Source organism: Rickettsia montanensis str. OSU 85-930 (assembly GCF_000284175.1).
Taxonomy (GTDB): Bacteria; Pseudomonadota; Alphaproteobacteria; order Rickettsiales; family Rickettsiaceae; genus Rickettsia; species Rickettsia rickettsii.
This window is the reverse complement of sequence record NC_017043.1, coordinates 1,151,767-1,209,437: the sequence shown is the minus strand read 5'-3', so window position 1 is coordinate 1,209,437 and position 57,671 is coordinate 1,151,767. Positions and strand designations below refer to the sequence as shown.

The following is a 57,671-nucleotide window of genomic DNA, read 5'->3' as shown; positions in this document are numbered from 1 at the left end:
ATGGCAGCACACCTTTTTTCTATTTGCTACTAAAGCATGAATCAGGTCAAAATAAAACGTTACTGGACTTCTTTTTAAATAACAACGTTAATCTTAACATTAATGCGTGTGGTGAGTCAATTTTTAATCACGCACTAACATCAAGAGATAAATGGTTACTTGAGAAGTTAATATCTAAAGGTGCTGATATAGGACAAGGCGTTCTATTGCGTAATCCATTCGATCACAGTATAGCAGGACTTGTAAAGATAGGTGTTGATAAAGAAAAGATAGTTTATGCTTAAAAAATATAATTCTCATATTAATGAGCAATTAAAAATTAACACCATACAAAAATACTTGGGTGCAAAATCAGCCAACAATTATAAAGACATGGATGTTAATGATTATAATTATGATTTACCGGATAACGTCTTAAAAACGGTGAAGATAAAGATGGCATTATTAATACATTAATTGAGATTAGTATTAATGAAGATACAAGAGCAGAGTTAATAGAAAAAGTTTTAAATTATAATGTTAATGATAATAATCCTGTAGCAGCTCCAGCATTAGTTACTCCTGTAGCAACCCCTATAGTAGTACCGGTTCCATCAACTTCAACAGAAGAAAAGTTATCGGCTAAAGTTAAGACACGCCTTCACAATAGGGAAAATAAGGATGATATTATTAATTTCGTGCTTCTTTATCAGACTACTAGCGAGAATGTAAAAAGTGAGTTAATAGATTATATTTGTGAATATTCTTTCGGTACTGAATTAGCCGAACAGATAGGTGCAGATATTCAATTCTAATTTAAAATCTCTTTAAGTTCTTTTAAAGAAAAACCCGGTGGTTTTAGGTAGTCTAGTACTACCTTACCACTATCTAAGACTATAAGCCTTTTGCCATAATTTACGGCATCTTCTAAATTATGCGTGATCATAACGGAAGTTATCTTATGTTTCTCTATAATCTCTGCTGTTTTTTTCATCACTTCCAAAGAAGCTTTTGGATCTAAATTTGCCGTATGTTCGTCTAGAAATAATACTTTAGGTGGATGAGCTATGCTAAGTGCTAGCAGTATAATCTGCTTTTCTCCGCCGGAAAATTTACCTAATGGCTGTGAAAGTAAAGGCAAAAAGCGTTTAGGCGAACCTGTAAGCCTTAACAACTCGCTACTTGTTAACCGTTCATTACTAGAGAATCTACTTTCCCACAAAATGATATTTTCTTCAAGGGTTAGCTCGGTAAATAGCCTCTCTTCAGCTTTTTGTGTTAATGTAACTAATGTAGAAGCTTTTTGTCCTTTAGGTATTTTATCGATTCTGACTTGATCTAGAAACACTTTCCCACTAGTAGGTTTTAAATAGCCGGCAAGTATTTTAGCTAAAGTAGACTTACCGCTACCGTTATGACCCAATATTACAACAAACTCTTCTTTAGCAATATTTAAAGTAGTTTCAGCAATTATAGGTTCGGTTCTTTCTTTAACTTTGAACTGTATATTTGCTGCATATAAATAAGGTTTCATAAAACCTCTCTTTTTACAGAACTCAACGAAATAAACAATACTATCCCTAAAATAAGCTTAAGATTTATGGGATCGATGTCAATTCGGAGTAAAACGCCCAAAGCAATAAAGTAAAATAATATACCTATCAAACAAGAAAATATCTCTTTAAACGCATTAAAATTATTAGCATGGATTAAAATATGACGCCCTATAACAATCGCACCGAGACCGACTAGTGCCACCCCGAAACCCATATGAATATCGGCAAAACCATTTACTTGTGCAGATAAAGTACCGGTTAAAGCAGCCAAACAATTACTTATGCTAAGACCGATAGTACGGTAAAGCTCGGTAGGTTTTCCTAAATTAATCAATAAATCTTTATTAAAACCAAAAGCACGAAGAAATAAACCGAGCTTACCTTTTAATAAAATTATAACTGAACATATAATAAGACAATTGATTATTACTAAAGGTATTAACCAATTTTTGAGATCTAATATAGATAATAGAGTCGGCATACCAAGAACCGATATATTAGGACGCTGCATAATTTGTAAGTTAACCGAATAAAGCATAAAACTTGCAAGTATTCCGGCTATAAGCCCGTTAATGCGGTTATTCTTCTGCATAAAACTAACTATACTGCCTATAATTCCACCTGCTATTACGGCAAATATTAATGCAGGAAATAACCCAAATGAAAGGCTGCGGGCAAACACTGCCGCACCAAGTACATAAGTACCGTCTACGGTAAGATCGGTAATTTTGAGAATCCGATAACTTATATACATCCCTAAAATAAGCGGCAGCATTATTAAGGATTGCTCAAGAGCAGTAACTAAAATGTTCATGTTACTACTCTTCAAATTCTTGACGCGTGAAAGGAAGTACGGATAAATTTTCTTTAGTAAGAATATCTTGTTTAACAAATGATTTAAGGTTAATAAATAAAGTTAAGTCTTTCATATCCCCAAATGGAATATCTTTCGGTTCTATTCCTTGTAAGATTTTTTTTGCCATTAAACCTGCTTCTACGCCTATTTGCTTCTCTTGTACTCCTACCGCAATAGTTGCCCCGCTCATTACCGAACCTTCATCGGAAGCAATTATCGGAATACGGCGTTTAAATGCTTCTTGCTTTAAAATATTAATCCCACTGACTATTAAATGATCTTTCAAAATTATAAAACTCTGCGTATTTTCAGGAGCATTTTTTACAGCCACAGGTATATCATTGAAATTTTGTATCATTACCGTGTGCAAAGAAATATTGTTTTTTCCAGCATATAATTTTAACATTTCTACTTCAGGTATAACTTTCTCGCTACTGCTATAAATCAAAGTGATATTCTGTAAAAAAGGTAATTTACTAATGGTGTCAGTGATTTTTATCTCATCGTTAACACCGGTAACTAAAGGTAGGTTTTTACTATTAATCATAGCAGCAGCACAAACAATCGGTTTATTTGTTATATGAGAAATAACAGTTTGGCTGGCTGTCGTGCCTATTGGAATTATTACATCAATATCCTGATCTGTTATTTGCTTTATAATGGCAAGTAAAATATTAGAATCAGCATGAGCATTTTTAACTATAATTTCTGCATCTATATCTTTTAGCGACTCTTTAATTCCTGATATAATCTCAGTCATTGCGGCATGTTCAAGTGGAACAATGACTGCTACTTTTTTTTGATCCGCATAAACTACAGCTGTGATGAATAAAACAAAAAGAAAAGAAAAAAATTTTTGAAAAATATTAGAGATAAACATTTTAATATCCTGTTATAAGTTATAATTTAATAATCAAAATTTAAATTTGCATATAGCAAACACATAAACGCAAAAAATTATCTACGCCAACGCCAATTTTGTATTAAACTATTAACCTTTAAAGATATCATAAATATTTTTAACTGTAGAAATATAAAGTAAAGATAAAAAACTTACCTTGCTTTGACTAGAAGCTTAATAGTCAAGAAAGCTCTACCTTAGAGACTACCTGTAAATAAGTTTTAATTGGTAATTAAATTATTTTTTACTGCAAATTGTAAGACTTTTTTGAAATATAAAGTAATATTCTTTCAAAAATCTTATCAATATTTACAGGTAGCCTCTTAATTTTTAATGTTTAGCACCATTTTAAGATTATGTCAATAACCAATAAATAGTATTGCCTAAAAGAATTACTTGAGATAGCCTATACTTCGATGTCATGACCGCTTTTGCGAAACATTATTATTGCATAAGGTTGTTGCACGGCTACAAAAAACCTACTCGAGGTCATCCCCGCATAACATTGTTGCGTGGATCGAAAAACGCATTTGGTGTCATACCGTGGCTTGACCACAGTATCCATAAAAGTAACTTAAAAATATTAAATTTTTAGTATTTTAAACTGGATCCCGCGATCAAGTCGCGGGATGACAGGGGTGGAGTCGATCCACACAGGAATGACCTAAACAAACCATTCATCCTCTTAATGACGATTCAGTACCCATGCACAAGGCTTGCAAAATGAAAAAGGAATTCATTTCTTAAACTATGCATTTTCTGCTTGTTCTAATACCGTTTGTCCTAGTAATTGCGATAGAACATCTTGACCTGCTTCAGTCCAACTTACAGGTGGCTCTTCGTTTGGTAAACCTGTACCATAACGATCATTAAATACTCTAACTGCTTGCTGAGTAAATTGATCAAATGTACTTGTGGATTCTACTCCATAACCATATTCTCTTAAATTTTTCTGTAAAGTATTAACTTTTTCTCCAGTACTATCAAGACTTAATAATAATTCACTCTTTTGCTCTTGCGTAGTCTCAAAATATCTACCAAAACCAGCTTCAGCTAATTCTTTCCAAGGAAATTTTGATCCAGGAGCTATATGAGCATTTCCTTCTCGGTTTACAGTTACTTCACCAAGACCGACTAAATCATGTTTTAAATCTAAATCTGGATATCTTTCTGCTACATCCTTAAGAAATTCTTTTAATTTCCCTATTTGCTCTTCAGGAAAATCACTTTTTGCATCATTAATAAGCATGACTCCAATACCAAACTTATTAACACCTACTTCTCCTTTCCAACTACTCTTGCCCGCATAAAAAGCTTGATCTGTTAAATCATTATGATATTCTTTTTGAGTCCCATCCTTATCAATTATGTAATGAACACTTGCACCTCGCTCATCCAATACTTCACGAGCAGCCTTAATATCCTTGCTTACAGAATAAGTAATTACTACACAGGTAGGTTTTACTCCTTCCGGTCTTGGAGCCATATATTTACCGTTTGGACTATTGGTATTACTAATGCCGTTATTTTCGATAGCCTTACTTTTACTCATAAACTTCCTCCAATATATTTAATAATATTTAATAAAATATGTTTAATAATTGTTGACGGTTCAGAATTGACTAAACCTTAGCAAGAATTAATACTTTGGTAATGCTAAGTCAATGAAAATTTAAATATTATTCACAAGGTATCGATACTGATCTGACAAGTTCAATGATTATTTTTCTAATATTTGGATTTTGTACTCTAGTAAATGCTCTAGTTAACGATAAAAGTGCTCTTTCCATAGTCCTTGATAATTCTTTATAATCAAAAGAGACGCCATGTTCATATTGCCCTTCTTCAGCAATATTATTTAAGAAATCACTTTCTATTTCTTTGAATAGATATTCAATTTTATTATTAGGAGTATTTTCATCGTTAGCTTTTAACTTTTCTTCTTCAGAACTATTAAAGAAATATTTTAAAGGCGTATTTAAAACTTTTGCAAAAACATATAACCTACTTATAGGTATATTACTTAAACCTTCTTCATATTTTTTAACTTGGAGAGCACTAATATCTCAAGCTTGCCCTAATTCTTTTTGGCTAATACCTACAGCAAGACGTCGTTCTTTTAAATATTCACTTGTGAGTTTGTCCGGATGTTTTATTGAATCATTCATTTTAACAATAAGCTTTAATTATTAATAAAGTCTATTCAACTTTAAATGTAGTATATATTACTTTATATTTAATCAAGCAACTTTATTAAAAATTTAATATAATAATGCTAAAACCCTTTAGTTATCAAGAATCAAGGCTAATAAATAATTAATTAAAAGTATAAAAACGATGAGTAATAGAATAGTAAAATTACCGAATTGCGAGAATATAGTGGGAGAGATTAGTTTTTTAGGAATTAAACCTTGGGTATAATTTATTTCATTTAGATTCAGTTTTTTTATTGTTCTGCCAAAAGGATCTACTATAGCTGAAACACCGTTATTCGCTACTCTAATCATAGGTAAACCGTTCTCTACAGCTCTACTTCTACTAATATGAAAATGCTGATATGGACCGCTTGATTTACCATACCATGCATCATTTGTAATATTAATTATTACATCGGCTATTTCATTATTCGTACGTACAAAATCAGGAAAAATAGATTCATAACAAATCAAAGGTTTAATTTTAAGATTGTATTTTTCAAGATAAACAAGCCCTCCGTTTCCTTCTTTATAATCAATTAAACCATGAGTTAATTTTTTAAACGGTAGTATCTTTTTAAGGGGCATATACTCACCGAAAGGTACTAAATGTGATTTATGGTATTCAAATAATTTATGATTATTTTTATCAAGAGCATACATAGCTGAGTAAAGTTCAAACTCATCACCTTGTTTTTTATTATCCGAAATTCCTCCTGTTATCAAAATAGCATTTGTAGAATTTAGCATTTTTAATAATTTTGATTTAACTTGCGGTATATCATCAGGTACTACTAATGCTGCCTCAGACCAAATAATTAAATCGGTAGGTTCCAAATTTTCCGACAAATTAATATGTAGCATTAAATTATGCCACAATTCTTCTTCATTCCATTTTTCGGTTTGAGGTATTGAAGGTTGCACTAATCGTACTTTTATATCAGTGAAATTTGTATGGTTATTACTTAGCCTTACTGCTCCGTAAATGACAATTACGGTTAATACTAGGACTGAACTAGCTAGTAATATTTTTAACTGAGTAAATTGCTTGCTAAATAAAGGATAAGCTGATGTAGAAATATATATAACTATAAAACTAAGCCCATATATCCCTATTATACTTAAAGGCTGTATTAAAATATCTGAAAACGAAAAAGCATAACCGATCAAATTCCAAGGAAGACCGGTAAAAATCCACGAACGTACCCATTCAAATAATACCCAACATAAACAGAATATAAATTGGTAATATTTATTATTTTTAGCAAAAAAACTAAGCGTGCAGCTTGCCGATATAAAGCAAGCTAAAACTATAGGTAGTCCAAATAACGCAAAAGGAATTGCCCACCAAAAATCTGTAATATAAACACTAACACCGATACTTATCCAATATATTCCACTTAAAAAATGCCCAAAACCGAATAAATAACCAAATTTTGTGGCTTCTTGCCAATTTTCGGATTTTTGAACTATATAACATAAGTAAGATAACGTTAATAATGCCGGTATAAAGAAAGTCGGAGCAAAAACTAAACCGCTTAATATCCCTAGCAGTAAACATATGATTTTAGGTTTATACATTTTTATCGATTATTTGTTTACAAAATAATACATCATGCTATCATTTCAGCAAGTTTTAATATAATGAGTAAATAAATGACTACAGGATTACTACAAGGAAAAAAAGGCTTAATTACAGGTATTGCAAATAATATGTCAATATCGTGGGCGATTGCACAGCTTGCTAAAAAACACGGAGCAGAGCTATGGTTTACTTATCAATCGGAAGTACTAGAAAAACGAGTTAAACCACTCGCTGAGGAAATAGGTTGTAATTTTGTTAGCGAACTTGATGTTACGAATCCAAAATCAATTAGTAATTTATTTGATGATATAAAAGAGAAATGGGGTAGCTTCGATTTCTTACTTCACGGTATGGCTTTTGCCGATAAAAATGAATTAAAAGGACGTTATGTTGATACTAGCTTAGAAAATTTTCATAATTCTTTACATATATCATGTTACTCTCTTTTAGAACTCTCAAGGTCCGCAGAAGCCTTAATGCATGACGGCGGAAGCATTGTGACATTAACTTACTACGGCGCTGAAAAAGTTATACCTAATTATAACGTTATGGGAGTAGCCAAAGCTGCACTTGAGGCTAGTATAAAATATCTAGCAAACGATATGGGAGAAAATAATATTAGGGTAAATGCTATTTCGGCAGGACCTATCAAAACCTTAGCATCTAGTGCAATAGGTGATTTTAGTACTATGCTTAAATCTCACGCTGCAACCGCACCGTTAAAACGTAATACTACCCAAGAAGATGTAGGAGGAGCAGCAGTATATTTATTTAGTGAATTAGCTAAAGGTGTTACCGGTGAAATCCATTATGTAGATTGCGGTTATAATATTATGGGAAGTAATAAATTATTGTAGGGATTAATGTCATTCCCGCAAAAGGCTTGCTTGTGTGGATCAATAAAATCCACTGTGTCACCCCGTGGCTTGACCACGTGGTCCATAAAAACAATAAAAAATACTAATAATATTAGTATTTTAAGCTAGATCCCGTGAATAAATCACGGGATGACAACTGTATTTTGCAAGTCACACAATAAAATCATCACAATCCATGATTTCTTTTTTTGAGGTGTTCAGGTTTTGGAGGAACAGGCGGTTTTTTAGATTTTGCCTGAACCTTTTTAGCCTCTAACGGCAATGCCGAATTATTTAATCTATTTAACTCTTTTGAGATTTGTTTTAACTGTTCTTGTACTTCTATCTTTAAAGGAGTATGAGAATTTTTCATTTCACTATTTATTATTGTGCCTATTTTCTCAAGATTTTCTTTAGAAATGGAATATGATTTTATACCTATATAATTAACAATCTTTGACTACCAAGTTTGTCTTTTATCTAATCCTTGATATATTACATTTAAACTACTAAATCATTTTTTTTGAATGTTAATATATAATCAGAAGCTCCTTCTAAGGATTTAGATAAATGCCTTTTTATTTCTCCTTGTCTCTTATCTTCAATATTTACTTTTTTGTCTTTCTCGAGTTTTGTTATTGCTTTTTCAATTATTGAAGATATCTTAGTTTCTTTTCCTGCATGTGCTCTATTTTCTAAATTTTCTTTGGTATTAAAATTTATACTAGTTCCTATTTTAGCATCTACTAATTGTTTAGCATACTTACCGTTAGGATCTTGTATTTCTCGCTCTATCTCAGCAGATTTTAAACCTAATTTTGTATATATATCTGATTCCCGGAAAAGTGGAGCATATAATAAAAAATTAATACTTTGAGCTATTCTACTATCTATCAAATCTTTAGAATCTCTTTTGGGATAAAATTTTTCTTGTAAAACACGATAGTGATCTAATATTTCCTGTGTTATATCTTTTACATCAAGAGATTGTAATTCTCCTTTATCATTAAATTTTGCTTTCATACCTGAGCGTTTGGCTTCCAATAATAATATTTCTTGAAAAACTTTATTATTAGGAGTACGACAAACGAAATTATGATCGTTATCCGGCATTAATTCATTTGCATTTTCCATTATTGCTTGATTGAGTTTATGTAATTGCTCTTTATTAAGCTTTTTATCTAACAAACTTATAAAAGCTTCTCTTTGTTTTTGCTTACTTGCAGTACTAAAAGCCTTCTGCATCTTTTGCAAAACACCAAAATCACAATTTTCGTCACCTATTTTTTGGATAACTAAATTTGCTAAATTTTTTGTTTCAGTATTCACTGTTTCTTTTTTATTTTTTGTAGCCATATTTAGTATTAATCTAACTTATAATTATTTAAATATTAATGATAGATTAAATTAATTTCTAGATGTTTTTACTATATTTATAATCAAAACTTTAAAACAGTATCTAGCAAGTCATAATGGTATTACCCAAAATTTCTATTGATTCTATTGTTTCATTATGCGATTGACTATGCATTACTAAATCTAAAATATTTGAAGATGCTAAATTGCTAATATAAACACCTTTTACATCATTTAATACATAATCAACCACTAATAATTTAGAATCAGCAGAAGTTCCATATAATGACATTTTTGCCTCAAATAATTTTTTAAATGTATCTAATTCAAGTAATTCTTCACATACAGCATGTTCTTTAATATCTCTACTTACAAATAAACCCATTATGCTTCGTGCTAAACTATTTTTAATATAAAATTCTTTTAAGCATTTAATAAAATTTTCAAAAAAATTTAGTTCTTCAAAAGGAATTTTGAAATCAGGTAATAATTCTTGATATAATTTTTCCTGCAATTCCTTTTTTTCAATTAGTTCTTCAAAAGGAATTTCGCAATTAGTGAACAATTCTTGATATAATTTTTTCTGCAATTCCTTCTCCTCAAATTTTTTCAAATAGAAATTATCAATTAATAGCTTGTAAAGCTCAAGTACCCCACTAGGAAAGTTAATTTTCAAAGTTCCTTTTTGATCAATTTCTACAGTAAACCTGTTTGCTTTTGCTTCTAAATATATTAGATCTCGAAATATACTATCCTCTTTTGTTCTACGAAGTAAAAAAGCTGCATCTTTAGAATCAACTAAATCTAAAGCATGTTTCATTATTTTTTCATTAAGCTCATGTAACCTATTGTTAGGTATCATCTCTTCTGCATCTGCTAGAAAAGATTTTTTATCATATACTTTTAATTTCCTTAAATTTTCTAGAACTTCTAAAGTTATTGCTCCTTGTTGAATTTTTTTAAGTAACTCATAATAGTTGCTAAATTCTACTTCTTGATTTTTGCATCCTAACCCGACATAAACATTGCATCCTGATTCTTGCTTTTGAGCTAATCTAGAATATTCTTTTTCAATTTCTCTAGGTTTACTAATACAAGAGATCATCATTTCTTTTAGCTTCATATAATTTATTCCTTACATTAAAAAAGAACATTATATTTAGTTAAGAAATATTAACAAGTACTTTATAGAAGATTAAGATAAATTAATTTTTATTGAGAGGATGATACAACAATGCTTTTTTGAGATGATTAGTTTGAAGATGAGTATATATTTGGGTAGTAGATATATCAGCGTGACCAAGCAGCTCTTGAATTACTCTTAAGTCTGCTCCGCCCTCAAGCAAATGACTTGCAAAACTGTGACGTAATATATGCGGAGAAATATGCTCAGGGTTAAGTCCTGCATAAAGGGCAGCAGATTTTAACAGAATAGCAAAATTTTGCCTAGTCATATAACCCGCTAAAGCTGATGAGGGAAATAAATAAATTAGATTTCTTGGTTTAGCTTTATTCACAAAAACATCTCTAATTGCAAGATATTTAGCAATACTGATAACTGCCTGTTCATTTATTACTATGACTCTTTCCTTATTACCTTTACCAAGTACCGAAAATATTTTTCTTACTTCTCCTTTAGACGTTTTATTAGTCAGAATATCAGCAAGCTTAAGACTAACAAGCTCCGAGACTCTAAGACCGCTAGCATAAAGCAAATGAATCATAGCATTAAGCCTGATACCTTCAGGAGAATTATCTTGAGAGCAATGTTCAAGTAAAGATTTAATTTGATCTATAGATAATATTTCGGGAAGTTTATTTTGATATTTGGGCAAATCTACGTTAAGAACCGGATTAAAAGCGGTATGGTTTTCGCTAATTAAAAATTCATAATAACTTTTTATAGTTGAGACTTTTCTGTTGATTGAGCGTGCTTGCAAATCATTACTTGCTAGATACTCAATCCAGTCTCTAATATTCTCAGTAGTAATATTTAATTCGGATAATTTTTGTTTAGCAAGATAATTTTGAAAATCGAATAAGTCACGCTTATAGCTAAGTATGGAATTTTTTGACAATGCTCTCTCGGCTAAAAGCATTTCTAGGAATTGCGAAATAAATCCCATAAGATGTTTTAATTTCTATAATGGAGGCCAGGGTCGGAATCGAACCGACGAATAGAGGATTTGCAGTCCACGGCATTACCACTTTGCTACCCAGCCTAATCAGTGTCATACCACAATCCTATGTCATTCCTGCGCGAGCAGGAATCCATAAACGGATAATTGCACTTTTACTGGATTCCCGCTTTCGCGGGAATGACATGGATACTACCAACATCCATACAAAAAAGCAACTATTTTTATATTAAACTCCTAATCCTTGCAGGATATTTAAACGATTTATCCTTCATAAAATTCAAGAACTGGCTAACTGAATCTACTATATCGTCATTTTTAATATGGGGAAAATTCAGTAATTCCTTTAAAATTATGCTTGATTGTTTAGGTATTAGAACACTAGCTGATTGAAATAAAGGAACTACCGAGGCGAATCTTGTAACTTTATCAAATCTTGGCTTAATCCCTATCACTCTAATATTACCACCTAAAAATCCTATATCTTGAATCAATTGTTGACCACTTGCTTTATCTTCGATTAATATAAATTTTGGCTGATATTCTCTAGCTAATTTTTCCATCAAATTCTTAAGCTCAGGATAATTAATTTTTTTCCGTACTAATGATACTAGATAATATTTCTGTTCAAGAATCCCCCATATAGTACAAACACTATAATCGGCATCTTCGGAAATCTTAATTGCCGTATCCCAGCTTTGCACAAAATAATCAAATCTTGAAGGTAGATTTTCATAAAAGCTAATATCTTCCATGTTCAGTAACGATGACCTTTGTGCTATCGGTTCTTGTAAATATTGAGCATTATCATTATAGCTACCTATTTCCTGCTCTAATTTCATTAAACAATCAGGAGGTTCTTTATAGCTGTCTAATACTTTACCACTAAGATATTGATATTCTTTATTCATTAATTTAAAGGAGTAATCTTAAATGCTAATCGCCGGAATTTTTAAATGATGCCATGAATTGCTATTATTAAGTAGATAACCGGATAAATCATCTGTATGCAGACGCTGCATAACTAAAACTATCGCTCCCTTATTACGATTATTTAGTCTGCTAACAAAAGTTTGCTCAAACCAATCTATAACTTTCTTACGTATTTTATAAGAATGAATTTGCGTGGGGTTATGAGGATCATCGATAATTAAGATATCACCGCCCTCACCTGTTGCCGATCCTCCAACCGATGTTGCAAATCTAAAACCATTAATCGTCATTGCGAAGAAAAATTGTAAGTTTTGACGAAGCAACCTCAGGCAAGATTCCTGAGATCGCTACGCTCCTTGAAGTCGCTTGCAATGACCTTAAAACCTTATCATAAATTATCATTGCCATTAATCCCCTATAGTATATAATTTTGAAAAATAATATATTTATCTATGAAATTACTAAAAATTATTTTTATCATTACTATATGCATTAATTTTCCTATATTCGCAGAAAATTTAGAGTCGGTTACTACAACCGAAGATATTGAAAATGACGTATTTATCCCTCTTGATGAAAATCATCCTATTTTAAATCCAAACGATAATATTAATGATAGTTCTGAGTTTAAGAATTATACAAATGGCAAAATTATTGCTCTAAATAACATTACTGCTACTTCTGAAGAGATAGATTTTAAAGTCGGGGAAGAAAAATATTTCGGTAATATAAAAATCAAATTGCACAAATGTATAAAAAACCTTGATCCATATAATGAAGATAATTATTTGTTGATGACCATAACGGAATATAAAATAGACGAAGATCCTAATTTACTCTTTCAAGGATGGATGATTTCTTCAAGCATTTCACTTTCAACGTTTGAACACCCAATCTACGAAATTTTTGCTAAAGATTGTTTTTAGATGCAATATTTAATTTCAAGTTTAATATTTTTAATTCCAAGCCTTGGGATGCTGGCAGGCTTATCAGCCGCAGCTACTGTTACAATTTTTTTGCTTATATCATTCCTGCGAGGTATTAATCGTCATTGCGAGCGACTGAAAGGAGCGTGGCAATCCAGTAACAATGTCATACCGTGGCTTGACCACGGTATCCAAAAAATAAAAAAAGACTGGATACAGCTACAAGCTCGCAGTATGACAATGTTATTCACCGCTTGGTGTTTTATATCTTGTTTATTCGCAATTCATCTTATTAATAGCTTAGCTACTTTTACTCAAGTTTTTATACTCTTATTTCTTGGCTTTGCAGTTAGTAATTCTGCTCCTTTTCAAAATCGCTTACAGCTTAAAAAAGCCTTAATATTCGGAATTCTCACAGCAATATTATTATTCTTCATCGAATATTCTTCTCATGGATTTTTAACAAGAATATTCAAAGCTAATTTTGGCTTATATATGCTAGATCGTGGTTGTGCTTTACTTTCAATTACCGCTTGGGTAGCGATTATAATTTTACTTTCTAACGGTAAAAAACGACATGCATTAATGCTATATATATTAGTGCTTTATTTACTAAGTATTTCTGATAGTTTAGCAAGTTTTTTAGGCTTCGGTATAGGAGGAGTAATATTTATTTTAACAAGATCTATGAAGCCGATATTTTTCAAATTAATCGCAATAAGTTTAATTACCGGCTCGTTACTATTTCCTGTGATAGCTAAACAAATAGAACCACGAGATTTATCTGAAAAATATTTAGCTACACAACCTTCCGCTGCTCATCGTTTATTTATTTGGCATTTCGTCGCAAACAAAATCATTGAAAAGCCGATTTTAGGCTATGGCTTAGCTTCTTCTAAATATATCAAAGCTGGTGATAGTGAAATGATCGATTACAACGGAGAAAAATGGCATCCTTTGCCGCTTCATCCTCATAATAATATATTACAAATTACTCTTGAACTCGGTATAATAGGTTTAATATTATTTTTATGCTTAGTTTATAAATATCTCAAACAAATTAGTAATCTCGAAAATAAAAATTTCAAGGCAATTTCCTATGCATGTTTTATAAATTACTATATTATCGGCATGATTTCATATAATATTTGGCAAATATGGTGGATATCAAGCGGTATTTGGGTACTAGTTTTAATGAAGCTACTAGTTAAACCTGATATTGTCATTGATAATTGATGCTATTTGAGGTAAATATAGAGTTAAGTGTCATTAAACCTACGTCATCGCAAGCAGCCGTAGGCTGCGTGGCAATCTCATCAAATATCCTGAGATTGCTTCGTCGCATTACTGTACAATTCTTCTCGCAATGACGGAAAAATATAATAAAAAACATATGCTACAAAACTCAGAACTTTTACAAGAATATCTACCGATTGCTATATTTTTCGGTATTGCGGTATTGGTTTCCGGTTTAATAATGATTCTACCTAACTTATTATCGACAAAAAAATATAATAAAGATAAGCTAGAACCTTATGAGTGCGGTTTTGAGCCTTTTAGCGATGCAAGATCAAAATTTGACATACGTTTTTACTTAGTTGCTATTTTATTTATTATCTTTGATCTTGAAATTGCATTTTTAGTGCCTTGGGCTATTAGTCTTAATACGATAGGTAAAATAGGCTTTTTCTCAATGATGTTTTTCTTATTCGTACTTATTATCGGGTTCATATATGAATGGAAGAAAGGAGCTTTAGACTGGTAGTAATATGAAAAATAATTTTTATCAAGAAGACGAATTATTAAGTAATGAGCTTTCTAATAGAGGATTTTTACTCACTAAAGTTGATGACGTTATAGGCTGGGCGAGAGCTAATTCCTTATGGCCTATGACTTTTGGGCTTGCTTGTTGTGCTGTTGAGATGATGCAGGCAGCAGCAAGTAGATATGATATGGATCGCTTCGGTATGTTATTTAGACCAAGTCCAAGACAGTCCGACCTTATGATAATTGCAGGAACGCTTACTAACAAAATGGCACCGGCTCTACGTAAAGTATATGATCAGATGGCTGAACCTAAATGGGTGCTTTCAATGGGTAGCTGTGCCAATGGCGGCGGCTATTACCACTTTTCCTATTCGGTAGTGCGTGGCTGTGATAGAATTGTACCGGTTGACATATATGTCCCTGGCTGCCCTCCTACCGCCGAAGCATTAATTTACGGGCTTATGCAGTTACAGAAAAAAATTAAACGCACTACAGGTTTTAAGTATGACGCTAGACAAACTCATTGAAAGACTTGCAGCTAAATCTAACATTTTAATAACTCCGATCACAGTTAAAGATTACCTAGCTTATAAAATTGAGCCGAATTTTTTATTGCCGTTTTTAAAAGCTTTGAAAGAATCGGAAGAATTACGCTTCATTTTACTTACTGATTTATTTGGGGCTGATTTTCCTCAGAATAACGTAGTCAATTCAGTTGGGCTTGGCTACAAGGAGCAAGGCGCGAAGCATATAACTAATAGGAGAGCGACGAGCGACAATGTAGGCGAGTCCAAATCAATTGACTATAAAAGGTTTGAAGTAGTATATAATTTATTAAGCTTAAAATTAAATAAGCGTCTTATAATAAAAGTATATATATCTGAAAAAGAAACTATACCTTCAGCAATGAATATATTTAGTGCTGCTTGTTGGTATGAGCGTGAAGTTTATGATATGTACGGGGTAAATTTCGAGGGTAATGACGATAAAAGACGCATACTAACCGATTACGAATTTGAGGGTCATCCATTACGTAAAGATTTCCCTTTAACAGGCTATACACAAGTTAAATATGATGAGAAACTAAAGAAAGTAGCTTATGAACTGGTCGATTTAGACATAGAATATCGTGAGTTTGATTTTAGCTCGCACTGGCATAGCCCGAGTTATGTATTGCCAGGTGATGAGAAGGCAACCGATGTCATTCCTGCGAAAGCAGGAATCCAGAAATAAAATGAATGTCATCCTGTGACTTGATCGCGGGATCCAGAAAAAATAAAAAAGACTGAACTAGGTGGCAGTAGGAAAAATACTATGACTAACAACACCAAAACTATAACTCTAAACCTTGGTCCACAGCATCCGGCAACTCACGGAGTTTTAAGGTTAATCCTTGAGATGGACGGGGAAGTAGTAAATAATGCCGCCCCTCATATTGGGTTACTTCATCGTGGTACGGAAAAGCTTATTGAGCATAAAACATATTTGCAGGCTATACCATATTTTGATCGTCTTGATTATGTTTCGCCGATGTGTCAGGAACATGCATTTGCTTTAGCTGTCGAGTCGTTATTAGAATGCGAAGTCCCACGAAGAGCTCAGTTTATCAGGGTACTATTCTCAGAGCTAACAAGAATTTTGAACCATACTTTGAATATTGGCAGTCAAGCTTTAGATATCGGTGCTACTACTCCTTTATTATGGCTCTTTGAAGAGCGAGAAAAGATCATGGAATTTTACGAGCGTGTTTCCGGCTCTCGTATGCATTCAAACTACTTTAGACCGGGCGGGGTTGCAGCAGATTTACCCGAAGGTTTACTTGAGGATATAGATAAGTTTATAGAACAGTTTCCTCCTAAACTTCACGATATTGAAAGTCTACTAAATGAAAATAGATTATGGAAACAACGTTTAGTAGATATCGGCGTTGCGTCTCAAAAAGAGGCAATGGACTGGGGGTTTTCAGGACCAATGCTTAGAGGTTCGGGTATAGCTTGGGATTTACGCAAGTCAAACCCTTATGACGTTTACGATGAAATGGACTTTAAAGTACCAATCGGCAAAAACGGTGATTGTTACGACAGATATTTCGTTCGTATGCTTGAAATGTATGAATCAATCAAGATAATCAAGCAATGTATAGAAAAAATGCCGAAAGGTGCAGTTAAAACCGATGATCCTAAATTAACGCCACCGACAAGAGCCAAAATGAAAGAATCTATGGAAGCAATGATTAATCATTTTAAGCTCTATACGGAAGGATATGACGTTCCAGCCGGCGAGACCTATAAAGCCGTAGAAGCCCCTAAAGGCGAATTTGGTGTATATTTATACTCGCAAGGAGGTAATAGACCTTATAGATGTCGTATTAAAGCACCAGGCTTTGCTCATTTGCAAGGACTAGATTTTATGTCTAAAGGTCATTTAATGGCAGATGTTATTACTATTATTGCAACGCTTGATATAGTATTTGGTGAGATAGATAGGTAATATATTTGTCATGCCGTGGGCTTGTACTTGCGTTGCTCTGTCATTCCTGCGAAAGCAGGAATCCATAAAATAAAACTAAAAAACAAAAAATGTATTGGGTATATATATTATGCTCTAATAAGCATGGTACTTTATATATTGGTATTACTAATAATACAATACGTCGTACTTATGAACATAAACAAAAAATAATAAAAGGTTTTACCTCAAAATATAATATTATAAAGCTTGTTTATACAGAAGAATTTACTGATATTCAAGAAACACTTACAAGAGAAAAAAACTTGCAAAAATGGCAACATAGTTGGAAAATAGAACTGATAGAAAAAACTAATCCTGAATGGAAAGATTTAATTGAATAGTTCTATGGATTCCTGCTTTCGCAGGAATGACATAAAACTATACCGTACTAAAAATATATGAATACAAAAATTACAAATTTTACATTTGATAAGAAAAATTTAAATCTAGCAGAAGAGATTATAAAAAAATATCCACCGCATGGAAAAAGAAGTGCAATACTTCCTCTGCTTGATCTAGCACAACGTCAAAACGGCGGCTGGCTACCTGTTCCTGCTATCGAATATGTAGCAAATATGTTAGAAATGCCTTATATACGGGCTTATGAGGCTGCAACATTTTATACTATGTTTAACTTAAAGCGAGTTGGTAAATATCATATCCAAGTATGTACTACTACTCCTTGCTGGCTGCGTGGTAGTGATGATATAATGAAAATTTGCGAAAAGAAATTAGGTGTAAAACTCGCAGAAACTACTGAAGATCAAAAATTTACTTTAAGCGAGATAGAATGTTTGGGAGCATGCGTTAACGCGCCGGTCGTACAGATTAATGACGATTATTATGAAGATCTAACTCAAGAAAAAATGGCAAAAATAATAGACAAGCTTCAAAATGACTAGAATCTTATTATTATTACTTAGATTTTATCAATATTTCATTTCTCCACTACTTGGCAATAATTGCCGGTTTCACCCCACTTGTTCTGAATATGCCAAAGAAGCTATATCAATGCACGGCAGCATAAAAGGCTTGTGGCTTACCTTTAAAAGAATCATCAAATGCCAACCGTTTTGCGACGGCGGATATGATACCGTTCCAATCTCTATAAAAAATTCTAAACCACTTAATAAAAAAATATAAATTATGTTTATTGTAAACCTTAAATATACCTTAGGCTTAGACCTTTCTTCTATTGAAAAATTTATTACGGAACATAGAAAATTTTAGATACATGTTATGATAAAGGATATTTTATTTTATCAGGTCCTATACATCCAAGAATTTGCGGTATTATTTTAGCTAATATAGAAAAACTAAGTCAGCTTAAAGATATATTAAAAGAAGATCCTTTTTATATAAATAATATAGCTGAATATGAAATTACTAACTTCACTCCTACAAAATGGCATAAGAATTTAAATATTTTTTTTCAAAAACATGAATAAACTAACCCTTTTACCTCGTGAATTTTTTGCAAGAGATACTAATGTAGTAAGCACTGAGTTAATCGGTAAAGCTCTTTATTTCCAAGGTAAAACAGCTATCATTACTGAAACTGAAAGCTATATAGGACGGAATGATCCTGCTTGCCATGCAGCAAGAGGGCGGACAAAAAGAACGAATATAATGTTTGGTCCTGCAGGCTTTAGCTATGTCTATTTAATTTACGGAATGTATTATTGTTTAAATTTCGTAACTGAAGCTAAAGGCTTCCCTGCTGCGACCTTAATAAGAGGCGTACATGTTATTTCGCCTGAAAATCTATACCTCAACGGTCCGGGTAAATTATGCAAATATTTAGGAATTAATATTTCTCATAATAAATGCGATCTTATAAATAACAACGAATTTTTTGTCGGCGATATCGGCTTAAAGCTACCCTACTCTACTACTGCTCGTATAGGTATTACGAAAGGTACGGATAAATTATGGCGTTATGTTGTTACAGATATCACTAATTTAATCTCTCAATATAATGTATAGCCTTAATAAGGTCATTATGACCTTATTAAATTGATTTACGGCGAAAGGACCTCGAAAAGGTTTGTCTAATATAAATAATAACAAAAGCATTGATGATGAAGTGATACAAACTAAACCAACCGAAATCTTATGTAAATAAAGCTTGGTGCCAAGCATACAGACAAAAATTAAATTAATAGCAGTCATTATACATACAACTACCCAATATTAAATATTTAAGGAAAAATAGGACATTTTAATCCTGTTATACCTTACGGTATAAAGCTCTTTTATCTCCTCAATGATTTCCTGCTTAGTCAATAGCTGCATTTGCTCGCTTGCTTTATAAGCTTGTAGTCTCTTATTAATATCTTAGAGGAAACTAAGAGCTTCATGACCGATTTGCTTGCCGTCTTTCATTAATTGCCATTCACGCTGCATTACATCTTTGGTATAATTTTACCGAGTAAATAAATCAATACAAAACCGGTTGATACCGCATACATACTACCGACTATACCCGATAAAAACCCGCAAGACTTCCAAGCTCTTCTTTTTGAAAATTATTAGGAATAATGTATTTTGTTAAATATAAACATCCCGCACAAAAACTCATCAAAACAATATTTATTATGATGAATAAAACAATATTAGGAACGGTATAGATAAAGTCAATTATATGATTAACCATAGGTATTATTAACCATGTCCTGCTGAATATTTATGTAATATACTAGAAATAAGAGTTTGATAAGGTAATCCCTCATAAGCAGCTTTTTGTTTTATTCTCATTAAATCATTACTAGAAATACGAATATTTATTCGAGTATCTTTTTTTAAATAATTAGCTGCTGCCACTTGTGCTATATGTTTCTCTTGTTCAAAATTTTTAATTCTTTGCCACTCATCATTTTCAAAAGATTCCAGCAATGCGTTTTCTTTAGCATCTAGTATTATATTTGATATATTCTCTTTATTTCTCATTACTTTTTCCTATTTTATTTCTGAGTAGCTTTGCGACGTGGAATAATAGTCTTTAAAAAAACTGTTCCATCAACTTCAATAATAAAAGGCACTAAATAGGCGTATTCGTTAAATTTAACTATATACATTTTTTGCTCTGAATATTTATTAGGATTTGAATGTTCTATTATATCCAATAAACAATTACTTTCTATAACTGATATTATTTACTTCAAAACTTACCTTGCGCTCACTTATTAACTTATAATTTTTTTCAGCAGAAAAGCTATAATTACATTTCTTTGTCATCTTATGATATTAGTACAATGTATGCTTTACGTCAACACTACACTTCCGTCTCTTCTAAGACCACTGTAGAATCAGCAAGTTTAGTAATTTTTTCAATTTTTAACCGAGCTTCTTTTAGCTTTTTCTCACAATAATTCTTAAGTAAAATACCTCTTTCAAAGCTATTAACTGCCGTCTCTAGACTCTCTTGTCCGTTATCTATTTTTTTAACAATTTCCTCAAGCTCTTTTAAAGCTTCTTCAAAGCTAATATTTGCTTCTAAAGTTTTAGTATTAGTCATTTATTTTTATTTTTTAATGGTTATCTGTAGTAGTTTTGTCTTCAGTTGTTTGGGGTATAAGTAATTTTTTTAGCTCACTACTATCAAAAGTTTTCTTAGGAGCAAAAATACTCCCTTGCATTTTTATATTAAGATGTGCCAAACTATCTTTATCAGAACTTGTATTTGAAGTATTTAACTTAACAAGCCTTGCCGGTACGTAAAATGATAAAATACTAGATGCATCCATATCAAAATTATATATATTAACTGCAAAAGAGGCCGCACCGCTACTATATTGTGTTGCAAATTTTACTTTCTTTAAAATGGCAATACCTTTTTGTAGTTCAATATCACCGCTTATACCTCTAATATTTTCTTGTCCTGTGGTTATAGCACTATTTATATCTTTATCTAAATTTTGTACCTTATAATCAGCTGTGTCAATTTTTTCTATAAAAGAATCAATTGCAAAATTATTAACATCTATATTGTTTATAGCAAATTGTGATTTTGTAGTAAGGTTATATAGCTGGCTTTGAAGAGTGTTACCGTTAGTTCCTAAACTACCGCTTATACTTATTTTTCCGCTACCTGCAGTAAATATTTTAGGCATAAGAGCCGAAACTTTGTTTAAATCTATTGTATTTAAAGCATATACGAAATTTATAGCATAAGGTTCTAATAAAATATTGCCGTTACCTTGAAGCTTACCGCCTAATAATTCTGCTTCAATATTATTAAATTGTAATAAATTATTATTACTTGCTACATAAAATTTAACATTTTTCAATATTAAATCATTTTGTAATAATGTCGACAATGTACCGAAAACTTGTAAGGTAGCTTTATCTAAACTATAATCATTTATTAATTTATTTCTTAAATTAAGCATTCCTGCCGGTGATAATAAATCAGTAGTAAGATTACCGTCCTTAATTTCTACGGTCAAAGACGGTAATACACTCGATGCATCTAAGTTCCAGCTAGTTGATAAATAGCTGTTAGCAGTTTTAAAATCTAAATTACTAATTTTTATATTAGCTGGTACGATTTTAGCAAGCAAACTCATTTTGTCAAATACATGATCGTTATACTTAACGCTATCTATCAGAATATCTAAATTAGCTAAATATCCTATTGTTCTAATAGGGATGAATTTACTTGGATAATCTAGAGCTTTCATATCTTTAGTTAAATTTTTTGTAAATTCGATAAGCGGCGAAATTATTGGATACGTTCTACTGCTTAAGTCAAGCGAAGATATATTAAGCGTAGCGTCTAAACGAGGTGTTTGAGCAATAAATTTACTAGAAAAATTTCCTGATAAATTTAAATTATCTGTTTTGAGTAATAAATTTTTAAAAAATAAATCTATTAAAGTGAGTTTTAAATCCGATGACAAGCTAAAAGGAATAGCTTCTTTAATAGTAACGTCGTTAAATCCTAAAATATTCAGTAACGAATTTATATCGTTGTGCTTTAAATATAGCTGTCCATCGAACATACTTCTAACGACATTCTGTGTTACATTACCTGTAAGCTTAAATTCTCCACCTGATTTAATATTACCTGAAAATTCATTTATCTTTAAAGTACCCTTTGATAAGTTAGAAGAAAAGACTATTTTTTCTAGTTCTTCATTATTACTTAAAATTATTTCGTTAATTGTCACGTCTGCTTTAAGTAATTTATCGGCAAAAATAAATCTAATATTTGAAGAAGAAGTATTAAATGTTACCTCTGCATTTGGAGAAATTAACGAACTTAAATCTATTTTAGGAAAATCTAGTTTTACATTAGTAGTAATATTATCATTTTTAGCAATGTTAACAAATCCATTACCAATAATAAAAGACGATGCTATTACTATGTCTTTTAGCTCTATTTCATCTTCATTATTTGAAATATTAAATTTAACTTTTACTGCCTCATGTTTATTAAATTTATTAAAAATATGGTTTAAATCCGGTAATATATTATACATTACCGATGCTAAATTTTTAATCTGATATTCACCACTACCGCTAGTAAGCTTAGAATCTTTGTAAATTTGCGATAACTTAAAACCATAATCATTATTATCAATATTAAGACTAAAATCTACTATATCGTCACGTTTATTAATTGAACCTGAAATTTTACCCATATAGTTACTTGTAGTTTTAAATATGTAATTAGACGATAAAGCATTTTCTTTTTTTAATATACAATTATTAAAATTTAAAATAGAATAATCTTGTTTATTAATAATACTTAGATTAGTAACATTTAGATTTATATTTTGTAATTTATATTTAAAGAAATTCTTTATTAACTCTTCATGATTATAAATATTTAATACATTAGAATGTGAATAAAATTTAGCATCTAATATATCTATTTTATTAATTTTAGGATTAAATTTTATAAGCGACCACAACGAAAAATGAATTTTAATCTGCTCTAAATCTAACTTTCCTTCTTCTCTTATCGTCTCAATAACTAAATAGGACAAAGGAAATTTATTCATCTTTATTTTTCCGATATTTTCTTTCGCAATTCCTAAATGACTGGTAAAATTACTAGTAACCGAATTATAGTTAACAAACGATAATGCACCAAACATTATAAATAATAATAATGAGAAACAAATTATGACGCCGGCAGCTATTTTTTTTATCATGTCTGTAAAAAAGTCTTTAAATATATTATTATATATAATTATCAAAATTTAAAGGCAAATTAATGAATTCTTTAGAAAATTTAATTTTAGTCGGTGTAATAAAATCATGTCACGGAATTAAAGGTCATGTAATGTTAAAATCTTTTACCGACCCTGCTACAAAAATACTTGAAAGAAATTTAGTAAATGAGTCAGGAGCAAATATACATATTAAGCTAATTAGCCAAAATGCCAAAGGAGAATTAATTTGTACATTTAATGATATAGCTACTCGAAATGAAGCTGAAAATTTAAAAGGTTATAAAATATTTTGCTTAAGAGCAAGTTTACCGGAACTAGAAGAAGATGAATTTTATATAGCGGATTTAACTCATTTACCGGTATTAAACCAAGATCATAAAGAAATAGGCAAAATTAAAAATATTCTTAACTTTGGTGCCGGTGACATAATTGAAATAGCATTTTCAGATCAAACAACCGAATTATTACCTTTCAATAAAGAATTTTTTCCTATTATAACTAAAGATTATGTGATTTTAAATTATCAAAGAGAAGTTTGAATAATTTACCGTAGTTTTCAATTTCTTTATAGTACCCTACGATTCTTATTCACCTCTGTCATCCCGTGGCGTGACCACGGGATGACACAGTGGGTTTTACCGGTCCACGCAACAATGCCTACTCGCAATGACGGAAAAACCGATCCACACAACAACGCCTCGTGGAATGACATAGAATATAATTATTTCAATCCTTAATTGAGTAAATTACATAAAATTGACAATTAATCCTTAAATACTATAATTAATATATATATATAACATAGAAGGTTAAGCTCTATGCCTAAAACTTTAAAATACTCACTTATTATATTTATAAGTATAATATTATTATTAATTGTTATTCCTTTCTTTATTCCTTTAAATAATTATAAAGGAATAGTAATAGATAAAGTTAAAGAGGCTACAAATAGAGATTTAACTATTAACGGCAACATAAAATTATCTTTACTACCGAATCCTGCAATATCACTATCAGAAATTAAATTATCATCAATAAACGGTACAAAAGAACCTCATCTAGTTTCCGTTGAAGGTGCTAAAGTGTCATTGCGACTTTTTCCTCTTTTTAGAGGAGCAATTGAAGTAGCTTCTATAGAACTGCAAAAACCGATTATAAATCTAGAAGTTTTAAGTAATGGACAAAAAAATTGGCAATTTTCTACACCTAATAATGCATCCAAAACAAATGAAATTAGCTCTGTAGAATCTACCGATACTAAAACTGAATTAGCACTTCCTATTTTGATTAGTCATTTTAAAATTATAGACGGCAAAGTAATATATATAGAAAAAAACAGTGAGAAAATATTTAACGATATTAACTTAGAGACTAAAATTAAAAGCCTTAAAGGTCCTATAGATTTGACTTTAGCTTTAAAGGCTTTGGAACAGCAAATTAATATAGACGGGAATATTAAAGAAATCGGTAAAATAATTCCGTTAAGTGCCAATATTAATCTTGCCGGTGAAAAAATTAAAATCGAAGGAAAATTTGATAGCGAAAATAATTCTTTCATAGGTAACGCAAATATTAAAGGTAATGCTAAAACTTTAGGTATGCCTGCTGATTTACAAAATGACTACAAGCTAACTACGGCAATTACTGCCGATAGTAAAAATATAGCTATTAAAGATGCTAGACTTAATTATCCAAATATAGAATTACTAGCAAATGCAAATTATGATATAGAGCGTAATAACCTAAAATCAAATATTATTATCAATCCCGGTAACATTGTAACCGAGATTAGCTCTAATTTAGATAAGACAAATATTATGCTACAAGCTGATAGTTTAAAACCTATACTTGATGCTCTAAAACTAAAGACCGATAAATTACCGCCTATTATTAACCAAAAACTTATACTTACTTCTAATGTAATTTGTAATTCTCAAGCAATAAAATTACAAAATATTAATTTATCGGCTGCAAATAGTAATCTAACGGGAGATATTGATCTTAAAAATTTAGCACAAGATATAACTATTTCGCACAATCTAAAAATTAATAATTTTGAGTCGTTTATGTCTCTTATGGGAGTAAGTAATTTAAGTAAGATTGGAGTATTGCAGTTAAACGGGGAAGTGCAAAAAATTAAAGATACTTTCCATATTAATAATAAAATATCCGCTTTTAATGCTAATATATCTATTAAAGGAGATATTAATTTAGCAACTCAGAAGCCAAATTTTAATCTTAACTTATACAGTCCGTTAGTTAATTTGGATAAAATTCTTACAAGTAATAGTCCTACTCCTGCTCCAAATAAAACTAATAGTCCTGCTACTCAAAACATACCTACAGCTAAAAATAATTCTCCTTGGTCAAATAATCCTATTAATTTAGGGTTTTTAAATGAAATTGAAGGGCAATTATCCGCAAATATTGATAAATTAACTAACGACTCATTAATCATAAATAATTTAAAAGCAAAATTAAATATCACCGGCGGCACACTGAATATTATTTCAGTTAATGCAAGCATTTACGGTGGCAAGCTAAGTAGCACCGGTTATGTGAGTTCAGCAAAAGATCAAAACGCTGCAATTAAAATCGATTTAAAAAATGCCTATCTCAAAAGTTTCACTCCGCAATCGGGTAAAATAAAAATAACTGATGGGCGACTAAGCTTTAAAGCCGATCTTACTTCTCACGGTAATAGCGTTTATACATATGTTAATAATCTAAATGGACAATTTAACGTAAATAGCGATAACGGGAAAATAAGCGGATTTGATTTAAACCGAATCGCAGATGCGGTCAATAATGCTAAAAATACCGAAGGAGTATTGCGACTTATTAACAGCTCCTTTAGTGGCGGATCCACATCTTTCAAAAATTTAATTGCCAGCGGAAATGTAACGCAAGGCAAGCTTAATTTAAATGAATGTAGTTTAGATGCTTCACCTGCCACAACAAATGCAAGCGGTCAAATTAACTTACCACAATATATGATGGATGTTAGTGCAAGCGTTACTATTGCGGATTTACCGCCTATAGCCGTTAAATTATACGGATTCATAAATAATCCGCAGCATAAATTAGACGTTCAAGCCTTTCAAACATATTTAGTTAAAAACGTATTTAATAGCGTTATTAAAGACTTAAAAAGCGGAGAGAAGAAACCTGAAAATATTATTAAAGATGCTTTGGGTCTCAGAAAGACAAAGGATACAAATACAGAGGAACAAAGCAGCCCCTCACAGGAAAACCAACAAGCAGATCCTGTGAATAAGCTTCTACAAAAAGGATTGAAGAAACTGTTTTGATGTGACCGTCACGGGTGTTGTGTGACTTATTATTCCTCTCTATGTCATCATCCAACAAAACATATAGTGTAGTAACAATGTTGAAGTTATTTTTTCTAGACTTAGTTAGCAAGCAAACTAGATGACAGTGAAAAACTCGTAAATACCCACTTTTTGATACAGTTATTCCTGTGCCAAACCTAATGGATACACATCCTTTGTTTCCTCAGTATCTAATAACAAATTAGGTATGTTTTTAGGGAAATCTTGAATTGCTTTAGTAATTTTTGCTGTTTCTTCATCATAATTTGCCTTTTTCAACAAAATAATAAGGTCTTCATATAATGATTTTTTTTGGATCCCACTCCTCTTTCTAATTTCTTATAATCATGTTCTTTGTTATATTTTTTCCCATCTTTATAATTAGCATAACGTCTACTTCTAGTAAAACCCATCTGCAAATATTTACGCGCCATATCAGCTCCAACAAAATCATTATCCTCTAAGTATTTTAAAAATATTTCATATATTTTTTCACTACTTTCTTTAGCAACTTCAGGAGTTTTAAACTTCCAATAAGGCAAAATTTCATTTTTATATGGTTGACAAATGCATACTCCTTGCTCACCTTTACCTACTCTATAGCTTTCCGGGCATTTACGAGACTCAATAGCATTTTTCCATTTATAACTTTTATTATCAAAATTTAGATAGCTTGGTTTTTCCGTAACTTATGATATATTTGTAATTAATAATTTATAACTACAATTTCAATGTAAGTAAATAAATCTGAAGTTTGTAAAGCTAAGTAAGTATTTTAAATAAACTTTAATTTAAAATCGTATGATTAAGAAAATAGTACAAAACACGAAAACTTTGCACGTACGTCCTAATGGAAGATCAGCTGATTACATAACGCCTAACTTCATGTATGGCTGTGCCGGAGGTTGCAGAAATAGTTATTGTTATGTTATGCGTCATAATTATGAGACATTATATATCAATGAAAATATAGATCAAATACTTGACGTATTGGATAAACATATAGCAAATTTACCGACTAAAATTTCCAATCAAACAGATTCTAAATATTGGACATATGATATAAGTTGCCGATGTAAGTTTGCATTGGAAACACACTAATTGGCTAAAGATACTTAATTTCTTTAAAGAAGATCCACGTGCTAAAGCAACTTTTGCTACTAAATGTGTCAATCCTAAATTACTTAATTTTAATCCTGAAAACAAAATAAGGATTAGATTTAGTTTGATGCCGGCAAGAATGAGTGAGATATTAGAGCCAAAAACGAGTCCAATTATCGAGAGAATAAAAACGGTGAATATTTTTATTGAAGCAGGTTACGAAGTTCATCTAAACTTTGCTCCTATTATTACTTATGAAGGCTGGCTTACCGAATATGCAAAGTTATTTGAAGATTTAGCTCCATACATGATAAATAACCAATATAAACCGTTTATAAAAGCGGAATGCATATTTTTAACGCATAACGATAAGCAGCATGAAAGAAATATTGCCTCAAATAGATTAGAGAGCGAAGCTTTAATTTGGCAACCAAATATACAGGAAAATAAAGTAAGCGAATATGGAGGCAAGGCGGTACGTTATAAAGCCGGTATTAAGAGTAGTTTTATCCAACGATGGAGTGTGTTGCATGACAGGTTGCTCCCATGGAATAAAATACGATATATATTCTAACTCTTCCTACTTATCAAAATTACGAAACAAAAGCATAAAATTTAAAAATTACAGTTATAAATAAAAAATCACTTGCATGAAAATAAACTTATGATATGTTTTTTCACGTTGGGTTTCAATTTTATCTTCCACAAAAGTAACCCAACACTATATATCTCTCAGCTAATAGTGGATACAGTGTTAGTTGAGTACAAAAGTAAAAATATAAAAAACAAGTAAAATATCGAATAGGCAAAAAATCGTTTAGCTTGTTTGTTATCAGGGGTGTCATAGAATAAAGAACCGGCATAATATAGAAATACTACTCCAAGAATACCAGAAATTATTAAATATATCAAATTATTCATTCCAATAAAAAAAGGCATTAGCGAAACAATAAATAAAAGAATACTGTAAATTAGAATTTGTTTTTTAGTATATAAAGTCCCTTTTACTGCAGGCATCATCGGTACTTTACAGTTTTTATAGTCATCGTTACAGAATAAAGCAAGAGCCCATGAATGCGGCGGCGTCCAAATAAAAATAATCAAAAATAATATAATCGACTCTAGAGATATAGTATTGCTTACCGCTGCATAACCTATCACAGGAGGTAATGCTCCCGATACTCCGCCAATAACGACATTTTGTATAGAACAACGCTTTAACCAAATAGTATAAATACAGATATAATAAAAAATAGTGAATAGCAGTAAAAAGGATGCAAGTAGATTAACACATAAAGCCATAAAAAATACTGCAAAAAATCCCGTTATCAAACCAAAAGATAAAGCTTCATCAGATTCTATAACTCCTCTTACTATCGGTCTTTTTTGGGTACGTTTCATTAAGCTATCGATGTCTCTATCGTACCACATATTAATTGCCCCTGCACTACCTGCCCCAAGAGCTATGCAAACAACTGCAATACCAGCAATAAACGGATGCACGGAATAAGGAGCAAGCCACATACCTACAAAACCCGTAAAAATCACAAGCGACATTACACGCGGTTTCATAAGTAAAATATAGTCTTTAACAGTACTTTGTGAATGATTGATTTTACCTAAATTGATTGGTCTTACTAAAGAATTCATATGAAATATTTTTTAATTAAATATAAAAAGTTTTAGGTTAAAAATCAATGATTGACTTTGATGCAAGAAATGTATATATTTTTTTGTAATTCAAATAATAAGTTAAGGATATTATCAGTGACAAAAATTGTTCGTTCTAAATATAAAGCTAGTAGAAGACTTGGAGTAAGTCTATGGGGTGATAGCAAGGATGCTTTCAATACACGAAATTATCGTCCCGGGCAACATGGGCAGAATGCCATGATTAAAACTTCAGATTATGGTTTACATTTAAAAGCTAAGCAAAGATTGAAATGCCACTACGGTCGTGTCACTGAAAAACAATTTAGAAATATTTTTGCACTTGCTCAAAAAATGAAAGGTAATACCGGTGAAAACTTCATTGGGTTACTTGAAAGTAGACTTGATACGGTAGTTTATAGAATGAATATAGCTCCAACTATTTTTGCTGCAAGACAGTTAGTTTCACACGGACATATTAAATTAAACGGTAAGAAAGCCAATATCGCAAGCATACGACTAAAGGCAGGCGATGTTATAGAAGTTAAAGAATCCGTAAAACAAATACCGCTTATCCAAGAATCCGTTTCAAAACAAGGTCAAACAACACCGGGGTATTTATCATTTGATGTGCCTTCATTAACCGGTAAATATTTAAGAGTTCCTGCTCTTTCTGATGTCCCATATCCTTTTGAAGCAGAAGTGCATTTAGTAATCGAGTTATATTCTCGTTAATAATTACAAAAAGGCAGATTTTATTTATCTGCCTTTTTACTTTCTTCCCTACACCTACATTTTTTCTTTATACTATAATACAACTTATCACCTAATTCAGCAGCGTTTGTTAAAGATAGATTAATTAAGAATTTAACGTCTGAGCTAAGAAAAACTGTAATTTTTGACGAAGCAAGGAAGTATAAAAATGCTAATTTTTAGCATTTTTTTATTATTTTTATGGAGTGCCACGCTACTTTCAATCGCTCGAAAGGTATTGCTGCGTGGATCAGTTTTTCAGTTGTCATCCAGCAACTTGATCGCGGGATCCAGTTAAAAATACTAACATTATTAGCATTTTTAGTTGTTTTTGGATACCGTGGTCAAACTACGGTATGACACCGAGTGCCTTTTTCGATACACACAACAACGCCCGCTCACGATGACGATATCTATTTTTAATAAATAATGCTGCTTCTACCTTTTCCAAGAAGTTAGCATATGAAACGCATTTAATAATTAGCGATATAACTGGTTTTATTGTAAATGGGACAACAGGAAGCAGTCTTTTTGTTTCGGCAACTCTTGCTGATGAAATCTTAATAACCGAAGGGTTTTAGATTTAATTGAAGCATACATAAATAGTAGTTTTATTAACTATACCGGAAATGATGGCAATACATTAATTGCATTAACCTTACTCATACAGGACCCTAATGCTGCTATAGGACCTCTTGTTCCTCAAGGAGCAAAAATCAGTATTTTATGGTGTGGGAAAAATATAATAAGCACACTATTCCAATCATATAAAGCTTCTTTAACACAAAATACTCAAGATTTAATCGAACAAAAAGCTTTAGAACTGTTACTAAACGAGGAATATAAAAGTAAAATCTTAGGATTAAAGGATATAGAAGCTATTACTAATAATTTATTTAATAATCTTAATAATACTTTCACTATTGGAATTTTACAATTAGGGAATTTAACCACTCAAAAAATTATACAGCTTATTGCATTGCAATATATAATGAATTTAGTTCCAGGAGCTATTATATTTAATGAGTTTGAAAATATTAAGCAAGGAGTTTTAAATATTTTTAAATATATTATATCAACTGGATATTTCTTACAGGCAAGAAGCAGAGAAAATTAACGAAAATAAAGCTTTTATAGTAAGAAATATATCCTCTAATACTTCAAATATCTTGTTAACTGATTCTGCATGCCAAGCAACTTAAAGCTAAAAAAGAAATATCAAAGAAAATGTTGTTTTTAGATAGCACAAAAAATACTATAACTACTATACTAGACATCTCCGATAAATTCATAAAATCACTTTACTATATTTATAAAGTAAAAAATGGAGAGATTACGCCTGAGCAAGCTCTACTACTTAATCCTTGGCTTGAAACTTTAAAATCATTCTTAACAAGTGCCTAATTAAAAATAATCTTTAGTGGAGCAGTTATATCACAAGCGAGAATTACAAAATTAATAGAGGCAATTTCTTCTGAGAATAAAAAAGGAATAACATGGTCTACTAATGATACAAACGATGAACTTGTAATTTCTGATTATAACCTAATTATAGAAGAAAGAACTATTTTGAGTTTTGAAAAATTAGTATTCACACTAGGAGCACATTATCTTCTTTCAGCTTCCTCAGGAAAAGGCAACACTACTTTTTTAAAGAGTTTAGTCAATTGTATTGCTGATCCATGCCATAGCGTTGGTGAAATTTCCATACCTACCCATTATCAAAATCCAAAAATAATATTTATTGATCAGAATAGTTACATACCTGTTTAATCTACTTTATTTGAAATAATAACCTCCGGCCTTGATCAATCATTAAAAGTAATAAGCAATTATTAGAAGCAAAAATTAACACACTATTTATAAAATTAGATCTAGGTACATTAATTACACACTTAAGTGATAAAAATTATGATGTAATAAATGCACCAAGTGGCAGTCAAAAGAAAAAAATTGGAATCATTAAAGCTATAATTTCAAACCCTAAAATATTAATTTTAGACGAGGTATTTGCTAATCTTGATAAAATATCTATAGAAAATGCACAACAAACTTTAAAAGAATTTTTACCGGAAACTTTAATGCTTGTAGTGCATCATGACGGTAAATCTCATGACTATAATAATTTTTATGATCAGTATATAAATCTTGAAGATTTGTATGCTGAAATAAAATTATTAGGAGAATAGCTATTCTATGCAACCCTATATGCTTGACTACTTTTCATTTATCATGAGTATATACTAAATCTAGATGTTCAATTATGGGAGTTTTTTAAGATTTCTTTATAGATTTCAAGGTTTTTTCTTAGCATCAGATCAAGAGAGAAATTATTAATTACCGTATGTCTTGCCGCTTCTTGGATTTTCTTAGCAGTATCAGTACCTAAAATCGAGAAACAATAATCGATTTTCTGTGCTAACGCTTTGGCATTATTTGGTTCTACGTGGAAACCAGTTATATTATTATTTATTGTCTCTACTGCCCCACCGATATTAGTTGCAATAACAAGCTTCTCCATCGCCTGCCCTTCTATAATAGTACGCCCGAAAGCTTCAGGCTCGATTGAGGCAGAAACGATAATATCGGAAATCCCATATAGGTTTATTATATCCGAATCATTACCGAAAATTTGAATTTTATTTTGAAGTTTTAGATTAGCTATAAGCTCTTTTACTCTATTAGTAAAATTGGGATGCCTAGATATATCACCGACCATTAAACAATAAAAGTCTCTATGTTTTAATTTACTTAATGCTTCTACTAGAACAAGATGTCCTTTCCAGCTTGTCATTCTAGAAGGCATTAATATTATCGGCATGTTACTCGGTGCATCATATTTATCACAACATTTTTCAAGTTTTTCCGGCGTTAAATTTGCAGGATCGAAATAATCACAATTCACTCCACGCTCAATTACTACTATTTTATCTTCATCAATTTTATAGTTTTCGAGCAAGTGTTGTTTTACAAAATTAGACACGGCAATAACTTTCTTACCTTTTAGCATTATGCTATTATAATATTTTTTAAAACTATTCGGAATATTATAAACCCCATGAAAGGTAGTCAAAAATTTAGCATCTGTCCATTTTGTTGCTAGATATGAACTCCATGCCGGTGCTCTTGATCTTGTATGAACTATATCAACATTATATTTTTTGATTATTTCTGCTATCAATTTTGCATTATTCAGAATTACAAAAGGATTTTTACTGCTACTATTCATTTCAATATGCAGTATATCTTCCTTATCTAACTCTTTAACTAGAGTACCGCCTGCTGAAATTATGATAGGAGTATGACCGAGAATTTTAAGATATTTTGCAACTTCTATAGTACCTCTTTCAACCCCTCCCGAAACTAGAGCAGGAACTACTTGCAAAATAGTATATTTATTGTATCGTTTACTTGACTTTAATGAAGGCATTAAATCTCAATCTATTAAAATAATTATTTAAAATGCACAAGCTTTATAATAAAACACAAGACAAATTTATTGTCTATGATAATTATAGAATAATTAATACAAATATTCCATCTGTAATTTTTTTACACGGCTTGATGTCTAGTATGCAATCAACTAAGGCTATCTATTTAATAGATTATTGTAAAAAAAACAATTATAATTTTATTGTTTTTGATAATTTCGGCCATGGGAACACATCGGGCCAATTTAAGGATCAAACAATTAGTGATTGGTTAGAAGGAGTATCACTAATTTTAGACAAATTAATTAATACGGAGGCGATATTAGTAGGTTCGAGCATGGGAGGATGGCTAGCACTCCTTGCGGCTTTAAGATTTCCTGATAAAATAAAGGGACTTGTGTGTGTAGCCCCTGCTCCAGATTTTACTGAAAATATTTGGCAAAATATATCTCTAAATGATCAAAATAAGATGCAAAAAGAGGGAATACTAGAAGTAAGCGGTAAAAATTGTGAGCATAAATATCCTATAAGCTATAAACTGATAGAAGATGCAAAAAAACATTTATTATTGACAAAGAAACAGATTGATATAAATATACCGGTACATCTAATTCATGGGATGTTAGATGAAGACGTGCCTTATAATGTTTCAGTAAAATTATTAGAAAAAATAACGAGCAAACAAATAGTAATGAAGCTAATTAAAGACGGTCACCATAATTTATCTAGAGAAGAAGATTTAAAGGTAATGACAAATTCCTTAGAAGAAGTAATTAGACTCTTAAGTAATATTAAATAAACAATAAATATGTATAGCAAAATAAATAAAGTTCATGATTTTAAAGAAGTTATAGAAGCGGTAAAACAAGCCGATAATACTAGCTTGGTGCTTTTTGATGTAGATGAAGTAATTGTAATGGATAGTGATGAATCTAGGTTAACACATGATTATAGAAAAGAATTAATGAAGAACATTGAAAAAAGACTTACTAGAAAAGAATGTGAATTATTACTTAGTATTGTTCTTAAAGATAGGACAGCTAGATTTGTTAACCCAGATATCTTAACGATATTTGCTCTACTTACAGAAAAAAATGTACCGGCAATGGGTCTTACTAAACTTCCTACCGGTAAATTCGGCGTAATTGAAGATATGATCGAATGGAGAATTCGTGAACTCACTGAATTAAAGGTAAATTTTCAAGAATTTTCACCTTTAGAAGATGAGATAATAATAGAAGATTTTAATGCCGGCTACGGTAAACCCACATTAAAAGACGGAATAATTTACACTGCGAAATATGATAAAGGAAGCATGCTTGAGTATGTATTACGAAAAACAAATTATTATCCACAATCAATAATATTTATCGATGATATAGAAGAAAATTTATTATCATTACAAGAAATTTGTAAGAAACTAAAAATTAACTATCAAGGATTTGAGTTTACCGGTTCTGCTATCGTTCCTGAACCTGTTCTTGATGCACAATTAGAAAAAATTAGATTTGAAATTCTAGAAAAAGAATATAAATGGTTAACGGATGAGGAACTTAAAAAGCATACTTTGTCATCTAGTAGCTTGTCCACAGTATCCAGCTAAAAATATCACAACAACATACACTTTTAGTTGCTTTTCCTAGATGCCGTGGACAAACTACTAGATGACACCTATTCACCTTAGAGTATAATTATGTCTGCAAAACTTATTGTTCTTTTTACCTTACTTATCTCACTTTCTACTATGGCAAGTAAAAAGGAAGAAGAAAAAATTACAGGAGTAAAAGCAACTAAAGTACAAATTGCCGAACTTTACGACATATTTAATATTGTAGGACAATGCCAGAATGATAATAGTCGTGATTATTATGCTAATGCCACCGGAGTAGTTGAACAAGTCTCAGCACATCAAGGAGAAATAGTAAAAAAAGGGGATATATTGCTAGTTATAGATAAAAACATAGCAGAAACCACCAAATCTAGAGCAGCAGCGTTATTAAATACAAAACAAGAAGATTATAATAGAAAAGAAGCTTTATTCGCTAAAAAATTTGTAAGCAACGAGGAATATAAAAGGTCAAAAAGCGAGCTTGAAGATGCAAAATTTAATTACTCCAAAGCTCTAAAAACATATAATGATATGATAATTACTGCACCCTACTCCGGTAAAATAGGCGTAATTAAGTCTATGGTCGGCGATGAAGTAAAAATAGGTGACTATCTTTTTAGCATTATCGGAACAGAAAATTCACAAAGTATTTTTATTGAATTGCCGGAGTCTTTAAGCGGAAAAGTTGGAGTCGATACTGAAGTTTTAATTGCAGGAAAAATTAAAAGTAAAATCGGGGCAGTATCGCATTACTTATCAGATAATGGTACTTTAACAGCTAAAATTATTTTACCTATGGGTACAAAAATCCTGCATAATAGCTTTGTAGATGTTAAGCTTATAATTAACCCTCATAAAAACCTAACCGTTCCTGAAAGTTGTATTCAACGAAATAATCAAGGTAATTTTATTTATAAAATAGACGGTTATACGATAAAACAATTATATGTAAAAATCGGTACACGTACAGAAGGTCTAATTGAAATTATCTCTGACGATATTAAAGCAGGTGACTTAGTCGTTACCGAAGGTATGACTAAAATTGGTGACGGCTCAAAAGTTAAGATACTTGAGGAATAGTTATTTATATATGCTTTTTAAGCCATCTCTGTATTCTAGAGATTGTTGCACGTATTCCTTCTTGCCTTATAGAAGTAATAGTTAATAAAATCAAAATTTTTGTCACAAAGCAATAGGTTCGTATTTTTTGAATTACATAGTTATTTTTGAAAAAAGAAATATTACTTTTTTTATAGTCTTCATTGTTGTTTTCTAGTAATCTTAATTGTGTAACAGCTGCTAATAACAAATTAATAGTAAACGGACTAAATTTACTTAAATAAGAATCATTAAGAACATAAGAAGTAATATTTATTAAACCTACTGAATATTTATTTGGGTCCATAAACGTATTAGTACCACCGCTAATTCGTACTTTAGACAATTCTTTGTCTATACCGCCTATTGAGTTTTTACTAGCAATAGATATCCATAAACAACAATCTTCACCGCTTCTTATATTTTCAGGAAATAAATTTTCTTGGAATAATGTCAAAGTTCCCATAACTGTCGGCATTGCTATTGGACAAGTTTGTATGACTTGAGGAAAAACATTGCCACTAAAAAACCCGGAATGAACAGATTCTATATATTTTCCTTTTTCATTTATTTTTTGATATGAAGTATGAGAAAATATAAAATTATTTTCTTCCATAAACTTTAATTGGATTTCTATTTTATCCTTATAAAATAAATCGTCCGAATCAAGGAAAGCAATATATTTTCCTATAGCATTTTTAATACCTAAGTTACGTGCGGCAGCAGGTCCTTCATTTTTTTTATGAAAATATTTTATTCTTTTATCTTTTTTGCATATTGAAGTTAATTCTGATATATCATCAGTCGACCCATCATCTATTATAAGTATCTCAAAATTTTTGTGTGTTTGAATAAGTACACTTTCTATAGCTTCAATTGCCCAATTTATTCTATTATATACCGGTATAATAACACTAATTTTAGTATCATTTAGTACTTGTTTAGCCATAGTATTTGCTAAATCACAGGCTTTTTTATACGGAGTATTATTGGATAAAAAAGTAGCTGTACGAGTTAAAAATAAATAAGGAGAACCTTCCATTTTGATCATTTCTTCTTCTGTTAACTCGTGAAGAAACGATGACCATAATACATTACATTCTTCGTTATGATTTGATATTTTTTTACTACCTTGCTCTGAATGAAAACGAGATTTAATTAGGATAGATTCGTCAAAATGAATAGGGGCAACACGGAAAATTTTAAACCATAAATCATAATCTTGCGTTGTCGGTAAAGCCTCATTAAATATACCGACTTCATGAAAATATTTAGCAGGAATCAATAACGAACAACCATGTATTAATCCTCGTAATAAAGGCAATAAAGAAATATTAAGTTTATTTATAGGTAGCACACTATCCGGTTTAATATAACGTAGAAAGTTGCCTTTTTCATCGATTAATTCATAACCACCGTAAATGATAGTATCTTTATTATCTAATTTATTTAATATGTCAACTTGATGCTCGATTTTATTAGGATAATATATATCATCATGGCTAAGCCACGAAAAATATTCCCCTTTCATGTTTTTTATACCGTAATTTAAGGCCGAACCACAACCTCCGTTTTCTTTATGAAAATAGCGTATTTTATCACCATATGATAATGCTACACGTTCTGTCTCTCCATTATCTTTTGAACCATCATTAACAACAATAATTTCAATATTTTTGTAAGTTTGTGCTAAAGCACTATTTATAGCTTCTTTCATATAATTAGCCCCATTATAGACAGGTATAATAATAGAAACTAAAGTATGATAAATATTTAGAGGTTTATCTTTGCTAGTTGTCATAACTTTTAAAAATAATTTATAAAATGTTAGTTTTATTGTTTAAATTTTCTATAGAGCTTTAGAAAAATAGATTTTTCTTCTTCACTAATAATTAAAATAAACTAATTATTAGTGAAGTTTATTTTTAAGAATTTTTATTTCTTCTAAAGCATTATTTAGCTCTGTTACAGTATTATTTAATTTCATAGTTTAAGTTTTTCTCTTCGCTATTTTTAAATGCATCTCTAGTTTGCAGAAATTGTTTTAATACATCTTGGGATTGCAAACCTAGCTTTTCTAAAAATTCCGGAGTCCAAGCTGAGATTGGATAGTTAAATAATTGTTTTATAGGCTTTAAATCTGAGTTACTAGATATACAGATTATAGAATTAGGAGGATTTTTTCAGAATGCGTGTCGTTAGTTACACCATCTACTCCTTCATAAAAAAAATTCTTTGTTCGGATATGATTCAAAGTCTTTTTCAGTAATTCAATTAACTAAATGATGTATATTCCCTTCCGGTTCATTAAAAGGTGCATTTACTATTAATCGTTTTTTATATTTAAGATTAAGTGCTAGATTTAACCAATCTTCAATATGCTCAAGTGCATGTCGTAATACAATATAATCATATTCTTCTGCCTTTTTAATAAAACTAACTAAATCAGATTTAATATATTGTATATTAGATGCTCCATAATTTTGTTCAGCATAAATTATAGATTCTTTACTGATATCTATTGCTGTAATTTCTACTCCTAATATATCGCTAAGCATGAAAGTTCCGTGTCCCGTTCCACAACCTATATCTAAAATTTTTATTTTTTGATTTAGCATTAATGGGCTATTAAGTATATCGGCTTCTATAATTTTTTTAAAAATCTTATAGCTACTTTTATGACGCATTACCTCTCAAACATCATAAGTTTCCCCAGGAATTAATCTTTCTCCATCATTATAAATTTCTTCTAACATAAATTATTTAAACTATTATAATTTGAATAAATATTCGGCAATAAATGCAGCAGGGTTTTCTACAGGATCAAGCATCCTTTTAAATTGATTTCTGCCATTACTATTTTCATGATAAGGTAAATAATGATTTTGCTTAATAAATTCTATATAGTTAATAATATCTTGCGGCTCATAAGCAAAATACATATATTTTTTTAATTCTTTAGATAGAGCATTGCTATTAAATTCATTATTCCAACCATTACTTAAGTAAATTATAGGCTTATCGGCAACTACTACTTCAGCAAGAGATGAAGTACCGTCACTTATTACAATATCTGACACCATTATATCATCCAGTAACGACCTGAATGCATGTGCAGAAACAGTAACATTCTTTAAAGAGTTAAATCTACTTAATATATTATCCATATCACTTTGGCTTAAGTAATTTTTACCGACCGCATAGGTAAATAGTGTAACATGCGGTCTTATAATAAAATGAATATTAGGATGTTGTAATGCATAATTATAGAAAAAATAGTGATAATTTAAGAAAGTAGAACCTCCTTCATATAAATCTCTATTTTTAAATGATAATTCCCATCTAGGAAGCCATAAAATGGTTTCCGAGTTTGGTTTTTCTTTAATATTATAATTTCTTACTTCATAGTATGGTTGATAACCTGAAACAATAACTCTATCCTTAGGAAATTTATAATTACTAATAAAGATATCCTTTGTACTTTCTGAATCAACAAATACCGTCTCTATGCAACTTGATAACTTATCATCATCAATATTTTTTTGATGAAAGATATGCGGACCATAGACTATATACATAATTTTTGTTTTAGTTCCTCTAAAGCTCTTATACAAATTAGCAGCCGTAAAAGGTTCTGATATATAGCCTTGAAAATTTTCGTAAGGGTTTTGCGTAAAGATAAAATCCGGCTGATAATTTTTTAGTTCAGAAATTTCACATTTTGTATTAACATTTGAATAAGAAGCATACTTACCGCATGGATATATCACATCTTGTGTATCAAATTTACTAATAAACCCGGTATCTATTCCTCCTTGAATATTGGGATGAGGATGAGGTACTATTACAATTTTGACATCATGACCTATTTTTTTCATCTCATTATACATTGCGTATACGCCTTTGCCGCCGAATGTCTCTGTACTAACAAGGAAAACTATTTTTTTATAAGAATTTTCTTTGGAATAGCAAAAAGAAGATATAAGAGTTATTAGTAAAAAAACACATAAAGTGTTAAGTTTTATTAATTTAAAGAATTTCATGTTTTTGATATGATAATAATGAATAGGATTACTTTTTAAACCATACTGTACGGTTAACATAATCCACATAACTTAAAACTATACGTAATATCTTCTTTGATACAAGTCCTGCTTCTGCATAATCCGGCACGATATCTTGCAAGCGTTTATTATTCTCGTGTTCTGCCGTAATAGCTTTCACCGATTGTAGTACCCGTTCAGCCTTAAAACCCGACATAATAAGCGTTCCGGCGTCCATACCTTCAGGACGTTCATGTGCTTCTCGAATATTTAAAGCAGGTAAATTAAGTATAGAAGCCTCTTCAGTGATAGTACCGCTATCGGATAAAATACAAAATGCATTCATCTGAAGTTTGACGTAGTCCGTAAACCCGAAGGCCGGCAAAAATCTTATTTTATCGCCAAGTTCTTTAAACCCCTCTAAATCCTCAAGCCTTTTTTTAGTCCTTGGGTGTGTTGAGAAGATTACAGGAAAATTATACTCTTTAATAAGCGTTTGTAAACTACTTAATAATTCTTTCAGATTATTTTTGACATCAACATTTTCCTCACGATGTGAGCTAATTAAGAAATATTGCTTTGTGGTAAGTGACAATTTATCTAAAATATCAGACTTTAATATTTTAGGCATAAAGCGATCAAGGACCTCAGGCATATGCGAACCTGATTTAAAAATAAGCTCAGGCGGTAAACCTTCGAAAATTAAATAACGTCTTGCATGCTCGGTTAACGTAATGTTAACGTCACTAATATGATCAATGATTTTACGGTTTATTTCTTCAGGTACACGCTGATCAAAACAACGATTTCCCGCTTCCATATGAAAAATCGGAATTTTACGGCGTTTAGCGGCAATTGCCGATAGACATGAATTAGTATCACCGTAAAATAAAACGGCGTCGGGCTTTTCTTTCTCAAGTACTTCATCAACTTTTTCGATAATAAACCCGATAGATTTTGCCGTATTATCTGCTGCTACTTCTAAGAAATAATCGGGTTTTCTAATTCCCATATCATCAAAAAAAACCTGATGTAATTCATATGCATAATTTTGACCGGTGTGAACTAGGATGTGATTAGTATATTTATCAAACTCGGAAATCACGCAGCATAGTTTAATAAGTTCAGGACGAGTACCGACAATCGTCATTACCTTAAGCATTTTTTAGCTCCTCTTGTACGTAATCAAGAGTCAGTAATAACTCTTTTACTTCTTCTAAATTTAAACGTTTTGTATTATGGGAAGTGTAATCCTCTAAAAGTGCTACTTTCTTTTCACCTTCAACAAAATATTTTGCATAATTAAGATCGCGCCCGTCCATAGGAATACGGTAATAATCCCTTAAATCATCAGCTTTTGCCATTTCTTCTGATGATACTAATGATTCGTAATGTTTTTCGCCGTGACGTGTACCGATAAAACGTATTTCATTTTTGCTATCGAATATATCTTGTAACGCTTTTGCGAGTACTTCAATTGTGCTTGCCGGAGATTTTTGTACGAAAATATCACCCTGATGACCATGCTCAAACGCATATAAAACTAAATCCACCGAATCTACAAGCGACATTAAAAAACGTGTCATTGACGGTTCTGTAATGGTTAATTCCTTACCTTGTTTTATTTGATTGATAAAAAGAGGAATTACCGAACCTCTAGAAGCCATAACGTTACCGTATCTAGTGACGCAAAGCACAGTCTCACCTGGAGAACGCATACGTGCTTTTGCTATTGCTAACTTTTCCATTAATGCTTTAGATAATCCCATTGCATTAATTGGATATACAGCCTTATCGGTACTCAGTACAATAACTTTTGTAACTTTGTTATTAATAGCAGCACTTAAAACATTTTCAGCACCTAAGACGTTAGTATTTATTGCTTCCATAGGATAAAATTCACAAGTCGGAACCTGCTTTAAAGCAGCGGCATGGAATACATAATCTACACCGTGCATTGCCTCATCAATACTTTTATAATTGCGTACGTCACCGATATAGAATTTAAGTTTCGGATTATTTAAAGCAATACGCATATCCTCTTGCTTTTTTTCATCTCTACTGAAAATACGAATTTCCTTAATATCGTTAATAATATCGGATTTAAGAAAACGAGAAAGCACCGCATTACCAAACGAACCGGTGCCTCCTGTAATCATTAAAGTTTTATCTACAAACATTATATATAAATACCTATTTTGTTATTATTCATTCTGTCATTGTGTCAATCGAGGAACACTCTAAGGTAGTCATCCTGTGGCTTGTCCACAGGGTCCAGTTATAAAAAATACAAACATAAAAAGCTCGATTTATCTCACTTTATGCTGGATTCCGTGTACAAGCCTATAGTACTGGACATTTTTCTTCTATGTCATTCCCGCGTAGGCGGGAATCCAGTAAAGCACAGCTTTTTTTTAAAAGCTTTACTTAAAAAAAACTATATAATAAAAAATCTTTAAAATGAAAGATTTTTTATTCTGGATCCTCGCTTTCGCGGGGATGACATTGAGATCTTTTTAAAAACTGTCCAGTACTATAGGACAAGCCACGGGATGACAAAAGTGGACAAACCTACACTCGCAATGACAATTTACTTAAACTCACACATACGCTTTACAAGCTCACGCCATTCAGGAGGCGCATATCCCGTCACCTCATTAAAACGAGTGCTATCTAGTGAGCGATCTATTACAAGCTCATCTGACGGAATAATATCGATTTCTTTATTATATATTTCTGCTACTAATTTTAACAATTCTAACTTATTAATCGGTTTTGAGGCAACATGATAAAGCCCGTGCAACTCTTTATTAGGTAACACAAAATCCCTTATTATTCTTGCAAACTCTACTGTCGGGAATCCTGAATAAATAGCTTTCTCAAACCCTTTCACTGAACCTTCTGCACTTAAAAACCAACTGATTAAGCTTCTATTGCCTGCTAGCTCATGACCTATAATGGAAGTACGCAATGTGATAGCATGCGGATAATCTACCTCACCAAGAAATTTTGAACGACCGTAAAGGTCATAACAGTCAGAAAAATCGCTTTCCTTATAATTACCTTTTTTTCCTGAAAACACACAATCAGTACTAATATGGATTAACCTTGAATTAGCTAGTTTACATAAATTAGCTAGCCTATGAGGCAGCAAACTATTTATCGGTAATGCTTTTAACGGGTCATTAGCATCTGCCAATTGTTTTACAAGCCCTATACAATTTATTACTATGTCGGGTTTTGTTTGATTAAATACCTCAACTAACGAATCATGGTTCTCAACATCTACACTTGTAATTAATTTATCGGATAAATCCTTAGAAAAGTAAGAACGAGCTGAATTATTTCGGGCTGTCGCAAAAATGTCAAATTTTTTATCACTACTTAAAAACCTGAATATGCTATTACCTAGCATACCGGTAACACCTAAAATTAATATTTTCATAGTATATTTTATTTATTTTTACCGAATCGGTTCTATCATAAATAACATATCTTTACAATAGTGTTTTGAGTGCGTAACAATATTGAGTTATAAATAATTAACTTGCTATAGAAAAGGTTCTTATTCTATCTTCTGTAATTTCCCAACCTTCATCTTCTGCAAGCTCTAAATAATATTGGTCTTGCATATTCATCCACCAACGAGGATTAATATTAAAATACTTACCCAAACGAAGGGCTGTATCAGCGGTAATTGAACGATGATGCTTAATTATATTATTGATCCTAGTAACGGGTACATCAATATTACGAGCAAGTTTGCTTTGACTAATCCCCATAGGTTCCATAAATTCTGCTAGTAAAATTTGTCCCGGTGAAATAGGAGGTAATTTGTTTGTCATAAATTCTTGGCTTTGTTGCATGGACTGTTTTATGTCATTCCCGCGTAGGCGGGAATCCAGTAAAACCTATAAAAACTTGTTTTTATAGGTTTATTTTGTCAAATATGCAACTTCTATATCAATATTGAAGTTATTTTGCTGGATCCCCACTTTCGCGGGAATGACATGAAACAGTCCATGCAACAACTCCTCAATTCTTTCCTAATTAAATATTTTTTATAGAATCAAGCACGGTTTCAAGAATCATACTAGCAGCTACTGCATCATCGTTATTATTACGGTCTTTTCTTTTCACTCCAAACGATTTAAGGAAATTATTTGCAGCTTTGGTAGTTAATCTTTCATCTTGTAAATATATAGGCAAGTTTATAGATTTTGCTAGCTCTTCAGCAAATTTCATCACTATATTTGTTTGCTCCGTTACTGCTCCGCTCATATCAATCGGTAGACCTATTATAACACCGCAAACTTTATATTTCTCGATGATATTAAGCAAGGAAGTAATAAAAATTTTTTTATTTATCTCGGTTATAGTATTTAAGGGCATAGCAATACTACGTTTTTGATTAGATAATGCGATTCCTAATTTTTTGCTTCCGTAATCAATAGCGATAAGCGGAGCATTTGGTATTAAAAGCCGATAAAATTCTTGAAGATTTTTTATGATCATGATAGTTATAAAAATTACTTTATTAATTATTATTTATGCTAAAAATTATTCAGAAACATTTAGATACGAAATTAATTAAATTATCGGCGATTTTAGCCTTTATTTATTGTTTATTATTTAATACCGCAATATTGATTTATAAATTTGATTATTATAAAGCAACAATCTTTAGAGGGATATTAGAGTTATCAAAAGATTTTTGCTATATTTATATATTTTCTTTTATAGCATTTTTCGGTCTTAGCGTACATAGATTAGTGTTAAAAATCGGCGTGGGGTTTTTATTTATAACATCCGCTATTGCTAGTTATTACATTTATTTCTTCAAAATCAATCCTACTAAACAAGTAATAGGTAGTTTTTTCTCAACGGATTTAAACGAAGTTTATGAATTAACCAGCATTAAGTTAATAATATGGATAATTTTTTGCCTTTTTACCTGTTTTTATACTCTCAAATCTTTTGCCGCCGAAAATTCTAAATCATTCGTAACAAAACTATTATCTGCCGCTTGCTTACTTATTTTTGTATATAATATTATTACTCCTTCATTTAAGATACTAAAAAATTATTTTCCCATTCAGTATTTACATAATAGCTACCTTAATTTTGCCGGAAATTTCGGTGATAAAAATTATGCATGTATAGATATTAGCAAACAATATAACTTTATAGATAAGTCAGATAAAGATATTATCGGTGTTTTAGTTATAGGAGAATCAGCAAGATTTGATCATTTCGGTATTAACGGTTATGAAAGAGATACGACTCCTTACTTAAAGACTACTCAAAACCTAATTTCTTTCAAAGCTAAATCTTCTTCTAACCTTACCTATCTTTCCGTACCGTCGTTACTTTCACGCTATCCTGCAAGTCAAATTGAAAATAGTAGACAAGAGAACAGCTTTTTATCAATTTTAACAAATCTTGGCTTTAATACTACCTGGATCGGTACTCAAACTTTAATGAGGAGTTTTGCAAATTTTGACCTCAGTAATATATATAATGACGTTAATTTTACTATAGTACCGGGCGGCTCTGCCCTATTTTCTTTAAATGATCATGATGAAAAAATATTGCCTTTTATAAAAGAAATAATAACAAACTCAGAGAAACAATTTTTAGTAGTTCACACTTCCGGCAGCCATTGGAACTATAATGCGAGATATCCAAAAGAGTTTGAGTATTTTACCCCTACCTGTCCTATTAAGATTAAGGGAGATGCAAGTGATTGCGATAAGCTTGCTTTAGTTAACAGTTATGATAACTCTATTTTATATACCGATTTTTTTTTGTCTAATTTAATAGATTTGCTTAAAGATAAAAATGCATTTTTATTATATGTATCTGATCACGGCGAGTCCCTCGGAGAAAATGGTTATTACGGTCACGGCGGTCCACTACTTGCAGAACAAATAACCGTACCTCTTATAGTTTGGGTATCAGATGATTTTCAAGCCAAATATCCTAAATCAGTATCTTCAATTAAAAATTATGCTAATACCGAAATTAGCCATGATTATGTATTTCATTCAATCCTTGACTGTTTAAATATAGATTCAGACATAATAAATAAAGACTTAAGTATATGTAAATCTAGTTAAAAATTATTGAATTATTAAAAAATTTATATATAAATTAAGAACTCAATAATTATATGATTTATTATTATGTCTGATATACCTAAACTAGACGATTATTATTATAGATTTTTACAAAGCATTTTACTTAAAACACTAGAACAAAATAAAGCTGCTGAAACGTATTTATTGCAGAAAGATTTTAATAGCGCTTTAAATGAGATAAAAAATGTAAATGAACAACTTGAAGAATATTCAAGCATTCTTTCTTTACTCAAAGTAATTAAAACCCATTTTAGTGATAAAAAAATATATAATTAAGTACCGTTTAACTTAAATCCTTTTTTTATAATTAAAAATAATATAGAGTGGAAATAAAAAAAGGTATTGAATTATGGAATATGCATTATTAATTTTCAGTATTATAGCGATTTTAGTTATAATACAAATGGTTAAAGTTGTACCGCAACAACAAGCATGGGTAGTAGAAAGACTTGGAAAATTCGATAAGGTACTGCAGCCTGGCTTAAATTTACTCATCCCTGTCATTCAGAGAGTAGCATACAAACATACTTTAAAAGAAGAAGCAATAGACGTTACCGCTCAAACAGCTATTTCAAACGATAACGTAACATTATCTATAGACGGTGTTTTATACGTTAAGATCATTGATCCAATGGCAGCATCTTATGGTGTTAATAATCCTTACTATGCCATAACACAGCTTGCTCAAACTACTATGCGTTCGGAAATCGGTAAACTCCCTTTAGATAGAACTTTTGAAGAGCGCGAAACTTTAAACGTAGCAATTGTAGCAGCTATTAATCAGGCTGCTATAAATTGGGGCATACAATGTATGCGTTATGAAATTAAAGATATTCAACCTCCGCAAACTATACTTAAAGCTATGGAATTGCAGGTAGCGGCAGAGCGTCAAAAAAGAGCTCAAATTCTAGAGTCGGAAGGTAATAGACAAGCAAAAATTAACCATGCAGAAGGTGAAAAAGCACAAATCGTACTGAATTCAGAAGCTTCTTATACAGATCAAGTTAACAGGGCAAAAGGTGAAGCTGAAGCAATAGGCTTAGTCGCTACCGCTACAGCAAATAGTATTGAGATTGTCGCAACTGCCGTACAAAAAACGGGAGGAAGTGATGCAGTAGCTCTTAAAATAGCCGAGCAATATATTAGTGCGTTCGGTAATTTGGCTAAAGATACCAACACCGTAATTTTACCCGCAAATCTTTCAGAACCGAGTAGTTTTATAACCGGAGCGTTAACTATATTTAACCAATTAAAAGCTTCTTCGGGAACGAAAATAGATAAGTAGCAATTTATAAAGATTTATTATTGTAATAATAATTAGTTTTATATATCATATCAGATTATTAATTAATAAAAGGTTATGGATATGTCAGTACTTGTCGGCAAAACTGCTCCGGATTTTACAGCTAAAGCTATTATGCCTAATAATAATATAGACGATAAGTTTAAACTTAGCGATTATGCTGCAGGGGATAATATAGTGTTATTTTTTTATCCCCTAGATTTTACTTTTGTTTGTCCATCGGAAATTATAGCATTTCACAATAAGCTTGGTGAATTTACCGAAAGACGTACTAAAGTAGTAGCTGTTAGCATTGATTCTCATTTTAGCCATTTAGCTTGGAAAAATACTCCGCATAATAAAGGCGGACTTGGACAAGTACAATTCCCAATGGTTTCCGATATAAAAAAGGATATTTCTTCAAAATATAATGTACTTAATGAAGACGGTGTTGCTTTGCGTGGAACTTTTTTAATCGATAAGGATTTCATAGTACGTCACATGCTAGTTAACGACTTACCTATCGGTCGTGATATTAATTATACATTAAAAGTAATCGATGCTTTAACTCATCATCAAAAGTACGGCGAAGTTTGTCCTGCCGGCTGGCATAAAGGTGAGGAAGCAATTACCCCATCACATGAAGGTATAGCACATTATTTAAGCTCACATGCAGAGAAGCTGTAATATGTTACTGTATTATTAAAGTGGGAAACTGTCCTACCGTGGCTTGTCTAGTGTTGTTGCATGGTTCTGATGTCATTCCCGCGAAAGCGGGAATCCAGAAAAAAAATAACCTTAACATTGATAAAATAAGCATATAAAAACACAAATTTTTATATGTTTGACTGGATTCCCGCCTAGGCAGGAATGACATAAAGCACTAACGCAATATCAAATAACCCTAAATAATGTTGAAAGAATTATTTTCTGCTCCTAAAATATTTTATAATATTGAAACAATTAATATTTTACGTCTTAGTGTAATTAAATTATTCGGTGATGCAGCAACTGCCATAGATAACGTTCTGGATTTTTCATTGCGAGGCGGGAAGTCAAAACCAATTAAAATTTTCAGTAAAAGCGATGCTGAAAAAGAGTTAGAGCTTCTCGAAAAAGACAATGCTAAGATCATCACATATAAATCTCCGGAATATTAAAATTATAATTTATGATCCACCGCCAATATTAATCTATAAAGGTAATATAGAGTTATTAAATCATAGCAATAGTAGGTATAAAAAACGCTGCTGCAAACGGAAGAAGCTTTGCTCATAAAATTGCAAATGATTTAGTAAAAGAAGGTTACATAACCGTTTCAGGGTTAGCACGAGGAATAGATAGCAGCGTACATCAAGCTGCAATTTCTCAAACTATCGGAGTTATTGCAGGCGGTATTGATCATATATATCCACCGGAAAATAAAAAACTATTTGAAAATTTAGCAGAAGAAGGTTTAATATTAGCTGAGTTACCTATCGGCTCTACCCCGCTTGGAAAACATTTTCCACAGCGTAATAGGATAATATCGGGACTAGCCTTAGGAGTAGTGGTAGTAGAAGCAAGCTAAAATCCGGTTCATTAATAACTACAAAATTTGCACTTGAACAAAACAGGGAAATATTTGCCGTTCCCGGCTTTCCTTTAGATCCAAGATGTCAATGTACAAATAAATTGATTAGAGAGGGAGCATATTTAGTGGAATCAGTAGACGATATTGTAGCTAATTTACCGCAATATGAAGAATTTATAAAAAAAGATGATGGATTATTTAAGGATTTTGTTGAGCTAGGCACAGTAAATACGAGATATGTTAAAGAACCGTCACAAAAGGAGCGTACTGCTATATTGGAATTATTATCGGCAGTACCCATAGACTTTGAATATTTACAAAAAGAAATAGAATTACCGCTTCCTATCATATATACGGTAATATTAGAATTAGAACTCGCCGGGACAGTAATGCGTCACGCCGGTAATAAAATATCATTAGTTTATAATAAGTAGATGAAATTAGTAATAGTAGAATCGCCGGCAAAGGCAAAAACGATAAATAAATATTTAGGTGATGAGTTTAAGGTTATTGCATCATTCGGTCATATTAGAGATTTACCTTCTAAAAAAGGCTCGGTGTTACCTGATGAAAATTTTGCAATGAAATATGATATTTCCGATAAAGCCGGTAAATATGTAGATGCCATAGTTAAAGATGCTAAAAAAGCTGATGCAGTATATCTTGCAACCGATCCTGATCGTGAGGGTGAATCTATCTCATGGCATGTTGCAGAGGTAATAAAAGAAAAGAATCAAGTTAAATCCGATGATTTTTTCAAAAGGGTAGCATTTAACGAAATCACTAAAAAAGCAATTATTCATGCCGTTGAAAACCCTAGGAAACTTGACACTAACTTAGTAAATGCCCAACAAGCAAGAAGAGCTTTAGACTATTTAGTCGGCTTTACCCTTTCACCTCTTTTATGGCGTAAGTTACCGGGATGTAAATCGGCAGGACGTGTGCAGTCCGTAGCTCTGCGATTAATATGTGAGCGAGAAGATGCAATAGAGCGTTTTAAGTCAGAAGAATATTGGGATATTAGCCTTAAAATGCAAAATAGTAATAACGAACTATTTACTGCTAAATTGACTCACGTAAACGATCAGAAGTTAGAACAATTCTCAATTATTAACGAAAAAAACGCCAAAGATTTAACCGAAAAATTAAAATCTCAAAAATTTCATGTTGATAAGATAGAAAAAAAACAACAAAAACGTCAACCACAACCTCCTTTTATTACTTCATCACTACAACAAGAAGCAGCAAGAAAATTAGGTTTTAGTGCTAAAAAGACTATGCAAATAGCACAAAAACTTTATGAGGGTGTTGATATAGGTAAGGAAACTATAGGGCTTATTACTTATATGAGAACCGACGGCGTGACATTATCAAATGATGCAATAGCAGATATACGTAAGTTAATCGATAAAAGTTACGGCGATAAATATTTACCGATTAGCCCTAGAATTTATAAATCCAAAGTAAAAAATGCTCAAGAAGCTCATGAAGCAATAAGACCCACAAATATTACTTATACTCCTGATAGCTTAAAAGAAAAGCTAGAAAAGGATTATTATAAGCTTTATGAGTTGATTTGGAAAAGAACTATAGCCTGCCAAATGGAAAATGTTATAATGGATTTGGTAGTTGCAAATTTAGCTTCGGAAAATAAAGAATATTTGGCAAAAGCAAACGGATCGACTATAGCCTTTGACGGATTTTATAAGGTTTATCGTGAAAGTGTGGACGATGACGCCGAAGAAGAAAATAAAATGCTGCCGCCTTTAAAAGAACAAGAGTCGCTTAAAACTAAAGAAGTTATTCCAAATCAACATTTTACCGAACCGCCTCCAAGATATTCAGAAGCAAGTTTAGTGAAAAAACTTGAAGAGCTTGGGATCGGTCGTCCTTCGACCTATGCTAGTATTTTATCGGTTTTACAAGATCGAAAATATGTTGCTCTTGAGAAAAAACGATTTATACCTGAAGAGCTTGGACGTTTGGTAACGGTATTTTTAGTCGGTTTCTTCACAAAATACGTTGAATATGATTTTACTGCAGGACTTGAAAATGAATTAGACGAAATAGCAGCCGGCAAACTTGAATGGAAAGCTGCTTTAAATAATTTTTGGAGCGGTTTTAACCATAATATTGAATCAGTAAACGAGCAGAAAATAACCGAGATTATTAGCTATGTACAGAAAGCCCTTGATTATCACTTGTTCGGTGAGAATAAAGAATCTAAAGTTTGTCCTTCATGTAACACGGGCGAGCTTAGCTTAAAGCTTGGTAAGTTCGGAGCGTTTTTAGCATGTAGTAATTACCCTGAATGTACTTTTAGAAAATCTATTGTTAGCGGTAACGATAATAACGAGAATGAAGGCGAGCCTGCCACTATGCCTAATGAGAATAAAGTTTTAGGTACGGATAAAGACGGAGTAGGAATATATCTTAAAAAAGGACCTTACGGACCTTATATTCAACTTGGTGAACAAGAAGGCAAAGTAAAGCCGAAACGTAGCCCCGTGCCTGCTAGCTTGAACCAAAATGATATTACACTTGATATAGCATTAAAGCTTCTAAGCTTACCGCTAAAAATAGGTATTCATAAAGATAGCGACGAGGAAATTATGATAGGATACGGTAAATTCGGTCCTTACATAAAATATATGGGTAAATTTATTTCGGTGCAAAAAAAATATGATTTTCTAAATTTAAGCTTAGATGATGCGATGAAGCTAATTGAAGAGAATAAAGCGAAATTAGAGAAGAAACAGGCGTAAATGGTTTTAGTGTCACCCCGTGACTTGATCACGTGGTCTCAGGACACAGGCTGTGATACAAGATCCCATGGTCAAGCCACGGGATGACAATTAATAAAATTACTTATTTATGACAAAAGTTATAACACGATTTGCTCCGTCACCGACCGGTATGTTACATGTCGGGAATATCAGGACAGCATTGCTTAACTGGCTATATGCAAAGAAGCATAACGGACAGTTTATTTTAAGATTTGACGATACGGATTTAGAGCGTAGTAAACAGGAATATAAAGACGCTATCGAGGAAGATCTAAAATTTTTAAATATTAATTGGGATCAGACATTTAATCAATTAAGTCGTTTAAGTAGATATGATGAAATCAAAAATCTATTACTAGACAAAAAAAGATTATATGCCTGCTATGAGACTCCTGAAGAGCTAGAATTAAAGCGTAAATTTCAATTATCTAAAGGTTTACCACCGATTTATGATCGAGCTAGCTTAAATCTAACTGAAGAGCAAGCAAAGAAATATATAGAACAAGGAAGAAAACCGCATTATAGATTTTTGGTAAATCATGAACCGATTAGCTGGCATGATATGATCAAAGGCGAAGCTAAATATGACGGCAAGGCTTTAAGCGACCCAATAGTGATAAGAGCAGACGGTAGTATGACCTATATGTTATGCTCAGTTATTGACGATATTGATTATGATATTACTCATATTATTAGGGGTGAAGATCACGTTAGCAATACCGCCATTCAAATTCAAATGTTTGAGGCTTTAAATACTACTCCTCCGACTTTTGGGCATTTAAGTTTAATAGTCAATAAAGATGAGAAAATTTCTAAAAGAGTTGGAGGGTTTGAGATCGCAACTCTTAGAAAAGAAGTCGGAATCGAAGCTATGGCAATCGCTAGCTTTTTTAGTTTACTTGGTTCATCAGCACAAATCTTGCCTTATAAATCAATGGAGAAGCTAGCAAATCAATTTGAGATAAGTAGTTTCTCTAAAAGTCCAACTATCTATCAGCCGGAAGATTTAGAAAGATTAAATCATAAATTACTTATAAGTTTAGATTTTGATACAGTAAAAGAACGCCTTAAAGAAATAGATGCCGAGTATATTGATGAAAATTTTTGGTTATCGGTAAGCCCTAACTTGCAAAAATTACGTGATGTAAAAGATTGGTGGGAAATTTGCCATCAAACTCCGAATGTAGAAAATCTAAATTTAGATAAGGAATATTTAAAGCAAGCAGCAGAATTATTACCGAAAGGTGAAATCACTAAAGACAGCTGGAACATTTGGACTAAAGAAATAACAAATATAACAGGCAGGAAAGGTAAGGAGTTATTTTTACCTCTTCGCCTTGCTTTAACCGCCAGAGAATCAGGACCGGAAATCGCAGGCGTTTTACCTTTGATTGATAGAGAAGAGATAATAAAGCGTTTAACTAGTGCGTGATTCTCTATGTCATTCCCGCGAAAGCGGTAATCTAGTAAAACATATAAAAACTTGTTTTTATATGTTTATTTTACCAAATATACAATTTTTGTACCAATAAGATTATTTTTACTGGATTCCCGCTTTCGCGGGAATGACATAGAAGCCATGCAACTCCTCGCAATGACGGTTGAGTATGACAATATTTTAACTATAATACTCTATCATGTTAGTATTAATAGTACCGGCAAGAAGCTCTGCGGTATCACCGTAAATATTATCGGCAATAAGAGAAACTATACCTACTGTTCCTGCTACTAAACCTTCCACAGTTTCATAAGCTACATATCCTGCAGTTAGTCCTGCTTTTACTGTATTTTTTACACATTCGATAGAATCGGACGGCGAAATTAAAATTGCTCCTAAGGTAAAAGCACCGATAAGAACCGGAGAATTGTAATAAGCAAAAGTTGCAATGCTTACTACGGTTGCTTGAGCAAATGTAGATACAACAGAATAATTAGAGTTGTTCACATCAGAAACAAAACCTTGAACAGAACATACAGTTTTTGCACCGTTTTCTATCACATTAATAGCATGTTCCGTTGCTAAGGTAGCATAACATTGTAAAATCTGTCGCAGCTTTGGTAGCATTTTGAAAATGAATTGTAGCACTGTCAAAGTAACTGGATGTTTTTTTTTGAAGTTTGTGGCCCCGTATAGTTTTTTGTCATGATTTTTCCCCTTAAAATTAAATCGTGATGCAATTATAACTTAAATGTTGGATTGTGTCAATGGATATTATTAATAAATAATTAAAAAATTAATAATACTTTAAGATAAAAAGAAGGTTTAGCTGTCAAAAAACTTTTTGATTTTTAGCTTATCTTCTTTAGACAAAGTAGGCTTGAACCTGTATATATCTTTTTTATTAGCACTTTCAGGTCTAAATTGAAACTCGCCTTTAATTGTGTTGATTGTAACTATCTGATCAGGAGAACCACATTTAGGAAAATCATATTTTATAACTATGTCCCCGTTTCTAAGTCTAGATTTATAAGCGTTACTATTTTCGTTAATATTTTTTATTGTATAATTATTTATTAAAGCATCTCTATCAAAACCACGATCATATGCCCCCATTGTTATTTTCTCGATCGGCAGCACTTTAGCAACATTAGCTAAATCTATAGTTTTACCTTGTTCTATTTAATGAAATTGTCCAAATAAAAGTGCCAAAACAAATCCACGATAATATGGCAATCTTTGTACTGCATAATCTTGCCAATAATCTGTTTCGATTAAATTATTAGGTTCATTTATAACAGGTGATAAATAATAATTCTCAAAGAATTTATTAAATTCTTCTACAAATTCCTCAAGCGTTATAACACTGGAACGTAAGGCCAAAACCCTGCTATAATAATCGGTAAATCCCTCACTCCACCAATAATTTAATCGTTCTAAGTTATTACGTATTTTCTGCCCTGTCCAATTATGTAGATGTTCATGAGCAAGTAACGTTATATAATCCCGTTTGTCCAAACCTTGAGGAATAAATGCAGTAAAACTATGAGTTCCGCCCATATGTCTAGGTTGATTCCCCTCGATTAAGCTCATTAGATAATAAGGAAAATCATTATCATGGAAAAATGTTCTTTGTCCCTTGATAATTTTATTTATATAAGAAGCTATTTCTTCATCTTTAAGATCAAATTGACCATGTAACGAAAGATATACAGGATTTTTTTGATCGACAATTTTGTAAACACGTAAATCACCCGCTGCATAAACTACACTATATAATTCAATCGGCATAGTTTTAAATTTCACGCTTTTACCAAGACCATAATCTGATATTGTTTTCCAGCTATCAGGAATATTATTCCATTCAATGTTAAACGCTACTATATCATTTCCATTTAGATCACCGGGAGTAGCAAAAAGCCCATAACCCGGTGAATGAATTAAATTTTGTCTAATTATTGCTTCTATCACAAGGATTACCGGTTTTTTGATATATTTCATAGCTTAAACGAATAATATTGATTTTTCCCGTATTTAAAATAGCTTCATTCGAGTCTTGATTTCTCAACTGTAATTTTCCAATAGGATATTCTAGCTTAACATTTTTGATTTGCTTGTAATATGTAGCATTTGCCCATGCATAGGGTAAATCTAAAACAACCTCACCACTCATATTGCCGATTATTTCTGTCTCAACTTTGATAGCTGAAACAAACGTATTAGACAAAGGTGTTATTTTATAATTTATCTGCCTATAAGTATTTGCGGATGCTAGATTTGAAATTAGAATTATGAATATTATCAAAAAATTTTTTAGAAAGTACATTTTTAAAACTCATGGATTTTAGGGATTATTTAGAGTGTTGTGCGACTCTCGATACCATTCCTGCGTGGCATTGTTGCGTGGATACTGAGTCGTCATTGCGAGGAAAATTACGAAGTAATTGACGAAGCAATCTAGTTAAAAATTCTGATTTACAGAATTTTTATTATTTTTTATGGATTGCCACACCGCCTATATGGCTGCTCACAATGACGATATCTATGTGTAGGCATGTATTCTATTTAATTATTACTTCCTGACCATTAGCCCATAAGCTTCTATGTCTTCAAGCCATTTAGCGTTTTCTATTAAATATGATTCTTAAAATTCGGCAAGTGTAGGATCAGGTTCGCCTGCTAAATTTTTAAGCCCGTCAAATAAAATGTCTAAAAAACCTATTTTATTCTTTTTACAACAATCTCCTACATCTTCAATATGCTTTGCACGATCATCAACAAATACAATAAAACTAGCATTTAGCTCTTCAGAAAATTTTGATAAAGTACCACTTTTTGAGTGATGACCGGTTATAAATATACCTTTATAAAAAATAGCATCATCCTTTTGTATTTTTCATTATCTGAAAATTCGATACCCAACTCTTTTAGTTCTTTATATCACCAATCTTGCATAGAAGGAATATTGCCGAATGCTCCCGTATTCATTTGTGTAAGACCATAAACCGGAAATTTTTCCTTGAGCTTGTTTATAACTTCTACCCACTCTTCATCAATTAATATTACTTTTCGCTGCAAACGCCAATTACTGATAATTTCCTCATAATTGTCATAACTACTTTTATTTTCCTTAATTCTATCAATTATTTGATTATAAGGCGGCTTCTTAAAAGTTTTTGATTTAGGAGTTATAAGCGTATCGTCAACATCAATGAATATAGATGCACGAGTAGGAGCATTTTTTATTATTAAATCATAAACTTTTTCGGCACTATCGGCAGTTTCAAAATCTTCCATATATACTCCGAAGTAAAATGAAGAGTAGTGATACGAAGTTTAACTTGGAAAAGAGTAATCGGTCTGTAAGCCGAGTAGCGGAGCGTATATTAAACGTTCAGCATCCGAGGTCTTACAAAGACATTGTTGCTAATTTTTCAAGTGGGGCGAGTATCAAATTTAATATCAAGTTCTTCAGTTAAAATAGCCATTAATTCAAGCCCTGCTCTATTTGTCCATTTGCCTTGTTCATAAAAAAAATGATAAGGACCGCTAACCGGCGACGACAACCAAATTTCTTTGGCGGCACTTTGTTTATTTATTACATATACCCCTTGATCAGTATCAAGGTTTAATATATCGCCTTGTAAATCTACATCTATACTTGCTTCTTTATCCTGCTCTTCTATCTTTTCT

The 57,671-nt window shown here is 31.5% G+C and carries 61 protein-coding genes, 1 tRNA gene and 5 pseudogenes (2 of these 67 only partly in view); 32 read left to right on the top strand and 35 right to left on the bottom strand.

Annotation, left to right across the window (positions count from 1 at the left end; genetic code table 11):
• Positions 1–284 carry the final stretch of an ankyrin repeat domain-containing protein gene (locus tag MCI_RS06530; protein ID WP_083837145.1) on the top strand. Its footprint begins 400 nt before the window's first position, so only the last 284 of its 684 coding nucleotides appear in the window; the start codon falls outside the window, past its left edge; the stop codon is at positions 282–284.
• Positions 285–339: 55 nt separating this feature from the next.
• A pseudogene (locus tag MCI_RS06525) lies at positions 340–711 on the top strand (hypothetical protein).
• Positions 712–790: 79 nt separating this feature from the next.
• Here MCI_RS06525 and MCI_RS06520 read toward each other — a convergent pair.
• The 5 genes from MCI_RS06520 to lnt all read right to left on the bottom strand — a co-directional run bounded on the left by MCI_RS06520 (position 791) and on the right by lnt (position 7,068).
• Complete coding sequence (locus MCI_RS06520; protein ID WP_014410182.1) at positions 791–1,513, bottom strand: ATP-binding cassette domain-containing protein; 723 nt, start codon at positions 1,511–1,513, stop codon at positions 791–793.
• Positions 1,510–2,349 (bottom strand): ABC transporter permease, encoded by an 840-nt coding sequence (locus MCI_RS06515; protein ID WP_014410181.1) that lies wholly within the window; start codon positions 2,347–2,349, stop codon positions 1,510–1,512. The genes MCI_RS06520 and MCI_RS06515 overlap by 4 nt, the downstream gene beginning before the upstream one ends.
• A 4-nt stretch (positions 2,350–2,353) precedes the next feature.
• Positions 2,354–3,271: an ABC transporter substrate binding protein gene (locus tag MCI_RS06510; RefSeq protein WP_014410180.1), complete on the bottom strand. Its 918-nt coding sequence runs from the start codon at positions 3,269–3,271 to the stop codon at positions 2,354–2,356.
• A 769-nt stretch (positions 3,272–4,040) separates the two neighbouring features.
• Positions 4,041–4,844 (bottom strand): N-acetylmuramoyl-L-alanine amidase, encoded by an 804-nt coding sequence (locus tag MCI_RS06505; protein WP_014410179.1) that lies wholly within the window; start codon positions 4,842–4,844, stop codon positions 4,041–4,043.
• Between the two features lie 733 nt (positions 4,845–5,577).
• Positions 5,578–7,068, bottom strand: a complete 1,491-nt coding sequence (gene lnt, locus MCI_RS06495) for an apolipoprotein N-acyltransferase (RefSeq protein WP_014410176.1) — start codon at positions 7,066–7,068, stop codon at positions 5,578–5,580.
• Positions 7,069–7,143: 75 nt separating this feature from the next.
• Here lnt and fabI point away from each other — a divergent pair, with 75 nt between their 5' ends.
• On the top strand, positions 7,144–7,929 hold the full coding sequence (gene fabI / locus MCI_RS06490; RefSeq protein WP_014410175.1) for an enoyl-ACP reductase FabI: 786 nt from the start codon (positions 7,144–7,146) through the stop codon (positions 7,927–7,929).
• A gap of 187 nt (positions 7,930–8,116) precedes the next feature.
• Here fabI and MCI_RS06485 read toward each other — a convergent pair.
• From MCI_RS06485 to MCI_RS06460, 6 genes and pseudogenes are all read right to left on the bottom strand, one after another.
• Positions 8,117–9,285: pseudogene (locus tag MCI_RS06485) on the bottom strand (DUF5410 family protein).
• Between the two features lie 103 nt (positions 9,286–9,388).
• Complete coding sequence (locus MCI_RS06480; protein ID WP_014410174.1) at positions 9,389–10,408, bottom strand: DUF5410 family protein; 1,020 nt, start codon at positions 10,406–10,408, stop codon at positions 9,389–9,391.
• A gap of 82 nt (positions 10,409–10,490) precedes the next feature.
• Complete coding sequence (locus tag MCI_RS06475) at positions 10,491–11,411, bottom strand: site-specific tyrosine recombinase XerD (RefSeq protein ID WP_014410173.1); 921 nt, start codon at positions 11,409–11,411, stop codon at positions 10,491–10,493.
• Positions 11,412–11,432: 21 nt separating this feature from the next.
• Positions 11,433–11,507 (bottom strand) — tRNA-Cys (locus tag MCI_RS06470).
• Between the two features lie 140 nt (positions 11,508–11,647).
• Positions 11,648–12,334 carry a phage terminase large subunit gene (terL, locus tag MCI_RS06465; protein ID WP_232202657.1) on the bottom strand — a complete coding sequence of 229 codons (687 nt, stop codon included), beginning with the start codon at positions 12,332–12,334 and terminating at the stop codon, positions 11,648–11,650.
• Positions 12,335–12,352: 18 nt separating this feature from the next.
• Positions 12,353–12,646: a hypothetical protein gene (locus MCI_RS06460; RefSeq protein ID WP_050982558.1), complete on the bottom strand. Its 294-nt coding sequence runs from the start codon at positions 12,644–12,646 to the stop codon at positions 12,353–12,355.
• 162 nt (positions 12,647–12,808) lie between these two features.
• Between MCI_RS06460 and MCI_RS06455 the strand changes: the two genes are divergently transcribed.
• The 10 genes from MCI_RS06455 to MCI_RS06410 all read left to right on the top strand — a co-directional run bounded on the left by MCI_RS06455 (position 12,809) and on the right by MCI_RS06410 (position 19,546).
• Positions 12,809–13,282 carry a DUF2155 domain-containing protein gene (locus MCI_RS06455; protein ID WP_004995979.1) on the top strand — a complete coding sequence of 158 codons (474 nt, stop codon included), beginning with the start codon at positions 12,809–12,811 and terminating at the stop codon, positions 13,280–13,282.
• Positions 13,283–14,518, top strand: coding sequence for an O-antigen ligase family protein (locus MCI_RS06450; RefSeq protein WP_014410172.1), 1,236 nt, complete (start codon positions 13,283–13,285; stop codon positions 14,516–14,518).
• A gap of 157 nt (positions 14,519–14,675) precedes the next feature.
• Positions 14,676–15,047 (top strand): NADH-quinone oxidoreductase subunit A, encoded by a 372-nt coding sequence (locus MCI_RS06445; protein WP_014365940.1) that lies wholly within the window; start codon positions 14,676–14,678, stop codon positions 15,045–15,047.
• A 4-nt stretch (positions 15,048–15,051) separates the two neighbouring features.
• Positions 15,052–15,576 (top strand): NuoB/complex I 20 kDa subunit family protein, encoded by a 525-nt coding sequence (locus MCI_RS06440; protein ID WP_014410171.1) that lies wholly within the window; start codon positions 15,052–15,054, stop codon positions 15,574–15,576.
• Positions 15,554–16,282, top strand: a complete 729-nt coding sequence (locus MCI_RS06435) for an NADH-quinone oxidoreductase subunit C (protein ID WP_014410170.1) — start codon at positions 15,554–15,556, stop codon at positions 16,280–16,282. The genes MCI_RS06440 and MCI_RS06435 overlap by 23 nt, the downstream gene beginning before the upstream one ends.
• 81 nt (positions 16,283–16,363) lie before the next feature.
• On the top strand, positions 16,364–17,539 hold the full coding sequence (gene nuoD / locus MCI_RS06430) for an NADH dehydrogenase (quinone) subunit D (protein WP_014410169.1): 1,176 nt from the start codon (positions 16,364–16,366) through the stop codon (positions 17,537–17,539).
• Between the two features lie 89 nt (positions 17,540–17,628).
• Positions 17,629–17,901: a GIY-YIG nuclease family protein gene (locus MCI_RS06425; protein WP_014410168.1), complete on the top strand. Its 273-nt coding sequence runs from the start codon at positions 17,629–17,631 to the stop codon at positions 17,899–17,901.
• Between the two features lie 57 nt (positions 17,902–17,958).
• On the top strand, positions 17,959–18,462 hold the full coding sequence (gene nuoE, locus MCI_RS06420; RefSeq protein ID WP_014410167.1) for an NADH-quinone oxidoreductase subunit NuoE: 504 nt from the start codon (positions 17,959–17,961) through the stop codon (positions 18,460–18,462).
• A complete protein-coding gene (gene yidD, locus MCI_RS06415; protein WP_014392116.1) occupies positions 18,455–18,703 on the top strand; it encodes a membrane protein insertion efficiency factor YidD in 249 nt (82 codons plus the stop codon). The genes nuoE and yidD overlap by 8 nt, the downstream gene beginning before the upstream one ends.
• A 297-nt stretch (positions 18,704–19,000) precedes the next feature.
• On the top strand, positions 19,001–19,546 hold the full coding sequence (locus MCI_RS06410; RefSeq protein WP_014410166.1) for a DNA-3-methyladenine glycosylase: 546 nt from the start codon (positions 19,001–19,003) through the stop codon (positions 19,544–19,546).
• Here MCI_RS06410 and MCI_RS10580 read toward each other — a convergent pair.
• From MCI_RS10580 to MCI_RS06390, 5 genes and pseudogenes are all read right to left on the bottom strand, one after another.
• Positions 19,518–20,141, bottom strand: a pseudogene (locus MCI_RS10580) (hypothetical protein). The gene MCI_RS06410 and the pseudogene MCI_RS10580 overlap by 29 nt on opposite strands.
• 83 nt (positions 20,142–20,224) lie before the next feature.
• Positions 20,225–20,509: a CopG family antitoxin gene (locus MCI_RS06405; protein WP_041404130.1), complete on the bottom strand. Its 285-nt coding sequence runs from the start codon at positions 20,507–20,509 to the stop codon at positions 20,225–20,227.
• A gap of 14 nt (positions 20,510–20,523) precedes the next feature.
• The gene (locus tag MCI_RS10150; RefSeq protein WP_232202656.1) at positions 20,524–20,685 is read right to left on the bottom strand and encodes a hypothetical protein; all 162 of its coding nucleotides are present in this window, start codon (positions 20,683–20,685) and stop codon (positions 20,524–20,526) included.
• A 149-nt stretch (positions 20,686–20,834) separates the two neighbouring features.
• Positions 20,835–21,077: an exodeoxyribonuclease VII small subunit gene (locus MCI_RS06395; RefSeq protein ID WP_014410165.1), complete on the bottom strand. Its 243-nt coding sequence runs from the start codon at positions 21,075–21,077 to the stop codon at positions 20,835–20,837.
• Positions 21,078–21,090: 13 nt separating this feature from the next.
• Positions 21,091–23,721, bottom strand: coding sequence for an AsmA family protein (locus MCI_RS06390; protein WP_041404266.1), 2,631 nt, complete (start codon positions 23,719–23,721; stop codon positions 21,091–21,093).
• A gap of 62 nt (positions 23,722–23,783) precedes the next feature.
• On the opposite strand from MCI_RS06390, the gene rimM reads away from it, so the two are divergent.
• Both rimM and MCI_RS06380 read left to right on the top strand, forming a co-directional pair.
• Positions 23,784–24,281, top strand: a complete 498-nt coding sequence (rimM, locus tag MCI_RS06385) for a ribosome maturation factor RimM (RefSeq protein WP_014410163.1) — start codon at positions 23,784–23,786, stop codon at positions 24,279–24,281.
• 279 nt (positions 24,282–24,560) lie between these two features.
• Entirely contained in the window at positions 24,561–27,053 is a 2,493-nt protein-coding gene (locus MCI_RS06380; RefSeq protein ID WP_014410162.1) for an AsmA family protein, read from the top strand.
• Positions 27,054–27,192: 139 nt separating this feature from the next.
• Here the strand turns inward: MCI_RS06380 and MCI_RS10145 are convergent.
• Positions 27,193–27,386: pseudogene (locus MCI_RS10145) on the bottom strand (hypothetical protein); the annotation flags it as partial.
• Complete coding sequence (locus MCI_RS06370; protein ID WP_083837143.1) at positions 27,350–27,703, bottom strand: DUF4385 family protein; 354 nt, start codon at positions 27,701–27,703, stop codon at positions 27,350–27,352. The pseudogene MCI_RS10145 and the gene MCI_RS06370, both read right to left, overlap by 37 nt.
• 452 nt (positions 27,704–28,155) lie before the next feature.
• Here MCI_RS06370 and MCI_RS06365 point away from each other — a divergent pair, with 452 nt between their 5' ends.
• Entirely contained in the window at positions 28,156–28,749 is a 594-nt protein-coding gene (locus MCI_RS06365) for a spore photoproduct lyase family protein (RefSeq protein WP_410526311.1), read from the top strand.
• 158 nt (positions 28,750–28,907) lie between these two features.
• Here MCI_RS06365 and cyoE read toward each other — a convergent pair whose 3' ends face one another.
• Complete coding sequence (cyoE, locus tag MCI_RS06360) at positions 28,908–29,825, bottom strand: heme o synthase (protein WP_014410159.1); 918 nt, start codon at positions 29,823–29,825, stop codon at positions 28,908–28,910.
• A gap of 117 nt (positions 29,826–29,942) precedes the next feature.
• Between cyoE and rpsD the strand changes: the two genes are divergently transcribed.
• The 4 genes from rpsD to MCI_RS06340 all read left to right on the top strand — a co-directional run bounded on the left by rpsD (position 29,943) and on the right by MCI_RS06340 (position 32,767).
• Positions 29,943–30,560: a 30S ribosomal protein S4 gene (gene rpsD, locus MCI_RS06355; RefSeq protein WP_014410158.1), complete on the top strand. Its 618-nt coding sequence runs from the start codon at positions 29,943–29,945 to the stop codon at positions 30,558–30,560.
• 1,009 nt (positions 30,561–31,569) lie between these two features.
• Positions 31,570–31,695, top strand: coding sequence for a hypothetical protein (locus MCI_RS10380; protein WP_269479125.1), 126 nt, complete (start codon positions 31,570–31,572; stop codon positions 31,693–31,695).
• A 110-nt stretch (positions 31,696–31,805) separates the two neighbouring features.
• On the top strand, positions 31,806–31,982 hold the full coding sequence (locus MCI_RS06345) for a hypothetical protein (protein WP_014410157.1): 177 nt from the start codon (positions 31,806–31,808) through the stop codon (positions 31,980–31,982).
• A gap of 677 nt (positions 31,983–32,659) precedes the next feature.
• Positions 32,660–32,767 carry a hypothetical protein gene (locus MCI_RS06340; RefSeq protein WP_014014165.1) on the top strand — a complete coding sequence of 36 codons (108 nt, stop codon included), beginning with the start codon at positions 32,660–32,662 and terminating at the stop codon, positions 32,765–32,767.
• Positions 32,768–32,835: 68 nt separating this feature from the next.
• Here MCI_RS06340 and MCI_RS06335 read toward each other — a convergent pair whose 3' ends face one another.
• Positions 32,836–34,008 carry a glycosyltransferase family 4 protein gene (locus MCI_RS06335; RefSeq protein WP_014410156.1) on the bottom strand — a complete coding sequence of 391 codons (1,173 nt, stop codon included), beginning with the start codon at positions 34,006–34,008 and terminating at the stop codon, positions 32,836–32,838.
• 32 nt (positions 34,009–34,040) lie between these two features.
• Between MCI_RS06335 and MCI_RS06330 the strand changes: the two genes are divergently transcribed.
• The 3 genes from MCI_RS06330 to MCI_RS06320 all read left to right on the top strand — a co-directional run bounded on the left by MCI_RS06330 (position 34,041) and on the right by MCI_RS06320 (position 36,698).
• The gene (locus MCI_RS06330; RefSeq protein ID WP_014410155.1) at positions 34,041–34,808 is read left to right on the top strand and encodes an alpha/beta hydrolase; all 768 of its coding nucleotides are present in this window, start codon (positions 34,041–34,043) and stop codon (positions 34,806–34,808) included.
• A gap of 9 nt (positions 34,809–34,817) precedes the next feature.
• Positions 34,818–35,612, top strand: a complete 795-nt coding sequence (locus tag MCI_RS06325) for a DUF2608 domain-containing protein (RefSeq protein WP_014410154.1) — start codon at positions 34,818–34,820, stop codon at positions 35,610–35,612.
• Between the two features lie 87 nt (positions 35,613–35,699).
• Positions 35,700–36,698 carry an efflux RND transporter periplasmic adaptor subunit gene (locus tag MCI_RS06320; RefSeq protein ID WP_198002898.1) on the top strand — a complete coding sequence of 333 codons (999 nt, stop codon included), beginning with the start codon at positions 35,700–35,702 and terminating at the stop codon, positions 36,696–36,698.
• A gap of 4 nt (positions 36,699–36,702) precedes the next feature.
• On the opposite strand, the gene MCI_RS06315 is transcribed toward MCI_RS06320, so the two are convergent.
• The 8 genes from MCI_RS06315 to ruvX all read right to left on the bottom strand — a co-directional run bounded on the left by MCI_RS06315 (position 36,703) and on the right by ruvX (position 45,274).
• On the bottom strand, positions 36,703–38,517 hold the full coding sequence (locus MCI_RS06315) for a glycosyltransferase family 2 protein (protein ID WP_014410152.1): 1,815 nt from the start codon (positions 38,515–38,517) through the stop codon (positions 36,703–36,705).
• 469 nt (positions 38,518–38,986) lie between these two features.
• On the bottom strand, positions 38,987–39,334 hold the full coding sequence (locus tag MCI_RS06310) for a class I SAM-dependent methyltransferase (RefSeq protein ID WP_332248946.1): 348 nt from the start codon (positions 39,332–39,334) through the stop codon (positions 38,987–38,989).
• Between the two features lie 153 nt (positions 39,335–39,487).
• Positions 39,488–40,828, bottom strand: coding sequence for a hypothetical protein (locus tag MCI_RS06305; protein WP_014410150.1), 1,341 nt, complete (start codon positions 40,826–40,828; stop codon positions 39,488–39,490).
• A complete protein-coding gene (wecB, locus tag MCI_RS06300) occupies positions 40,788–41,921 on the bottom strand; it encodes a non-hydrolyzing UDP-N-acetylglucosamine 2-epimerase (protein ID WP_014410149.1) in 1,134 nt (377 codons plus the stop codon). Before wecB ends, MCI_RS06305 begins: the two co-directional genes overlap by 41 nt.
• Positions 41,914–42,939 carry a UDP-glucose 4-epimerase gene (gene capD / locus MCI_RS06295; RefSeq protein ID WP_014392092.1) on the bottom strand — a complete coding sequence of 342 codons (1,026 nt, stop codon included), beginning with the start codon at positions 42,937–42,939 and terminating at the stop codon, positions 41,914–41,916. The genes wecB and capD overlap by 8 nt, the downstream gene beginning before the upstream one ends.
• Before the next feature lie 410 nt (positions 42,940–43,349).
• Positions 43,350–44,204: a dTDP-4-dehydrorhamnose reductase family protein gene (locus MCI_RS06290; protein WP_014410148.1), complete on the bottom strand. Its 855-nt coding sequence runs from the start codon at positions 44,202–44,204 to the stop codon at positions 43,350–43,352.
• 97 nt (positions 44,205–44,301) lie between these two features.
• Complete coding sequence (locus MCI_RS06285) at positions 44,302–44,625, bottom strand: HigA family addiction module antitoxin (protein WP_014410147.1); 324 nt, start codon at positions 44,623–44,625, stop codon at positions 44,302–44,304.
• Between the two features lie 184 nt (positions 44,626–44,809).
• A complete protein-coding gene (ruvX, locus tag MCI_RS06280; RefSeq protein WP_014410146.1) occupies positions 44,810–45,274 on the bottom strand; it encodes a Holliday junction resolvase RuvX in 465 nt (154 codons plus the stop codon).
• 35 nt (positions 45,275–45,309) lie between these two features.
• On the opposite strand from ruvX, the gene MCI_RS06275 reads away from it, so the two are divergent.
• From MCI_RS06275 to gltX, 9 genes and pseudogenes are all read left to right on the top strand, one after another.
• Positions 45,310–46,878 (top strand): phosphoethanolamine transferase, encoded by a 1,569-nt coding sequence (locus MCI_RS06275; RefSeq protein WP_014410145.1) that lies wholly within the window; start codon positions 45,310–45,312, stop codon positions 46,876–46,878.
• A 66-nt stretch (positions 46,879–46,944) separates the two neighbouring features.
• Positions 46,945–47,175, top strand: a complete 231-nt coding sequence (locus tag MCI_RS06270) for a hypothetical protein (protein ID WP_014410144.1) — start codon at positions 46,945–46,947, stop codon at positions 47,173–47,175.
• 73 nt (positions 47,176–47,248) lie between these two features.
• Positions 47,249–48,184, top strand: coding sequence for an SPFH domain-containing protein (locus MCI_RS06265; RefSeq protein WP_014410143.1), 936 nt, complete (start codon positions 47,249–47,251; stop codon positions 48,182–48,184).
• Between the two features lie 81 nt (positions 48,185–48,265).
• Positions 48,266–48,868: a peroxiredoxin gene (locus MCI_RS06260; RefSeq protein WP_014410142.1), complete on the top strand. Its 603-nt coding sequence runs from the start codon at positions 48,266–48,268 to the stop codon at positions 48,866–48,868.
• Between the two features lie 224 nt (positions 48,869–49,092).
• Positions 49,093–49,341 (top strand): hypothetical protein, encoded by a 249-nt coding sequence (locus tag MCI_RS06255; RefSeq protein WP_041404264.1) that lies wholly within the window; start codon positions 49,093–49,095, stop codon positions 49,339–49,341.
• Positions 49,342–49,400: 59 nt separating this feature from the next.
• A pseudogene (locus MCI_RS08085) lies at positions 49,401–49,825 on the top strand (DNA-processing protein DprA); the annotation flags it as partial.
• A 54-nt stretch (positions 49,826–49,879) separates the two neighbouring features.
• A complete protein-coding gene (locus MCI_RS10135) occupies positions 49,880–50,188 on the top strand; it encodes a hypothetical protein (protein ID WP_014410141.1) in 309 nt (102 codons plus the stop codon).
• Positions 50,189–52,519: a type I DNA topoisomerase gene (topA, locus tag MCI_RS06245; RefSeq protein ID WP_014410140.1), complete on the top strand. Its 2,331-nt coding sequence runs from the start codon at positions 50,189–50,191 to the stop codon at positions 52,517–52,519. It abuts the gene before it with no gap.
• Positions 52,520–52,628: 109 nt separating this feature from the next.
• Positions 52,629–53,972, top strand: coding sequence for a glutamate--tRNA ligase (gene gltX / locus MCI_RS06240; protein ID WP_014410139.1), 1,344 nt, complete (start codon positions 52,629–52,631; stop codon positions 53,970–53,972).
• A 186-nt stretch (positions 53,973–54,158) separates the two neighbouring features.
• Here the strand turns inward: gltX and MCI_RS10130 are convergent, their stop codons facing one another.
• The 7 genes from MCI_RS10130 to cyaY all read right to left on the bottom strand — a co-directional run.
• The gene (locus MCI_RS10130; RefSeq protein WP_014410138.1) at positions 54,159–54,605 is read right to left on the bottom strand and encodes a hypothetical protein; all 447 of its coding nucleotides are present in this window, start codon (positions 54,603–54,605) and stop codon (positions 54,159–54,161) included.
• Between the two features lie 198 nt (positions 54,606–54,803).
• A complete protein-coding gene (locus MCI_RS10125) occupies positions 54,804–55,094 on the bottom strand; it encodes a hypothetical protein (protein ID WP_232202654.1) in 291 nt (96 codons plus the stop codon).
• A gap of 66 nt (positions 55,095–55,160) precedes the next feature.
• Positions 55,161–55,979, bottom strand: a complete 819-nt coding sequence (locus MCI_RS10120) for a hypothetical protein (protein ID WP_232202653.1) — start codon at positions 55,977–55,979, stop codon at positions 55,161–55,163.
• On the bottom strand, positions 55,930–56,205 hold the full coding sequence (locus MCI_RS10115) for a hypothetical protein (RefSeq protein WP_232202652.1): 276 nt from the start codon (positions 56,203–56,205) through the stop codon (positions 55,930–55,932). The genes MCI_RS10120 and MCI_RS10115 overlap by 50 nt, the downstream gene beginning before the upstream one ends.
• A gap of 417 nt (positions 56,206–56,622) precedes the next feature.
• Positions 56,623–56,832, bottom strand: a complete 210-nt coding sequence (locus MCI_RS10110) for a DUF2608 domain-containing protein (RefSeq protein WP_232202766.1) — start codon at positions 56,830–56,832, stop codon at positions 56,623–56,625.
• Between the two features lie 86 nt (positions 56,833–56,918).
• Positions 56,919–57,275 (bottom strand): DUF2608 domain-containing protein, encoded by a 357-nt coding sequence (locus MCI_RS10105; protein WP_014410137.1) that lies wholly within the window; start codon positions 57,273–57,275, stop codon positions 56,919–56,921.
• A 137-nt stretch (positions 57,276–57,412) separates the two neighbouring features.
• On the bottom strand, positions 57,413–57,671 hold the 3' portion of the coding sequence (gene cyaY, locus MCI_RS06210) for an iron donor protein CyaY (protein WP_014410136.1). It continues 53 nt past the right edge of the window; 259 of the gene's 312 nt are visible here — the last part of the coding sequence; its start codon lies beyond the right edge, outside the window; it ends in the stop codon at positions 57,413–57,415.

Excerpts from the sequence above, each read along its gene's own strand:
- terL (WP_232202657.1), bottom strand. The coding sequence starts at position 12,334 with ATGAATAAAGAATATCAATATCTTAGTGGTAAAGTATTAGACAGCTAT.
- MCI_RS06520 (WP_014410182.1), bottom strand. The coding sequence starts at position 1,513 with ATGAAACCTTATTTATATGCAGCAAATATACAGTTCAAAGTTAAAGAA.
- MCI_RS06410 (WP_014410166.1), top strand. The coding sequence starts at position 19,001 with ATGAATAAACTAACCCTTTTACCTCGTGAATTTTTTGCAAGAGATACT.
- MCI_RS06335 (WP_014410156.1), bottom strand. The coding sequence starts at position 34,008 with ATGCCTTCATTAAAGTCAAGTAAACGATACAATAAATATACTATTTTG.
- MCI_RS06425 (WP_014410168.1), top strand. The coding sequence starts at position 17,629 with ATGTATTGGGTATATATATTATGCTCTAATAAGCATGGTACTTTATAT.
- MCI_RS10125 (WP_232202654.1), bottom strand. The coding sequence starts at position 55,094 with ATGGGGGCATATGATCGTGGTTTTGATAGAGATGCTTTAATAAATAAT.
- MCI_RS06330 (WP_014410155.1), top strand. The coding sequence starts at position 34,041 with ATGCACAAGCTTTATAATAAAACACAAGACAAATTTATTGTCTATGAT.
- MCI_RS06325 (WP_014410154.1), top strand. The coding sequence starts at position 34,818 with ATGTATAGCAAAATAAATAAAGTTCATGATTTTAAAGAAGTTATAGAA.
- MCI_RS06450 (WP_014410172.1), top strand. The coding sequence starts at position 13,283 with ATGCAATATTTAATTTCAAGTTTAATATTTTTAATTCCAAGCCTTGGG.
- nuoE (WP_014410167.1), top strand. The coding sequence starts at position 17,959 with ATGAATACAAAAATTACAAATTTTACATTTGATAAGAAAAATTTAAAT.
- MCI_RS06505 (WP_014410179.1), bottom strand. The coding sequence starts at position 4,844 with ATGAGTAAAAGTAAGGCTATCGAAAATAACGGCATTAGTAATACCAAT.
- MCI_RS06455 (WP_004995979.1), top strand. The coding sequence starts at position 12,809 with ATGAAATTACTAAAAATTATTTTTATCATTACTATATGCATTAATTTT.
- rimM (WP_014410163.1), top strand. The coding sequence starts at position 23,784 with ATGAATTCTTTAGAAAATTTAATTTTAGTCGGTGTAATAAAATCATGT.
- MCI_RS06510 (WP_014410180.1), bottom strand. The coding sequence starts at position 3,271 with ATGTTTATCTCTAATATTTTTCAAAAATTTTTTTCTTTTCTTTTTGTT.
- nuoD (WP_014410169.1), top strand. The coding sequence starts at position 16,364 with ATGACTAACAACACCAAAACTATAACTCTAAACCTTGGTCCACAGCAT.
- MCI_RS10380 (WP_269479125.1), top strand. The coding sequence starts at position 31,570 with ATGAATTTAGTTCCAGGAGCTATTATATTTAATGAGTTTGAAAATATT.
- MCI_RS06270 (WP_014410144.1), top strand. The coding sequence starts at position 46,945 with ATGTCTGATATACCTAAACTAGACGATTATTATTATAGATTTTTACAA.
- wecB (WP_014410149.1), bottom strand. The coding sequence starts at position 41,921 with ATGCTTAAGGTAATGACGATTGTCGGTACTCGTCCTGAACTTATTAAA.
- MCI_RS06255 (WP_041404264.1), top strand. The coding sequence starts at position 49,093 with ATGTTGAAAGAATTATTTTCTGCTCCTAAAATATTTTATAATATTGAA.
- MCI_RS06440 (WP_014410171.1), top strand. The coding sequence starts at position 15,052 with ATGAAAAATAATTTTTATCAAGAAGACGAATTATTAAGTAATGAGCTT.
- ruvX (WP_014410146.1), bottom strand. The coding sequence starts at position 45,274 with ATGATCATAAAAAATCTTCAAGAATTTTATCGGCTTTTAATACCAAAT.
- yidD (WP_014392116.1), top strand. The coding sequence starts at position 18,455 with ATGACTAGAATCTTATTATTATTACTTAGATTTTATCAATATTTCATT.
- MCI_RS06310 (WP_332248946.1), bottom strand. The coding sequence starts at position 39,334 with ATGCTAAATCAAAAAATAAAAATTTTAGATATAGGTTGTGGAACGGGA.
- capD (WP_014392092.1), bottom strand. The coding sequence starts at position 42,939 with ATGTTTGTAGATAAAACTTTAATGATTACAGGAGGCACCGGTTCGTTT.
- MCI_RS06305 (WP_014410150.1), bottom strand. The coding sequence starts at position 40,828 with ATGTGGATTATGTTAACCGTACAGTATGGTTTAAAAAGTAATCCTATT.
- MCI_RS06475 (WP_014410173.1), bottom strand. The coding sequence starts at position 11,411 with ATGGGATTTATTTCGCAATTCCTAGAAATGCTTTTAGCCGAGAGAGCA.
- MCI_RS10130 (WP_014410138.1), bottom strand. The coding sequence starts at position 54,605 with ATGCTACCAAAGCTGCGACAGATTTTACAATGTTATGCTACCTTAGCA.
- MCI_RS06405 (WP_041404130.1), bottom strand. The coding sequence starts at position 20,509 with ATGAGAAATAAAGAGAATATATCAAATATAATACTAGATGCTAAAGAA.
- MCI_RS06380 (WP_014410162.1), top strand. The coding sequence starts at position 24,561 with ATGCCTAAAACTTTAAAATACTCACTTATTATATTTATAAGTATAATA.
- lnt (WP_014410176.1), bottom strand. The coding sequence starts at position 7,068 with ATGTATAAACCTAAAATCATATGTTTACTGCTAGGGATATTAAGCGGT.
- MCI_RS06460 (WP_050982558.1), bottom strand. The coding sequence starts at position 12,646 with ATGACGATTAATGGTTTTAGATTTGCAACATCGGTTGGAGGATCGGCA.
- MCI_RS06345 (WP_014410157.1), top strand. The coding sequence starts at position 31,806 with ATGTTGTTTTTAGATAGCACAAAAAATACTATAACTACTATACTAGAC.
- MCI_RS10120 (WP_232202653.1), bottom strand. The coding sequence starts at position 55,979 with ATGAAATATATCAAAAAACCGGTAATCCTTGTGATAGAAGCAATAATT.
- MCI_RS06390 (WP_041404266.1), bottom strand. The coding sequence starts at position 23,721 with ATGATAAAAAAAATAGCTGCCGGCGTCATAATTTGTTTCTCATTATTA.
- MCI_RS06515 (WP_014410181.1), bottom strand. The coding sequence starts at position 2,349 with ATGAACATTTTAGTTACTGCTCTTGAGCAATCCTTAATAATGCTGCCG.
- MCI_RS06480 (WP_014410174.1), bottom strand. The coding sequence starts at position 10,408 with ATGAAGCTAAAAGAAATGATGATCTCTTGTATTAGTAAACCTAGAGAA.
- MCI_RS06285 (WP_014410147.1), bottom strand. The coding sequence starts at position 44,625 with ATGCAACAAAGCCAAGAATTTATGACAAACAAATTACCTCCTATTTCA.
- fabI (WP_014410175.1), top strand. The coding sequence starts at position 7,144 with ATGACTACAGGATTACTACAAGGAAAAAAAGGCTTAATTACAGGTATT.
- MCI_RS10105 (WP_014410137.1), bottom strand. The coding sequence starts at position 57,275 with ATGGAAGATTTTGAAACTGCCGATAGTGCCGAAAAAGTTTATGATTTA.
- MCI_RS06395 (WP_014410165.1), bottom strand. The coding sequence starts at position 21,077 with ATGACTAATACTAAAACTTTAGAAGCAAATATTAGCTTTGAAGAAGCT.
- MCI_RS06290 (WP_014410148.1), bottom strand. The coding sequence starts at position 44,204 with ATGAAAATATTAATTTTAGGTGTTACCGGTATGCTAGGTAATAGCATA.
- MCI_RS06275 (WP_014410145.1), top strand. The coding sequence starts at position 45,310 with ATGCTAAAAATTATTCAGAAACATTTAGATACGAAATTAATTAAATTA.
- topA (WP_014410140.1), top strand. The coding sequence starts at position 50,189 with ATGAAATTAGTAATAGTAGAATCGCCGGCAAAGGCAAAAACGATAAAT.
- MCI_RS06260 (WP_014410142.1), top strand. The coding sequence starts at position 48,266 with ATGTCAGTACTTGTCGGCAAAACTGCTCCGGATTTTACAGCTAAAGCT.
- MCI_RS06445 (WP_014365940.1), top strand. The coding sequence starts at position 14,676 with ATGCTACAAAACTCAGAACTTTTACAAGAATATCTACCGATTGCTATA.
- MCI_RS06265 (WP_014410143.1), top strand. The coding sequence starts at position 47,249 with ATGGAATATGCATTATTAATTTTCAGTATTATAGCGATTTTAGTTATA.
- gltX (WP_014410139.1), top strand. The coding sequence starts at position 52,629 with ATGACAAAAGTTATAACACGATTTGCTCCGTCACCGACCGGTATGTTA.
- MCI_RS06435 (WP_014410170.1), top strand. The coding sequence starts at position 15,554 with ATGACGCTAGACAAACTCATTGAAAGACTTGCAGCTAAATCTAACATT.
- cyoE (WP_014410159.1), bottom strand. The coding sequence starts at position 29,825 with ATGAATTCTTTAGTAAGACCAATCAATTTAGGTAAAATCAATCATTCA.
- MCI_RS06340 (WP_014014165.1), top strand. The coding sequence starts at position 32,660 with ATGCTTGTAGTGCATCATGACGGTAAATCTCATGACTATAATAATTTT.
- MCI_RS06315 (WP_014410152.1), bottom strand. The coding sequence starts at position 38,517 with ATGACAACTAGCAAAGATAAACCTCTAAATATTTATCATACTTTAGTT.